The organism is Halorussus halophilus, assembly GCF_008831545.1.
GTDB lineage: Archaea > Halobacteriota > Halobacteria > Halobacteriales > Haladaptataceae > Halorussus > Halorussus halophilus.
The window spans coordinates 2,568,152-2,624,308 of the sequence record NZ_CP044523.1 but is presented as its reverse complement, the minus strand read 5'-3'; the positions used below and the strand labels follow the sequence as shown (position 1 = coordinate 2,624,308).

The window sequence follows — 56,157 nt, the reverse complement described above, 5'->3', positions numbered from 1 at the left end:
TGGATGTTCGTGTCCGTGGCGATGGGACTCACCGCGGCGTCCGTCGCGCTGGTGTCCCAGCACGTGGGTGCGGGCGACGACCGGAAAGCCGACAACGTCGTCGCACAGACGACGATTCTCACGGTCGGGGTCGCACTCGCGCTCTCGACGCTCGGCTACCTCTTCCGTCACGAACTGCTCGCGTTGCTCGGAGCCAGCGGGGCCGTCTACACCTACTCGTTGCAGTACCTCGAAGTGCTGTTCGTCTCGATACCGTTCACGTTCCTCTTCTTCGTCTTCCGAGCGGTCCTGCGTGGCGCTGGCGACACCCGCACCGCGATGTGGCTCGTCGTCCTCTCGTCCGGACTGAACGTCGTCTTGGACCCGTTCCTCATCCTCGGCTGGGGGCCGTTTCCGGCGCTCGAAGTCCGCGGTGCCGCACTTGCAACCCTCGCCGCTCGCATCCTCGCTGCAGTCGTCGGCATCTACATCCTCCTGCGCGGCGAATGGGGCGTCCGCCTTCGCCTCGAAGACCTGAAACCGGACCTGCCGGTCCTCAAAAAACTCGTTGACGTGGGCACGCCGGGGACGCTCGACGGCTTGGCTCGGAGTTTCGCCGCCGTCGCGATGGCCGCGCTCGTCGCTCGATTCGGTCCAATCGCTACGGCGGCCTACGGCGTCGGTCTCCGTCTGATGTCGGTCTCGTGGACTGTCTCGGGAGCAGTCGGACAGGCTACAGCGACCGGAGTCGGTCAGAACCTCGGTGCGAAGACGCCCGACCGCGCCGCGGAAGTGACGTGGAAAGCCACCGTAGCGACGATGGCCGTTCTGTTCGCGGCTGGTGGACTGCTGTACGCCTTCCCCGCACACGCCATTCGAGCGTTCATCGACGACCCGGCAGTCGTCGCCGCTGGCGTCGAGTTCCTCAAGATAATCGGTCCGTTCCTCGCGTTCTTCGGTGGCCTGATGGTGATTCAGGGAGGATTCCGCGGGGCTGGCGACACTCGGGTGTCGATGGCACTCTCGGTGCTGTCGCGCTGGGGGCTCAGAATTCCCGCCGCGTTCGTCTTCGCGTACGCTTGGACGCTCTCGCTCGGCGGCGTCCCACTGGTCGGGTTCGACTGGGGCGTCAGCGGTCTCTGGTGGGCGTGGTCGTTCTCGGCACTCGGGTCGTTCGTCGTCGGCGTCGCGTGGTTCAGTCTCGGCCGCTGGAAGCAGGGCGTCTTGGAGGACGACGACGAAGACGAGAAGCGACCGACGCCGAGCGACTGACTCCGACCTACCGTCCTCTACCCTTCTCCCGGCCGAGCGTTCAAATACTAAGCCGCGACAAACTCGCTCCGTGACTTAACGAAACGCCGCGACGGGGTCGAGGCGGGAGCGCGGCACGCCCCTCGCGGAAAAACACTACTGCGCCGCCTGTTCGAAACTGGCTACTCACGACTTCGTCGTTCGTTAGTCCGAGACCTTCGCGTTGCTCAGGTCTCGCTACTCCTCTAACTCCTCGCGGAGCATCTGGTTCACGGAACCGGGGTCGGCACTGCCGCCGGTCTTCTGCATGACCTGCCCGACGAGGAAGTTCAGCGCACCACCTTCGCCTTCGTAGTAGTCCTCGACGGCGTCGGGGTTCTCCTCGATAGCTTCGGTGACCGCACTCTCGACCTGCCCTTCGTCTGCCTTGCCGAGGCCTTCGCGGTCGATGATGGTCTCGGGGTCTTCGCCCTCGTCCAGCATCTCGCGGAGGACGACCTCTTCGGCGTTCTTCGTCGTAATCTCGTCTTCGGCGACCATCTCGATGAGGTGCTTGAACTCGCCGAGTCGGTCGGCTACGTCGGTTATCTCCATGTCGCGGTAGTTGAGTTCGCCGAGCAGGTTGTCGGCGACCCACGTCGCGGCCAAGTCGGGGTCGTACTCGCTGGCGACGTCCTCGTAGAAGTCCGCGACCTGCTTCGTGGAGGTGAGTTTGCTCGCGGCTTCCTCGCTCAGGTCGTACTCCGTCTGGAACCGCTCGCGGCGGGCGTCGGGTAGCTCCGGGATGTCGAGTTTCTGCTTCCAGTCACTGACTTGGAGCGGCGGGATGTCGGCCTCGCGGAAGTAGCGGTAGTCTTTCTCCTCTTCCTTCGAGCGCATGGAGACGGTGATGCCCCGGGATTCGTCCCAGTGACGGGTCTCCTGCTCGACTTCGCGGCCGCGCTGGACGGCGTTCTTCTGGCGGGTCGCCTCGTAGGCGAGTGCCTTTTCCGCACCCTTGTGGCTGGAGATGTTCTTGACCTCGGTGCGGTTCGCGGCGGCGAGCGTCTCGTCGCTGATGGTACCGTCGTCGTCCATCTCCTCGGCGGGGACGACGCTCAGGTTGGCGTCGATTCGGAGACTGCCGTCGCGTTGGCTGTCGAAGATGCCGAGATATTCCAGCACTTCTTCGAGCTTCGCGAGGAAGGCCCGGACCTCCTCGGCACCGCGGAAGTCCGGTTCGGTGACGATTTCCACCAGCGGGACGCCCGCACGGTTGTAGTTGACCAGCGTGTACTCCGCAGTGTCGATGTTGCCACCTTGGTGTTGGAGGCTCCCGGGGTCTTCTTCGAGGTGCGCACGCTCGATGCCGACGACGCGGCGCTCGCCCTCGACTTCGACTTCCAGACTTCCGTCCTGACAGATGGGCGCGTCGTACTGCGTTATCTGGAAGCCCTTCGGCAGGTCGGGGTAGAAGTAGTTCTTCCGGTGGAAGGTGGTCTCTTCTGGGATGTCGGCGTCGATTGCCTTCCCGATTTTCACGGCGGCTTCGACGGCCCCCTCGTTCAGCACGGGGAGCGCGCCGGGCAGGCCGAGACACACCGGACAGGTGTGGGTGTTCGGTTCGTCGTCGGCCACGTCGGTCGAACAACCGCAGAAGATCTTCGTCTCCGTCTCCAGCTGGACGTGGACCTCCAGTCCGATGACGACGGCGAGGTCCCCCTGCTGAACAGCCTGAGCAGTCATTACCGGCTCGTTCGGGGCGGGACCGCTAAAGGCTAACGAAGGGAGGAGGTTCATTACCCCCGAGTGAGCAGGGTCGGGAAAGTGAAGATTCGGACGAAGTTCGCGGTCTCGTTGCTAGTACTCACGCTCGTACTCGGGGGCGTCGTCTATGGCCAGCTAGAGCTAGCCAAGGACCGGTCGGTCGCTCGCACGCAGGAGAACGTCGATCAGACCGCCGCGCTGACTGCCGAACAGATAGACGCCCAGATTCGCCAAGAGAAGAACTACGTCGGCTTCTTCGCCTCGCAACCGGCGGCCAGCAACTTCAGCAACTCCGAAGCGTTTCTGGAGCGGTTTCTCGCGAATCCGCACGTCTTTGCCGGGCAGATAATCGCGGCCAACGGGACGGTGGTCGATTTCCGTGGCGACGTCACCTCCGAAGTTCGGCAGGAGGCGATAGGTGCGGACCGGAACAACCGCAGTTACGTCCAGCGGACCGCACGAACGGGCGAGATAATCGTAACTGCTCCCGAACGCGTGGGCGACAGCGAGCAGTTCATCGTCGTCGTCAGCGCACCTATCTTCGAAGACGGCGAGATTGCGGGGGTCCTCGTCGCAGGCGTTCCGGTCAACGAGTTCACGTTCTTCACCATGGTCGGGCCGCTCGAAACTGACCGACAGGCGGTCGCGATTCGCGCGGATGGTCGGACGCTACACGGCTCACACCAGACGTTCGAGGAGAAGATAACCAGTACCGCGACGGTGGAATCGACGGGGTGGAGCGTTCGAATCACGCGCGACCGCTCGCCGCTGAACGCCCGACTGCAAGAGATGGCAGTCACGCAAGTGGCGAGTTTAGCGTTAGTGCTGTCGCTCGTCGTCGCCCTCTCCGTCTTGGAGTACAACTCGAACGTTCGCCAGGCACAGAAACTCCTCGATAGTTTCGAGTCCCTGCGAGAAGGCGACTACGACGCGTCACCGCAACTCTCCTCCGGCGAAGAGTGGCGACAGATACGAGCGGGCTTCGAAGAACTCGCCACCGGATTGGACGAGCGCGAGGCCGCACTTCGGGAGCGCAAGCAACGCTTGCAGGTGTTCAATCGCGTCCTCCGGCACAACCTGCGCAACGACATGACCGTCGTCGTCAACTACGCCGAGTTGGTCGAGGAGCAGACCGACGACCCAGCCGTCCGAGACGCGGCGGCCAAGATACTGTCGAGGAGCGAGGGACTCGTCGGTCTCGGCGAGAAAGCACAGCAAATCGAGCAGTCGTTAGCTGGATACGACGGTCCAGTTACGGTCGATGTCTGCGCGGAGATACGTACGGTCGTCTCTACGCTCCGAGAGGAGTATCCGCAGGCCGAAATCACCAGCGAAATGCCCGAGAGGGAACTCGCGCGGGCGATTCCTGCACTCGACGCGGCCGTCGAGGACCTCTGTGAGAACGCGGTCGAACACAGCGACGTGACCGACCCGACAGTGACGATAACCGTCGATACGGTCGCAGAGGACGCCGACCGCTGGGTCCGCATCGCAGTCGCAGACGACGGCCCCGGAATCTCCGAGTACGAACGTGACGTGCTACTGTCCGGACGCGAGACCGACCTCGAACACAGCAGTGGCTTCGGTCTCTGGTTGGTCAGTTGGATCGTCGAACGCTCCGGCGGTCGGTTGTCGTTCGCGGAAAACGAACCGCGCGGGACTGTCGTCGAGTTGTATCTGGAGCCCGCGTCCGAGGAGACGGCGTAACGAACTGCTACGTCTCTTTCTCGCGTAGTTTACTCGCAACCAGCAGTGCAACGAGTAACGCCCCGAGAGCCGACCCGAGTCCGAAGCCGGGGACTTCCGTACTCGCCCGTCTGTCGTTGGACGCTCCATCTGCTTTTTCATCGCTCTCCGTCTCTGACCGAGTCTGGCTTCCAGTTTCACTCGTCCCGCTATCGTCGCCGACCACGCTGTCGTTGATGGCGACTTCACCGACGCGGAGGTCGTTGACGTACACGTCATAGACGCCAGCAGTCGAGACGGTGCGGTCGAAAGTCAACTGTCGCGTCCCGCCACCGGCGATGGTGAGTTTGCGTTCCGAGAGTATCTCGTCGTCGAGTGCGAGCGAGGCGGTGAACGTTCCATCGGCGTCGCCTCGGTTCTGGATACGGAGTCGAACGGTCAACGAGTCTCCGACGGTCAGCGTGTCCACTTCGACGGTCGCGTTCGTTATCTCGAACCGCGTCGTCTTCTTCCCGGCGGCGAACTCCGACAATCCGGGCGACTGAACGCGGTAGACGTAGTGGTCTTCGGTCGTCTCCACGAGCGTCGTCGGCAGTTCGTTCCACGTCTCGTCGTGGAAACGGTAGAGCGCGATTTCGTTCCGCTCGGAGGCGTTCACCCGATCTTTGCGAATCCTGAAGGTGAACGTGACGTTCTGGATGTTCGAGTCCGAGATGGAGTGATCGACGCTCAAGTAGGCGAGCGGCTCTGTCCCGTTCGAGAGGTCGAGCGCGGGCGTCTTGTCCGGTATCGCCTGCTCGCTGGCCGTCGCGTTCAGTGTGAAACTCTCGTTCGTCGTTGGCGTCAGGTCAAGCGTGTCGAAGACGACCGACTCGTTTCGACGCGCGGTGTTCGAGACGTTCAGCGACACCGCCTCGTTCGCTCTGGCGTTTCGCACCGAGACGTTCACCGTTCCGTTCTGATTGGCGTGCGCCGGCGGCCCGCGTCGAACGGTTGCGTTCGTGTGGTTGTTACCGCGGAACTGGCCGTTTCGACCCGCATTCTTATTCAGTGACGGTGGCTCAGTTTCGGACCGATTGACCTGCCCTTGTCTCGGAACGTCCGCGGGCTGTTTGCCCACCGACCGGTTTCCGGGCGTTGGGTTCGTCTTCGGTCTTGGGTCGTCGCTCGGTCCCCGATTCGCCGGTGGGTTCGTCGTGGACACGTTCTTTCCGGGCTCGTCAGGCCTTCCAGCTTTTCCGGAGGTCGATAGCGGAAACGATTCGTTCGATTTCGGTTCTGGCGGTCGCGTGACCGGCTTCACGGGACCGTCAGATTTCGCGAGACCGTTAGCTTCGACGGCGGCCGTATCGGTAGCAACGCTCGAAACGTCGCCGCCCGAGACGAAGCCACCTGTCGGGACGACACCGACCACGAGGAGCGCGAGAGAGATGAGAACGACGAGACACGTCTGTCTTCGTGGCATGTGAAGCCGACTGCCGTCGTCTCGTCTTCGGTGATTCTCTCGACTCTCCTTCATATACTAGATTAGATAGTATCCCGATCCTGATTACTTATATTCGTCGGTCGTTGTAAGGGTGTGAGACCACGATTCAACTACAGATAATTACGTAAACTTAGGGACAGTTGTCTGACGCACGATTTATAGGGCTGCCGTAACGCTTGATTGATATGACCGACGAGAGCGAACGAGTCGAAGAACTCGAAGCACAAGTCGAGCGACTCGAAGCGACGGTGAAGGGGTTGACAGAGGAACTGGTCGAAGTGAACGACCGACTCGAAACGCTGGAGGGCGACGACTCCACGCTCGGGACCGAGACGACCACCGAGTCCCGCCCAGAGAGGAAAAGCGACGCAGAGTCGCCCGCTCGCGACGAAGAGACTAAAAGCACCCAGTCCAAGGAAGAAGACGAGACTGGGGACGACTCAGGATTGGGCGACGACATCATCGTCGCGTAGCGCGGTCCCCGCCTACGAGCAACCATGCACATCAAAAAGCTCGTCTTAGATAGCTTCAAAAGCTTCGGACGAAAGACAGAGATTCCGTTTTACGAAGATTTCACTACTGTTAGCGGCCCGAATGGCTCTGGCAAGAGCAACATCATAGACAGCGTGCTGTTCGCGCTGGGACTCGCTCGGACGCGAGGCATTCGTGCCGAGAAGTTGACTGATTTGATATACAATCCCGGCCACGCCGACGGGAGCGAAGAGCAATCCGGCACGCGAGAGGCTAGCGTCGAGGTCGTTCTGGACAACAGCGACGGCACGCTCGACCGGACGCAGGTCGTCAACGCCGCCGGAACCGATAGCGTCGGCGAGGTGGACGAGATTACCATCAAGCGTCGCGTCAAAGAGACCGACGACAATTATTATTCGTACTACTACCTGAACGGTCGTTCGGTAAACCTTTCGGACATACAGGACCTGCTCGCGCAAGCGGGCGTCACGCCGGAAGGCTACAACGTCGTCATGCAGGGCGACGTGACCGAGATTATCAACATGACTGCTGGCGAGCGCCGCCAGATTATCGACGAGATTGCGGGCGTCGCCGAGTTCGACGCGAAGAAGGCAGACGCCTTGGAGGAACTCGAAGTCGTCAAAGAGCGCGTCGGCGAGGCAGAGTTGCGAATCGAGGAGAAGCGCGACCGACTCGAACAACTCTCCGACGAGCGCGAGACGGCCTTGGAGTACAAGGGCCTGAAAGAAGAGAAAGAGGAGTACGAAGGCTACGTCAAGGCCGCCGAGTTAGAGGAGAAGCGCGAAGACCTCGCCAACACGGAGGCGGACATCGAAGACCGCGAGGCGGAGTTGAAGACGCTTCAGCAAGAGTTAGACGAGAAACAAGGCAAAGTCGTCCGCCTCGAAGACGAGTTGGAGGAACTCAACGCCGAAATCGAGCGCAAGGGCGAAGACGAGCAACTGCGCATCAAGAGCGAAATCGAGGAGGTCAAAGGCGAAATATCGCGCCTCGAAGACCAGATCGAGTCGGCCGAAGAGAAGATTCAGGACGCCGAGAACACCCGTCGGCAAGCGTTCGTCGAGATAGACCGCAAGCAGGAGACGGTGGACGAACTCGAATCCGACGTTCGGGACATCAAGATAGAGAAGTCCTCTGTCAAAGCGGACGTACAACAGAAGGAGTCTGAACTCGAATCTGTCGAAGAGGAAATCGAGAACATCGACACCGAGTACGACGAGGTGAAGGCCGACCTCGCCGAGCGCAAGGAAGAACTAGAGGAGGCCAAGAGCGCGAAGAACGACCTCCAGCGCGAGAAAGACCGCTTGCTGGACGAAGCGCGCAGACGGTCGAACGCCGAGAGCGAGAAGGAGACCGAGATAGACGAAGCGCGCGAGCGGATTCCGGAACTGAAGACCAAACTCGGCGAGTTAGAAGACGAACTCTCGAAGGCCGAGCGCAACGAGAGCCAAATCGAAGAGGTCGTCGCCGACCTCAAACAGCAGAAGCGCGAGCGCCAAGACGACCTCGATACGGTCGAAGAGAACTTGCAGGCCAAACAGCGTGAGTACGCGCAACTGGAAGCGAACGCCAACGAGAGCGGTGATTCGTCCTACGGACGCGCGGTCTCGACCATCCTGAACGCCGAGATGCAGGGCGTTCACGGAACGGTCGCGCAGTTGGGCGGCGTCTCCGAGCGGTACTCGACAGCGTGTGAGACAGCTGCCGGTGGCCGACTCGCGAACGTCGTCGTGGACGACGACGGCATCGGCCAACGGTGCATCGAGCACCTGAAATCGAGAAACGCGGGTCGTGCAACCTTCCTCCCGATGACGGAGATGCACGACCGCAACCTCCCGTCCGCGCCGAGTGCGCCGGGCGTGGTGGACTTCGCGTACAACCTCGTGGACTTCGACAGCCAGTACTCGGGCATCTTCTCCTACGTCCTCGGGGACACGCTGGTCGTCGAGGACATCGAGACCGCTCGGGACTTCATGGGCGACTACCGACTCGTCACTCTCTCGGGCGAACTGGTCGAGAAGAGCGGTGCGATGACCGGTGGTTCGAAGAGCGGTTCTCGCTATTCGTTCTCGAAGTCCGGCAAGGGGCAACTCGAACGCGTCGCCAAGCGCATCAACGAGTTGGAGGACGAACGCCAGACGATTCGGTCGGACATCCGGAGCATCGAGGACCGACTGGACGACGCTCGGGACCGCAAGAGCGACGCCGCAGACCAAGTCCGCTCCATCGAGTCGGACATCTCGCAGGTCGAGGACGAGTTAGAGTCAACGAAGGAGCGCATCGACGACCTCGAAGACGAACTCGTCGCCATGGAAACAGAGCGGGAGGCCGTCAACGAGCAGATGGCGGAACTCGAAGACGAGGTCGAGGAGTACGAGGACGAAATCGCCGAAATCGAGGACGCAATCGCGGAACTCGAATCGGAACTCGCCGACTCGAAGATTCCGGAACTCACTGCCGAAGCGGAGGACATCGAGGCCGACATCGACGAGTTGGAGGACAAGATGGACGACTTGGACGGCCAACTGAACGAACTCCAGTTGGAGAAACAGTACGCCGAAGACGCCATCGAGGACCTCCACGACGACATCGAGACGGCCCAGAACCGCAAGGCCGAGCAGGAGGAGAAGATTGCAGACCTCGAAGACGAAATCGAGGACAAAGAGGACGTTCTGGACGAAAAGCGCGCGGCAGTCGAAGAGTTGGAAGGCGAACTCACCGAGTTGAAGGCCGAGCGCAAAGAGCACAAGAAAAAACTCCGAGGGGCCGAGCAGGACCGTGACAAGCAGAAATCGAAAGTTGAGTCGGTTCAGAATCGGCTGGACAGCCTTCGTCGCAGTGCGGAGCGACTCGAAGAAGATATCTCGGAGTTGGAGGAAGTCGTCACCGACTACGACCCCGAGAAGATTCCGGACTTGGACGAAGTCGAGGAGAACGTCCGGCGACTCGAACGCCAGATGGAGGAACTCGAACCGGTCAACATGCTGGCAATCGAGGAGTACGACGACGTGAAAGACGACTTGGACGACTTGGAAGAGCGCAAGGCCGTCCTCGTGGAGGAGCGAGACGGCATCCGCGACCGTATCGACTCCTACGAGGACCAGAAGAAGGCGACGTTCATGGACGCCTACGAGGCAATCGCCGAACAGTTCCAAGACATCTTCGAGCGACTGTCGAACGGCACCGGCCAACTCCACCTCGAAGACGAAGAAGACCCCTTCGAGGGCGGCCTGACGATGAAGGCCCAACCGGGCGACAAGCCAATTCAGCGACTCGCCGCGATGTCCGGCGGCGAGAAGAGTCTGACCGCACTCGCGTTCATCTTCGCCATCCAGCGCTACAACCCCGCGCCGTTCTACGCGCTTGACGAAGTGGACGCCTTCCTCGACGCCGCGAACGCAGAGCGCGTCGGCGAGATGGTGGACGAACTCGCTGGCGACGCGCAGTTCATCGTCGTCAGTCACCGCTCTGCGATGATGGAGCGCTCCGAGCGCGCCATCGGCGTGACGATGCAGGGCGACAACGTGAGTACCGTGACCGGTATCGCGCTCGGTTCCGGGGAGGACGGGGAGGTCCCTGCCGATGACTGACGAGGGGCGCGAAGCGGCCCTCGGTGAAGCGAGCGGTGGAACCGCGAGCAACGAGATTCCGGAGGAATCTCGAAAAACGAACGGGGAGGAGCGAAGCGACGACCCGCGAGCAGACGATTTCTACACAGACGGCGGTGAGCAGTCCGAAGGACTGCGAGCCTCGTCAGAGATTCGCTCTGACGGCGGTGTCCCTCTCAACATCGCGGGCCACGAAGAAGAGAAGCGCAAGCGCGAGCAGGAGTCCGAAGACGAAGAGACGACCGACGAAACAGACGACCGCACCGAAATCCTCGGCGAAGACCTCGATGTGGACCCCGAAGCGACGGACGACGACGAGGCCGAACCGGTCGAACTGCTGGTCCAACTCGCCGAGGAGGGCGAAATCGAACCGTGGGACATCGACATCGTGACGGTCACCGACAAGTTCCTCGACAGACTCGACGGCGCGGACCTCCGCACGTCTGGTCGCGCGCTGTTCTACGCGAGCGTCCTCCTGCGGATGAAGAGCGACGCCCTGCTCGGCGAGGACGAGGAGGAAGAAGAACCCGAGCAGGACCCGTGGGACACGTGGGACGCGCCGATGGAAGGCGGCGACCAGCGCGAGGGCGACTTCCCGGCGTACGACCCCGTCAACCAGTTAGAGGAGGAAATGGAGCGCCGTCTCGACCGCAAGAGCGCGCGCGGATCACCGGAGACGCTGGACGAGTTGGTGCGTGAACTGCGCGAACGCGAGCGCGGTTCGTGGTGGAAGGACTCGCGGACCTACGACACCTCCGAGTCGCCCCGTGGCTTCGAGCGCGGGACCCAGACGCTGGACTATCGGATGGACGACGACATGCGCGTCGATGACGAACCGTCCGCTGGCGACGTGACCGACACTGCCCACAACGAAGACATCGAAACGGTCATCGAAGACGTGGGCGCGGCACTCGACACGCATTACGAGAACGGTCGTACTGAGGTCTTGTACGCCGAAATAGCGTCCGTCGGCGGGTCGCGCATCGAGACGTTCCTCGCGCTGCTCTTCCTCTCGCATCGCGGGACCGTCCTACTCGAACAGGACGAACTGTTCGACGATTTGTGGGTGCAGGACCCCGACGCGGTTACGGAAGCCGAGGAGCCAGAACCGCCGGAAGCGATTGCGGATTGAGGAGCTGATTTCTTTCGTTTCGGGTTTTACAGCATCTCAGCGACAGATTTATAGCTCAACATGCTAAATGTTACCACATGACACCAGACCGCTTCCGCGAGCGACTGGAAGAGACCGAAGGTCGCGTCAACCCGGAGGACGTGGCGACCGCGTTGTCCTACGTGCGCGGCCGAAAGTGAGCGAGAAGCAGTCGAAAATTGCTCAGTCGAGGTAGTGGCCGACGAGTTCCTCGACGCGCTGGCGCGTCTCCGCCGGAATCGCCTCGGTCGGCGTGTTGATAGTGCCCTCTATCGCGTGTTCGCAGTCGCAGTCGCGCTCTTCGGGCAGGTTTTCGATGGCGTGTTCGACGACCTGCTTGATTGTCTCCTCGTTCTCCGCGGCGTTTTCGAGGACCTCCTGTAGCGTGACTTCGCTGTCTTCTTTCCACACGTCGTAGTCCGTGACGCCCGTCACCGTCGCGTAGCACATCTCGGCTTCGCGGGCGAGTTTCGCCTCCGGAATCGTCGTCATCCCGATGACGTCCCAGCCTTGCTCGCGGTAGAACTCGCTCTCGGCGCGCGTCGAGTACTGTGGGCCTTCGATGCAGACGTAGGTGCCGCCCTGCTCGTAGTCTGCGTCGGTCGCTTCCGCACAGGAGTCTGAGAGATGCTCGACCATGTGCGGACAGTACGGCTCTGCGAAGGGCATGTGGACCACGATGCCGTCGCCGAAGAACGTCGAGTCGCGGTGTTTCGTTCGGTCGAACGTCTGGTCCGGCACGACGAGCGTCTGGGGCGGCAGGTCTTCGCGGAGACTTCCTACCGCGTTACTCGACAGCACGCGCTCGACGCCGAGTTTCTTCAGCGCATAGATGTTCGCCTTGTACGGTGCGTTCGTCGGCGTGTGCTGGTGGTCTGGGCCGTGTCGCGGGAGAAACGCGACTTCCGTGCCAGCCATCTCGCCGACGGTGACGGGGGCGCTCGGTTCGCCGAAAGGAGTGGTGACCTCTACTTCGCTCGTGTTCTCTAGGGGAAGTGCCTCGTAGATGCCACTTCCACCGATGAAGCCGATGGTCATACAGGGTACTGATGGAGCAGATACTAAACGGCTCTCTTTTCCGAAGCCGAGGTCCGGCGGGTCGTAGTCCGGGGGGGACCCGAAATAGTCAAGCATCGACTTCTGGCAGTGCCTGAACGGAGTCGCCTGCGGTCAGTTTCTGCCTATGCTCGCGTAGCAGTCACATAACAAAGTCACGTCACTGCCACGGTCCGTGTATGTCGCTTCAGGAACAGCGCGAGAACGACGACGGGGAGTACCGAATCAGGTGGTACGAGTCAGGCGACGCAGACGGCGTCCTGAGCCTCTTCGAGACGGCCTGGAACCGGCGGCCGACTCTCGACTGGTTCGACTGGAAGTTCGGCGGCGACCCGTATCTCTCTCACGTCCCAGTCAACGTCGCCGAGCGCGACGGCCAAATCGTCGGTGCCCAGGCGTATCTGCCCTGTCGCGTTCGACAGGGGCCGCGAGACGACTCGTTGCTCGCGCTCAAGCCGGTTGACGCGCTGGTTCACCCCGACCACCGGAAGCAGGGGCTGTACACTCGAATCACCGAAGCGGCAATCGACTTCTACACCGACCGAGAGCCAGCTTTCTTCTACAACTTCCCCAACGTCGCGTCGCTGGGTGCCCAACAGAAACTCGGCTGGTCCGAGGTGGATGTGGTCACGACTTACTATCGCCTCCAGCGTCCCTCCGAACTCTTGTCCGATGACGCGAGTCCATTGAAAGCTGGTCTCGGTCGAGTCGCAGACCTCGGAGCCAGCGCCCACCTCGGCGTCAGAGACGCCCTAACGAGCGGGTCCGACGAGTTCGAAGTGACGCGACACGACACGGTGCCTGCCAACGCCCTCGAATCGCTGTACGAATCGCAGGTCCCCGACGAACTACACATCCACCGGGAAGCGCAGTTCTACCGCTGGTTCTTCACCGCGTCCGGTTACGACCACACGACGTACGTGGCCCGCAAGAACGGCCACCCCGTCGCCGCCGTCGTCACCCGGACGTCGGACGGCCAGTCGGTCAACGTCATGGAGGCCCTACCGATGATTTCGCCGCCGACGGATGCGCTCGCTACCCTTCTCGGGGCAGTCGTCGCCGACAACCCCGGCGCGAACGTCATCTCCGTCACCGACGAGACGCTTCCGGACGAACTGCTCTCTCGATTCGGTTTCCTGAGCTACGAGAACCCCGTGCTGTCGCGGGTCGGCACGCCCACCTACGTGGCGGCTCGGCCGCTGTGGCCGGACCACGAATCTGGCCCGATTCGTCGGTCAGAACTCCTGGACAGCGACAACTGGCGACTGTCGTTCACCGAAGTAAAAGACTGAAGCGACCGAAAAGCGAACGCTACGCCCCGCCGACGTTCTCCAACAACCGCCACTCCTCGCCGTCGGACTCGACGATTCCTCTGCGCTCCATCTCGCTCGTGACTTCGTCCATCCGGTCGGGTTGGGCTATCTCCATCTCGATTCGTTCCACGTCGTGGTAGTCGCTCAGCAGGTGTCGAATCTCTTCGGTGGTGAACGTCTCACCGTCTGCTCGGTCCATCGCCCCGGAGATGATGTCTATCATGTCCTCGATGAAGTTCCACGGGTAGACTATCCACGCCCACTCTTCGAGTTGCTCGCCGAGGTAGTCCGGTTGGAACTCGCTGGTCTGGAGCAGTTGGAGGGTCGCAGTTCGGACTTCTCCGGCGTCTCGGTCGGTGACGTACTCGTAGGCGCGCTCGATAGACCCGCCGGTGTCGGCGATGTCGTCGATGATGAGTACGTCTTTCCCTTCGACACTCCCCTCCGGCATCGGGTAGCGAACTTCGGGTTCGTCGCGTTTCTCGGCGGTACCGACGTAGTGTTCCATCTTCAGACTCGTCAAGTCGTCCAGTCCGAGGAAGTCACAGATACAGCGTCCCGCGAACCACCCACCGCGGGCCAGCGCGACCACCACGTCTGGTTCGAAAGAGTCCTGTTTGACCTGCTCGCTCACGTCGCGGCAGAGTCCGTAGATGTATTCCCAGTTGGTGATGGTACACTTGAAATCGTCCGGGAGGTCACTCATTCCACCTTGCGTCTCTTGCCCCGGCACACTTAACGGTTTATAGTAGCGTTCGCGCGTTTCCGTGCGAGATGTGTCAACAACGGCGTTTTATCGAAGTTGGGGATACCGGCGCACGCCGAGGTAGGCTTGTTGTGGGACGTACTCCTCGTCTCGGAGCAGTCGCAACGCGCGGGCCGTCGCGTAGTGGTTCCCGTCCGCGACGGTGGGCGTGCCGTGGCCGCGCTGGAAGCAGACGACCCGCTCTTCCGTCGGAACGCCGGTCGCCAGTCGTCGAACGTGGTCTACGTCGATGTCTTCGTACGTCCCCGAGATGCCTTCGTCTACGATTCGTCGTGCCGCGCCGAGGATGGTCCCGTCCGGTGAGAGCTTTCGCCACGATTCGTTTCGCGGGCCTTCGATGACGCGGAGGCGTCGAAACGCCGACTCGTCGAGTCTCGTCCGGTACCACGTCACCGGGTAGCGCCAGACGAACGCCGACTGGAACGGCCGCAGTTCGAACAGTCGGCCAGTGAGTTCCCAGTCTTCCTCGTTTCCCGTGACTCTGAAGTCGAGGTCTCGCTTTCGGACTTCTCGGCGAAGCCAACTCTTGACGACCTCAGACTGCTGGACGCGCTCTTTCACCGCCACGTGTACGATGGCGGTCAATTTCAGTGTTCGGTGGCGAACGTCCTCTCGCCGTCGCAAACAGTACATTGAACCCGTCGGCGTACGACCCCTTCAGCATGCAATCCGTGCGCGCGCTCCAAGTCGATGCGTTCACCACCGAACCGTTCGGCGGCAACGCCGCCGGAGTGGTCCCCGAGGCCGACGAACTGTCCGAAACGCAGATGCAGGCTATCGCCGACGAACTGGCGCTCAGCGAGACGGCCTTCTTCCTGTCGAGCGACGAGGCCGACCGCAAGGTGCGGTACTTCACGCCGACGACAGAAGTGGACCTCTGCGGTCACGCGACCATCGCCTCTCACGCCCACTTGCTCGAAGACGGTGTTATCGACGCGGGCACGCACACCTTGGAGACGGACGTCGGCGTCCTCGAAATCGAGGTCGCCGAAGATGGAACGGTCTGGATGACCCAAGACGACCCGGAGATTCGAGAGGTGGACGTGGAGTACGAACGAGTCGCCGACGCGCTGGGCATCGACCACGCCGCCCTCGAAGACGTTGGCGCGGACCTGCCGCTCGCTGTCGCATCGACTGGTTTGCCGTTCCTCGTCGTGCCGGTGAACTTCCTCGAACACGTGAGCGCGATAGACCCGGACTTGGGTGCAATCGAGACCATCAGCGACGAACTCGACGTGGCGGGCATCTACGCCTTCTCCTTCGACGCGCTCGCCATGGATTCGACGCTCCACGGTCGGATGTTCGCGCCCGCCGCAGGCGTGCCCGAAGACCCCTGTACCGGCACTGCGAGCGGTGCGACCGGCGCGTATCTGCGCGAGGTCGAAGCGTTCGACGGTGAGTTCCCAGACGAGATGGTGTTCGAACAGGGGCACTTCGTGGACCGGCCCGGGTACATCCAAGTACGAATCGGAGACGAGGTACGGGTCGGTGGGGAAGCGGTTACTTCCTTGGACGGAGAGCTTCGAGTGCCCGAACTGGACGACGGTGGAGACATCATCGAGGCGTAATCGGCTTCGTCCGTAATCGTCGGTTGCCTACAGGGATTCCGAGCGCCACGAGTAGGCACGACGGTACGTTCGAGAACTACGCCGGGCACTAGCGTACAAGTGAGTTCGGAATAATACTGCGATATGGGCGGCCCAGTGGACGACGTGGAGACCGAGGAAATCACCGCCACGGAAGCGTTCGCCATCTTGGGCAACGAGACCCGGATGGAGATACTTCGTGCGCTGTGGCAGTCCGACGAACCGAGTTCGTTCGCCGAACTCCGCTCGGACGTGGCCCCCGACGACAAGGGCAACTTCAACTATCACCTCGGCAAACTCACCGACCACTTCGTCAAGAAGACAGACGACGGCTACGACCTGCGGTTCGCTGGCGAGCAGATAGTCCGGGCAGTGCTCACGGGCACCATCACCTCCGCACCCTCCGTCAGGCCCGCGGAGACGGACGAGCGGTGCGCGTACTGTGACGCACCCGTCGAGATGGGGTACACGAAGGACGTAATTTCGGTGCGGTGTACCGACTGCGGCGGCGTCATCGGCGGTGACTTTCCGGACGGTACGTACATGCACTATCAGTTCCCGCCCTCCGGCCTCGCCGACCGAACTCCCGAGGCGGCTATCGACGCTGCACACGTCCTCTACGACTCGAAAATCGCGCCGATGATGAAGGGCATCTGTCCCGAGTGCGCCAGCGGCATCGACATCTCCTACGACATCTGTGACGACCATCAGGTCGGCGACTCCAAAATCTGTCCGAACTGCGACAGTCGCTACGAGGTGTGGGCACTCTACGAGTGTGAACACTGCCGATACCGTCGAAAATCGGTAATGTGGTTCGCCGCACTGAACCACCCCGCGGTCGTCAGTTTCTACTACGACCACGGTCTCGACGAGAAGATACCGATTCGCAAACTCACGTCCGACAACGCCCAGTTCGTCCGGGACGTCACTGGCACGGTCACCGACACCGACCCGTTTCGCTTCCGAGTCACCATCCCAATCGAGGACGACACCCTCGTCGTTTCGATGGACGAGGAGTTAGACGTACTCTCGGCACGGCGAACGTCGGACTCTCGGTAAGGGAGGGTTTCGCCGCGAAAGTGAAAAATAATTTAGAGTATTGCGCTACGGCGAATCTTTATTCTGAACACCTTGTTACATAGTGCCATGGGCGAACTACAGTTGCAGGGAGAGACTGACACGGTGTGTTCGTTACTCGAAAACGACTACCGGCGGCGCGTCCTGCGGTGTCTCGAACGCACGGAGACGATGACGCGAGACGAACTGAGCCACGAACTCGCCCGGGACGCCCGCCCGGCCGCCTCGACTACGCACACGACCGTCTCGCTCTCCCACGTCCACCTTCCGAAGTTGGCCGACGAAAACGCGATTCGCTACGACACCGACGCCGGAACAGTCACCATAACGGCCTACGGCGAGCGACTGCTCCGGTGTTTGGACGCAATCGAGACCGAACTGCACAGACGGAAGTAACGAACAGAAGGACCGTTCTGCGTCGAGACGCTCACCCAAACAACTCGCGTACCGCCTGTCTGTGTCGTCGCTCCGTCTCCTTCTGCTCCGCCTCGCTCTCCGCTGCGTACCACATGTCGAACCAGACGAGCGGTGAGAGGCGACTCGCCGCGAGGTACAGTTCCCGTCTACGCTCGAACTCTGGGTCGCGTTCGAGTTCGTTGGTCTCGCTGTACCCCTCGCGGAGCGCAGTTCGAACTCGACTCCGAAGTGGGTCGTCGTGGGTCGCCCACCCGGAGAGATACTGTTCTGTGTAGACGAGTTCGTTCTGCGGGTCGTTCGTCGAGACGTTCCCCCAGTCGAGGACCACCTTCGTCTCGCCCGTCTCGGGGTCAACGAGTAGATTTCCGAACCTGTAATCGAAGTGCGTGATAGTCGGCGAGAGCGCCCGGTCGGGCGAATCCAGCGCGTCGAGGCGTTCGTCGATGAACGCGCGGAGGTCGGACTCCAAATCGGCGAATCGCTCGTCCAAGTTCTCGAAGTGATATTCGGCCACCTCTTCGATTCGCGGTCGCAAGGTGTCTTGGCCCGTCTCGCCGACGACGAGCGGTCGGTCGGTCGCTTCGACGTGTACCTTGGCATCCGCGTCAGTACTGTCTACGTCACTCGTGAGTCGAATCGGCCCGAACTGCTCGAAGTCGCCGAGGGCGTGTAACTCGCCGAGGTTGCGCCCGGCGTTTCGCGCGACTCGTTCGACCACTTCGGGGGCTAACTCCCGTGCTTGGTTCTCCAGATTCTCGCCGTCCACCTTCTCCATCAGGAAGAACGGCGCGGGCAGTTCCTCGTGGTAGTCCACTGTCCCGACGACGCTCGGCACCGGAATCGACGTTTCGGCGTCTATCAGGGCCACGAGGTGTGGTTCCGGTCGGAACGCCTCGGGGTCCAGGAAGTCACAGATTTTGAGGACGCACTCGCGCGTTCCTTCGCCTGTCTCGACGGTCACGAAGTAGACCGCGTCGGTGCCTTCGGGTGCGAGCCTCGACTCTCGAAGTCGCCACTCCGGTCGAATCTCGCGGACCATTCGAGTGAGCGTTTCCGGCGAAAAGTCGGTCGCGTCCTCCGCATCTGCTACGGCGTCGGCGTCAGCATCGCTGTCTGTCTCCGTGCCAGCATCGTCGTCGCTCATGCTCGAATTCTCGGAAGGGGTCCTGAAAAGTGCTATCCCGGTACGTGAACGACTCCCACGCCAGTCAGGCGTCGCCGAAGTCGAACTCGTTCGCGGCGTCTTCGCGTTTCATCTCCGAGACTTTCCGGCGCATCTCCTCGATGTCGTGTTCCACGTCCGAGAGTCGGTCGTCCAGCACCGACAGAATGTCGCTCTTGACTTTCTCGCCGTTGAACCGCTCTTGCATCTGTTCGTCTACGGCCTCGGCGACGACCGTGAAGAACGCCGCCGCGCTGCCGACTGCCCAGACGAACACGCCGAGCAGGGCGACGACGAGACCCGGTGCGGCGGTTCCGAGGACCGTCCCGAAGCCCGCGCCCTCGTACAGCAACTGGTTGACTGCCGCGCCGAGGCCGAGCATCATCCCGACGACGACGAATCCGCCGCCGACGATAGTCGCCACGCCCGCGAGCGCGACGTAGTACACTGCCCACCGAAGCGAACTGCTCGCGTCCATTGACGGGGACACTATGGCGTACCCATATAACTTGCACGCTTTCGTGTCTGCGGAAACACACGATTCGGGGCTGCTCTCCCTCTGGTCGTTTCTCAACCAAATACGCTTTCGAGTAAATATTTCCGGATGCGGACGGTCGGAACATTCTTTATTCGTCTTCTTGTTCTCCTATATGCACACAATGGCTGTACTCTGGCTGGACGAAATCACTGCAGACGACCTCGAACTGGTCGGTGGCAAGGGCGCCTCGCTCGGCGAACTGACGGGCGCGGGCCTGCCGGTCCCTTCGGGGTTCGTCGTCTCTGCGGGCACTTACCGCACGTTCATCGAGGAAACCGGAATCGACGAGGAACTCTTCGAGGCTGTAGACGTGGACACGGAAGATTCCGCCGCGCTCGCGGAGGCCCAGTCGCGCGCGAAGGAACTCATCCTCGAAACCGAGATGCCCGCCGAGATACGGGAGGAGATTCTGACGAGCTACGACAACTTAGACGACGGCGAGGCGTTCGTCGCCGTCCGCTCCTCCGCGACCGCCGAAGACCTGCCCGACGCTAGCTTCGCGGGCCAGCAGGAGACGTTCCTCAACGTCACTGGCCAAGACCTCGTGGACCGCGTCAAGCGGTGCTGGGCATCGCTGTTCACCCAGCGCGCTATCTACTACCGCCAAGAGAAGGGCTTCGACCACTCCGTCGTCAACATCGCAGTCGTCGTCCAGAAGATGGTGGACGCCGAGAAGAGCGGCGTCATGTTCACCAGTCACCCCTCGACCGGCGAACCGCGGATCATCATCGAGTCCGCTTGGGGACTCGGCGAAGCCGTCGTCTCTGGCTCTGTCTCGCCGGACAACTACGTCGTGGACCGCGAGACGGGAACCTTGGACGAGGTGACCATCGCCGACAAGAAGCTCATGATGGAGAAGGACGCCGAGACGGGCGAGACCGTCGAGCGCGAGGTCCCTGACGAGAAGCGCGAACAGCAGGTCCTGAACGAGGCCGACATCGACCGACTCGTGGAGCTCGGCGAACTCGTCGAAGACCACTACGACGCGCCCCAAGACGTGGAGTGGGCCATCGTGGACGGCGAAGTCTACATGCTCCAGTCCCGGCCGATTACGACCATCGACGAGGGCGCGAGCGCCGACTCTCAGGGGACTGCCGAAGCAGAGGGTATCGCCGACGGGAGCGGCGTCGAAACCGCCAGCGGCAGTTCGAGCGCGAACGCGAACGCAGGCGGCGACGCCGGGTCGAACGGCGACGTACTCGTCAACGGACTCGGCGCGAGTCCCGGAATCGCGTCCGGTGCGGCCCGCATCGTCGGCAAACTCGACCAACTCGACAAGGTCAGCGACGGCGACATCATCGTCACCGAGATGACGACGCCCGACATGGTGCCCGCGATGAAGCGCGCCGCGGGTATCGTCACCGACGAGGGCGGCATGACCAGCCACGCCGCCATCGTCTCGCGCGAACTCGGTTGCCCGGCCGTCGTCGGGTGTCAAGACGCGACGACCACGCTCGCGGACGACCAACTCATCAGCCTCGACGGCGACAAAGGAACCATCACGGAGGGCCGCCCCGAGAAAGAAGCCGAACGCGAAGGCGTCGAAGAAGTCCGTCCGCAGTCCCCGGTCAAGCCGATGACCGCAACCGAGGTCAAGGTCAACGTCTCCATCCCGGAAGCCGCAGAACGTGCCGCCGCGACTGGTGCCGACGGCGTCGGCCTGCTCCGGATGGAGCACATGATTCTCTCGACCAACAAGACGCCCGCGAAGTACATCGACGACCACGGCGAGGACGCCTACATCAACGAAATCGTCGAGGGCGTTCGCGGCGTGGCCGACGAGTTCTATCCGCGACCGGTCCGCGTGCGGACGCTCGACGCGCCGACCGACGAGTTCCGCCAGTTGGAGGGCGGCGAGGACGAACCGAGCGAACACAACCCCATGCTCGGCTATCGTGGCATCCGCCGCAGTCTCGACCGGCCGGACGTGTTCAAACACGAACTGGAGGCGTTCAAACGGCTCTACGAGATGGGCTACGACAACGTCGAAATCATGCTCCCGCTGGTCAACGACGCCGAGGACGTGATTCAGGCGCGCAACCTCATGACCGAGGCGGGCATCGATTACGAGAAGCGTAACTGGGGCGTGATGGTCGAGACGCCCGCGAGCGCGCTCTCCATCGAGGAGATGGCCGAGCAGGGTATCGACTTCGCTTCCTTCGGTACGAACGACCTAACCCAGTATACGCTGGCGGTGGACCGAAACAACGGCAACGTCGCAGACCGGTTCGACGAACTTCACCCCGCCGTCTTGGAACTCATCGCCCAGACCATCGAGACCTGCCGCGAGCACGACGTGGCGACGAGCATCTGTGGGCAGGCCGGGTCGAAGCCCCAGATGGTCCAGCACCTCGTCAACGAGGGCGTCAGCTCGATTTCGGCGAACATCGACGCGGTGCGCGACGTCCAGCACGAGGTCAAGCGCGTCGAGCAGAAACTCCTGCTCGACTCGGTGCGCTAAGCGGACCCTTCTCTTTACAATCGCTACTTATCGCCCGAAAGCAGTGGCTACCGCCCCGAAACGACCGATACGATACGGCCTGTTTATGGGCCGAGCCATTGCACTGCGAGCGAATGAACGTCCGAGTCGCTACGCTCGTGGTCCTCGTCGTTCTCGCGCAGGCCGGATGGGCAGGAAGTGCGGCCGCCCCACCTGCGACGACGACAGTGGACGAGACGACCCTCCCGCCCGGCGTCACGGAATCTGGCATCGAAGACGACGAAGCACTCGTGACCGCCCACAGCGAGGCGCTCAACGACACTGGCTTCCGGTTTCGGTTCCTCGCGAACGTCTCGACCGGCGGCGCTCGCCAGACGACTACGCAGTGTGGGACCGTCTCGACGGGATTGACGCCGCTCGTCATCTACTCGGCGAGTGAACGCCGCGTCGGTGGCGAGACCACCGAGTTTGCGACCGACATCTGGGCCAACGAATCGACGACCGTCGTCCGCTACCGCGGGAACAACGAGACGCGACTTCGTATGTACAACCGAACGGGCGAGGACCTCGGTGTCCCGGACGAGACGTGGGCGCACCTCCCTCGCGCTGACCTCGACTCGCAGGTTACACACGCGTGGCTTCTCGAACTCGCGCTGGCCGCTGGCAACTACACCGTCGCCGACGTAGAGCGTCGGGACGGACGGCCCGTCACCGTCCTCCGTGCTACCGACGCAGTCGATCCGAACGTCAGCGAGTTCGACGCGCGCCTCGTCGTCGATTCCCGCGGACGCGTCCGCGAAATCTCGCTGACTGCGCTGTACGACGCCGACGAGGAGTCGAACGCGACCCGAATTCACTACGAGTTCGAAATCGAGGAGTTAGCACCGCTCGACCTCGACCGACCGCCGTGGGTCGGCGCGGCGATTCCGCCTTCTCAGGCTACGAACGCGACGACAGAACTCTCGAATACGACGACCCATGCGCGGAATACGGCGACCACTGCGCCGAACAGGACGACTGAACTGCAGAACGCGACGACTACAGCCGTATCCATGGCGACGAATAGTTCCACGGCGACCTGAACCTCGGCCAACGAACGATTCCTGCAGTCAAGTCTTTATTCCAGTCAACCAGATGAGCAGTCCGAACCAAACGGATTTACGGAAATCTACCGTGGACCGTTTGGGGGTATGACACGAAATGACACGAGATAGCGGAACGTCTCGACGCCAGTTCGTCAAGGCTATCGGGGCGTCCGGAGCGGCGGGTGGTCTGACTGGGTATCTCGACGGCGATACCGTCGGCGAAGTACAGAATCAGGGCGGCACGACGACTGTCCAGTGGGCGGCAGACTCGAACGTGAAGGGGGTCGAGGGAGAACTCCAGCAAGCGTTGCGCGACGTCGGTCTGTCGAACGACATCGAAATTAGCGTCCTCGCTGGTCCGAACGTCACCGACAACCGTCGTGCGCAGTACCAACAGTGGCTCTCTGCCGGTCGGAACAAGCCCGACATCATGATGATGGACAGCGGGTGGACGATTCCGTTCATCGTCCGCGACCAGTTGCTCGACTTGACCGACCGGTTGCCACAGGGGAAAGTCCAGATGCTGCGCAACCAGTATCTACAGCGACTTGCAGCGACGGGCCAGCCACCGGGCGGCAATGCCATCTACGGGGTGCCGTTCTTCCCCGACATCGCGACGATACAGTACCGGAAAGACCTCTTCGAGCAGGCGGGCCACAGTCCACAGCAGAGTTGGGCGACCGAGTCGATGACGTGGCAGCGATTCTCGAACATCGTCTCGGACGTGCAGAGCCAGACGAACACGAACTACGGGTTCACGTTCCAAGCAGACACCTACGAGGGCCTGTCGTGCTGTGACTTCAACGAGTTCATGACGAGTTGGGGCGGCGCGTACTTCGGCAACCCGCAACAGAACCTCTTCGGACCAGTCGGCGACCGACCGATTACACTCGCCCAGAAACCGGTCGTGGACTCCATTCGGATGGTCCGGTCGCTCATCCACGGGCCGGACGCGAACAATACGCTCGACGGCTACCAGCAAATCGCACCGCAGGCGGTGCTTCAGTGGTCCGAAGAGCCGTCACGCAAGCCGTTCACCAGTGGGAACGCAGTCACGCACCGAAACTGGACCTACTCCATCAACATCAACGGCGCAGAGGACGCGTTCGGCCAAGACCTCGGCGTCATGCCGATTCCGTACGCCAAGACCGAACAGCAGGCCCAGATTCCGGCGACGGGTGGTCCGACCTCCGCACTCGGTGGGTGGCTCACGTCCGTCAACCCGAACTCGCAGAACAAGGAAGCCGCCCTCGAAGTCATCACGTCGATGATGAACGAGGAGTTCATGTTCCGACTGTTCGAGCTGTTGGGTTGGGTGCCGCCGAACACGGACCTGCTCCAGCGCCAGCGGGCACAGCAGGTGCCAATCATGGGGCGGTACGTCGAACAGCTCCGGACGGCCGCGAACGCGGCACTGCCGCGACCAGTGACGGTCGTCTGGCCCCAAGAGTCCACGCAGATTGCACAGCAGGTCAACTCGGCGTACAGTCAGGGCGGCAGACCGCAGCAAGCGATGCAGCAGCTTCAGCAGACCATCAAGGCCATCGAGCAACGAGCCTGAGTGCTATTCTTTTCACAGCTGTTGTCGCATCCGCCACGTTCAAGCCAACTCGGCGCAAGCCTGCGAGTATGACCCGCTCTGTATGGCTCAAAGCCGACGACGCAGTCGGCGACTGGGACGACCGTCGGAAACGAATCACTGCTGGGCTGGAAGCAGGCGTCGATTGGGTACTGGTAGACGCAGAAGACGTCGCGCGAGTGCGAGAACTCGGCGACGTGAACGTCGCGGCGTTCTCGAACGGCGACACGCAAGTCATCGACGAAGCCGAAGCCGATGCCGCAGAGGCCGACGCCTACTTCGTCGGCAAAGAGGGCGAGGGCGACGGGACAGTAGACCTCCCGAACGACTTCTCGGGGTCGGCGGACCTCTCGACGCTCCGCCGAACCGACGACCGAGCGGACGGTGCCTACGTCCGCATCTTCGGCCAAGAGTACGAGGCGTTCGCAGAGGCGGCGGCCGACGAAGCAGACTACACCGTCGTCGTCGGCGAAGACTGGACCATCATCCCGCTGGAGAATCTCATCGCTCGCATCGGCGAGGAGACCGACCTCATCGCGGGCGTCACCAGCGCCGAGGAAGCCAAGACCGCCTTCGAGACGCTGGAAATCGGTAGCGACGCTGTACTCCTCGACAGCGACGACCCGGACGAGATTCGAGACACCGTCGATGTCCGCGACGAAGCAGAACGCGAGACGCTCGACTTAGACTGGGCAGAGGTGACGACGGTCGAACGCACCGGGAGCGCCGACCGCGTCTGCGTCGATACCGGCAACCTGCTTGAACACGACGAAGGGATGCTCGTCGGGTCGATGTCCCGCGGTCTGTTCTTCGTCCACGCAGAAACCGCCGAATCGCCGTACGTCGCCTCCCGGCCGTTCCGGGTCAACGCAGGTGCAGTCCACGCCTACGTCCGCACGCCCGACGGCGGCACGAAGTACCTCTCGGAACTGAAATCCGGCGACGAGGTGCAGGTCGTGAACCTGGACGGCACCACCCGCGAAGCGACGGTCGGCCGCGTCAAAATCGAGCAGCGACCGATGTTCCGCGTCGAGGCTGAGACGGACGACGGCGACAGAGTCGAGACGCTACTGCAGAACGCAGAGACAATCAAGGTCCCGACCAGCGAGGGCCGGAAAGCAGTGACTGACTTGCAGGTCGGCGACGAGATTCGACTCTACAGAGAGGAAGGCGCTCGACACTTCGGCGAGAGCGTCGAAGAGAGCATCATCGAGAAGTAGAACAGTCAGCGCAGGCAGCCGTCAGCGCGACAGCAGTCCTTTTTCGGCCGGGTCCGGGTTCTCGTGTTCGGCCAGCGGCGTCGTACACCACTGACAGAAGTCGAGTTCCTCGTCCACTGGCTTGCCACAGGCCGGACAGCGCTCGCCCTCCTGTTCTTCGGTCTGGCCCTGAAGCGCCAGCCAGTAGGCGTCGATGGCGCTGAACACGCGCACGACGAGGATGGGTAACATCGCCTCCATCGGGAGGTTCTGGCTCGTCTGCATCGCGGCGTCCCACGCTGCCTGGACGCCACCTGTCTCGGCGGCGGCCATCGCGGAGTCCGGAATCGGCACGAAGAGGACGACGGCGCTCAGGACGAACCCGAACCACATCAGCGACCGAAGCCACTCCCGCAGGTAGACGTGCCCGAGTCCGGGCAGAAAGAACGCCAGTATCGCGCCCAGCCACGGACGCTTTCCAGATTTCGTATGAGTCACTAGACGGGGATAACTGGCGCTTGCGTTAAAAACTTGCGCCTCCACAACCACCTTTTTTGGCGTCGGGTGCGCTGGGAGCCGAAGGCTCCCGCGCACCGCTCCGCCAAAAAATGTGGATCAAAAAATGGACGCAGAGAAATCGAGACGCATGCGTCTCGATTTCTCGCGTCTTCTGTAGCTTGTGCGGCGACCGCCCAGCACCGCGACAGCCACACCCTCCCCATCCGACTGCGTTACTCGGATTCGGACGACGCGACCACGTAGGTTCGCGTCGTCCGCGCTCCGTTACTCGTCCCTCGCGCGACAGTTGGCGCGACACCCTTCGGGTCGCGCCAGCGCGCGGCGACGGCTCGCACAAACGTTCAAATACCAAGCCGGGACAAACTCGCCCCGGACGTTTCGCGCGGTTGCGAGCAGATAGCTGGTGAGTCAGTCAGCACGGTCGATGACCTCGTCATCCGCCAGTCCGACTACTCCGAAAGGACGGAGCCATCCCGCATCCACGAGCGACGGCTATGGAGAACCGACCTACTCCAGTTGCTCGACGAGCCCTGCCAGCGTTTCGAGGTCGTACTGGCCCGGCGCAGTCGCGTCCTCGGACTCGACTGGCGCGTAGCCGATCTTCGACCCGTACAGCGGCGCGACCGCCCGCGAGTGTCGGCCCGCCTCGCCCATCGCCATCGTCGCCACGCGCTCGCCTGCCCCGTCGAGTTGGTCGGTGACGGTCAACAGGTCCAGCACGTCGCTTCGGTCGTGAGCGGTCACGGCCAACTTCCCTACGTCGCCGCGTCTCGTGGCTAGTTGCAACTTTCCGCGCATCTCCATCGTGGACGGCGTCGTCTCGAAGTCGTGAACCGAGGCGACGATGCTCACGCCGTGGTCGCGGGCGCGCCCGACGACTTCGTCGGCCTCTCCCGAGACGAGACTCCGTAGCTCCACGTCGATTGCCTCCACGGCGGGATGCTCGGCGACCTCGGCCAGCGCGTCGAGTCGTGCGTGGTCGTCTGCGGCCTCCCCGCCTTCCCACGCCGCCCGGTTCGTAGCGAGTATCGGCAACTCACCGTCGTAGCTCTCTACGTCCGACTGCGGGCCCTCGGAGAGGTCCATTCGAAACTCGACTGCATCGGCGTGGTCGCGGGCGCGACGCTCGGCGGCGAGGTCGGTCACGCTCGCCACCAAGACGAACTCCTCGAACTCCATGGCGTGGTCTGTGCCTCCCGCGTGTAAAAGGCTACTCGTTCCCGAATCGCTCGTGGGCGACGAGATATCGGTCGTCCTCGCGCTCGCAGTCTACGACCGAGTACAGTTGGAGTTGTCGCTCTTGTTGGGTCTTCACTGGGAAGTCGTAGTTGTCGGCTTCGTAGCCGAAGTCGCCCGCTCCGTTCTCGCTGTCGGCGACGAACTCCCGATGCTGGGCCAACCGCGACCGATTGACGCTGTCGGCGAACCCCGGAAGTCCCGCCACGCGCTCGTCGAACACGTCCCGGAATTCCCGCGAGAGTTCGTAGCCCACCGAATTGCGGCCCGCGACCATCGCCGCCAGCGAGGTAGTGCCGGTTCCCCAGAAGGGGTCCAGAACGGTGTCGCCGTAGACGGAGTACATGTTGACGAGTCGGTACGGCACCTCGAACGGATACGCCGCCGAGCGTTTTCGAAGGCCGTCGGTGCCCAACTGTTGGCGCTCGCCGCGCACGTCGGTCCAGAGGTCGGAAAACCAGTCGTTGCGCTCCTCCCAGAAGTACGCCGCCTCGTATCGCCGCTCGGCACCGGGTTCGAACGACCGCGACTCACGGCCGTTGCGAAACAACAGGACGTACTCGTGTTCGAGCGTCGCGTATGCGTTCGGCGGCACCATTCCCGACCCCATGAACTTCGTGAGGCTGTTGACGGGCTTGCGCCAGAGGACGTCCGGCAGCAGCGAGAATCCTTCGTCCCGAAACCGGGAGATGAGTTCGGCGTGGTTCGGATACAACTCGAACGTGTCGGCGACGCTTCGGGTCGCGTCGCCGACGTTGACGGCCGCGATGCCACCGGGAACGAGGACGCGCGAGAGTTCGGACCAGACCGGGGCGAGCGCGTCGTGCATCGCCTGGAACGCCGCCTCACCGTCGCCCGCCGAGAGTGCGGATTCGATTTCGGAGTCGAGGTCGGCGAAGAGGTCGTCCCACATCTCTATCATCGGGTACGGAGGCGAGGTGACGACCAACTCGACCGAATCGTCTCCCAACTCAGTCATCTCGCGGGCGTCGCCGACGTGAATCCGGTGTTCCGTTTCCATTCCGCTTGCTGATTGTCTCACGTTGGCGACAAAACTCTCTTTCGGTTCGCGTACTGTCTCCCGCGTAAAATACCGAACGCGCTTACACTTCGGCGCGACTTACGCCATCGCAGGCGCTTCTTCGGCTTCCAGCAACTCGTGGTAGCGGTTGCGGATGGTGACTTCGCTGATGTCGGCCACGTCGCTGACCTCTGCCTGCGTGGTCTTCTCGTTGGTCAAGAGTGCGGCGGCGTAGACGGCCGCTGCGGCGAGTCCGACCGGCGACTTGCCGCTGTGGACGCCCTGCTCTTTGGCGGTCTTGAGCAGTTCGCGGGCGCGGTGTTCGGCCTCGTCGGAGAGGTCGAGTCCCGACGCGAATCGCGGCACGTAGCTCTCGGGGTCGGCGGGCTTGACTTCGAGGTTCAGTTCCCGGACGACGTAGCGGTACGTGCGGGCGACTTCGCTCTTCTCGACGCGTGAGACGTCGCCGATTTCGTCCAGACTGCGCGGGACGCCCGCCTGTCGAGCGGCGGCGTAGACACAGGATGTCGAGACGCCCTCGATGGAGCGGCCCGGAAGCAGGTCCTCGTCCAGTGCGCGCCGATAGATGACCGACGCCGTCTCCCGGACGTTGTCCGGCAGGCCGAGCGCGCTGGCCATGCGGTCGATTTCGCCGAGTGCCTGCTTGAGGTTGCGCTCCTTGCTGTCTCGCGTGCGGAACCGTTCGTTCCACTTGCGCAGGCGCTGCATCTTCTCGCGCTGGCGCGACCCGAGCGAGTTGCCGTAGGCGTCCTTGTCGCGCCAGTCGATGTTGGTCGAGAGACCCTTGTCGTGCATCGTGTTCGTCGTCGGGGCACCGACGCGGGACTTCTCGTTCTTCTCTTTGGCGTCGAACGCGCGCCACTCCGGCCCGCGGTCTACGTTGTCTTCCTCGACGACGAGGCCGCACTCTTCGCAGACGGTTTCACCGTGTTCGCCGTCGTTGATGAGTCTCCCCGTGCATTCGGGACAGGTGGTCCCGTCGTCGGTCTTTTCTTCTTCTACCGCTTCTTCTGACTGTCGAGTTCGAATGTGTGTGTTCGTCATCGCTTACACCTCGTGGATTACGAGAGGGCGTGAGCTAACCGGGCAGGGAAAGCCTGAAAAACCCGGACTCAGTTCTTAACATCCAGTTACTCCGAAACATATTTAAATTTTCCGGAATCGAGCCCCGCGATTCACGAGAATGCGTACCACACTGCTCGCAACCGCCGGTCTCGGTTTCCGGTGGGAAAAATTTAAATTGGATAATATCAGGTTGTACGACGCACGTCGGACGATTTATTCGGGTCGCTCGCCGATGGGTAGTCGATGGCCGACCTGCCACGCATCGTCTCGTTGGCTCCGAGTGCGACCGAAACAGTGCGCGCTCTCGACGCGACCGACCGCCTCGTGGGCGTCACGAATCACTGTGAGGACTTCGAACGCGGGAGAAGCGCCGAGCGTGCCCCCACGCGCGTCGGCGGGTGGCTCAATCCCGACTACGACGCCGTAGCCGAACTGAACCCCGACCTCGTGTTGACTGCCGACGACCTCCAGACCGAGGTGACGAATAAACTCCGCGGGCGTGGTTACCGCGTCGTTCAGTTTTCACCCACGACACTCGGCGAGGTAGTCGAATCGTTTGCCGAGATAGGCCGAACCGTCGGCGACCCCAAAGCGGGCCACGACCTCGCGTGGCGTGCGCGGAGTAGACTCCACCGCGTCCGGTCGCTGGTCGCGCCGTACGACCGACCAGTGGTCTACTGCGAGGAGTGGCCAGACCCACCGATGGCAGCGGGCAACTGGGTTCCACAAGCAGTCGAAGTCGCTGGAGGGAGTCATCCCTTCGTTGAACCGGGCGAGCGGTCCCACGAAGTCTCGACAGAGGAAATCGAATCGGCCGCCCCCGAACACGTCGTCTGTCACTACTGTGGCCGTGGCGACAGCGCGGACCCTGAATCGGTCGTGGAACGCAATTTGGACGTTCCGGCCGTCGAGCGGGGGAACGTCCACGTGCTTCACGACTCGCTATTGAACCAACCGAGTCCGCGACTCCTCGACGGCGTCGAAAGACTTGCCGTGAGTCTTCATCCGGAAATCGCCAGACAGTAACTCACAAGTCGCCCGACCATCTCTCTCAGTGTATGCGAGTCGGTGTCGGCAGTACGAATCCCGTCAAGCGACGTGCCACCGAGTCCGCACTCTCGTCGATTCCCGAACTCACCGTGGAGTCTGTCGCCGTCGAGTCCGGCGTCTCAGAACAGCCCTTCGGCGAGCGCGAGACGGTCGAAGGTGCGGTGAATCGTGCCCAGAACGTCCTCGACGCGGGTGAGTTTACGCTCGGCGTCGGACTGGAGGGCGGCGTCGCCGAAATCGAAGGAGCGGACGGTCTCTTCCTTATCATGTGGGCCGCCGCGACCGATGGCGACCAGATTGGCCGGGGCGCGGGTCCGAGACTCCGCTTACCAGACAACATCGCCGACAGAATTCGAGGCGGCGAGGAACTCGGCCCGGTGATGAACGACGCACTCGGGACCGACGACGTGCCGGAAACGCGCGGAGCGGCGGGCGTCCTGACGAACGGCATCATCGACCGCGAAGACGGTCTACGCTCTGCGCTGGCCGGTGCTCTCGGGCCGTTCGTGACTGGATTCTACAGATAACGTAACCACCGAAAAACAGGACGCTTAGTCGTCGGTCGGTTCCGCGTCCACTCGCGCCTCTTTGCTCTCCTCCACTGCGGTCGTCAACGAGACGTTGAGTACGAACATCGAGACGACGCCGCCGACCAGCGTCACGATGTTCTTGACCGCGTGGTCGAGGATGGCCGCGCCGATGGCGACGGCCGCGGAAATCGGCGTCAGTCCGACGACGAAGATGGTGAACGCGCCTTCGTACAGGCCGACGCCGCCGGGTGACAGCGGCAACACTTTCGCGAGGTTCCCGACGCTGACCGCGAAGAACGTGACCGCGACGAGGGACACGAGCGGCATCGACACGTCGAACGCGAGCAACACGAGCAGGGCCGTCACCACGTCGAGCGTCCAGATGGCGAGACTGCTCGCACCGACTGTGAGGAAGGCGCTGCGATTCCCTGCAACGGTCTGCACGTCGCTGGTAAACCGCTCGATGACGCCCGCTACGTAGTCGGCGTACGAGTCGTTGCTCAACTTCGAAACGACCGCGCGCACGTAGTTGCGGTCCGAGCGGGCGCTGACGACGATGACCGCCGCGGCGAGTATAGCCGCGACGCCGACGCCGCCCGCGACGTACACTGCCATCTGGCCACTCGCACCCACGCCGCCACCCGACGGGTCCGAACCCAGCACTGTCGATTGCAGGCCGGACAGCGAGGTCATGCCAGTCAGGGCGAGTCCGATGAGGACGACGCCCGCCAGCACGGTGATGGTGAGCAGGTCGAAGACGCGCTCGACTGCCAGCGAGGCGAAGCCCGTCGGATACGGTATCGACCGGCGGGCCTTCACGACGTAGGCGCGCACGGCGTCGCCAGCGCGCGCCGGAAACACGAGGTTCCCGGTCTGGCTGACGAAGATAGCCCCCGTCAGGAAGTCAGTGTCTTCCGTGTAGCCGAGTTCTTCGAGGATGTCCCTGTAGCGGGCACCGCGAAGCGGCCACGAGAGGACGTAGACGAGCGCGGCGACACCGACGAGCATCGGGTCGGCGTTGCTCATCTGGGTCAATACCTGGTCCATCGGGAGGTACTCGCCCATCAACAGCACCGCGACGAGGGTGAGGAAGACGCCCGCGGCGATAGACACGTTGCGGGTGATACGCGGTTGTACTGAAAACTCCCACCAACAGCGCATAATCTGGCTCCCCATGCCGAACACGTCACGGACCAAATCGACTTTCGTGTCGCCCTTCGGTTCCCACTCGACGGCGAACTCTTTGATGTCGTAGCCCCGTCGCTGCGCGCGAACGAGGACTTCGGTGTCCCAGAACCAGTGTTCGTCTTCCACGTCGTCGAGCACGTCGAACAGCGCGTCTCGGTCGAACGCCTTGAACCCACACTGGTGGTCTTTCAGGTCCGAAGAGAGGAAGAGTCGAGTCAGTCCGTTGAAGCCGCGACTGGCGAAGTCGCGCTTCGCCGGGCGGTCGGCGACGTTTCCGGGCATCCAGCGCGAACCAGTGGCGAACTGATACTCGCCAGACCGAATGGCCTCGACCAACTCTTCTAAGTGTTTCATGTCCGTCGCAAGGTCCGTGTCGAAGTACACCAACGTCTCGCCGTCTGCGGCGCGGAACGCGTGGTTGAGTGCGCCGCCACGACCGAGGCGCTCGTCACTGTGGAAGTGACGAACGCGCTCGTCTTCGGCTTCCATTCTGTCGGCGATTTCGGGCGTTCTGTCGTCACACCCGTCTTCGGCGACGAGGACTTCGTACGTGCCTGCGGGGAGGAACGAATCTAGCGTGGTGAGTGTCGTCTCGACCGTGTTCTCGATAGTCGCCTCTTCGTTGTAGGCCGGGAGGACGACGCTCACTTCGACGGCACGACCGCTCATTGTTTGATGGACATCGTTGCCGCCTAAGTAGCTTCTGCCTCGTTCTGAACCGGTCACATGACTAAGTTCAGCCTGTTCCGACACGTCGGCTGAAACGCTCTGTAGCGTCGAATCTCGGTTTTCCGGTCTGCGCGTTTCGACTCCGTGGCGTACAGTTTCGTCCTCGCGTCCGACCGTTGTGCTGCCGTTTCGAACGAAACGGTTCGTGTAAGCTATCGTTATGCCGTGTCCATCGTGAACATCTCTCGCTAAAATCGGTGGTATCTCGTTGCCGGATAGGTTCCGAAATCCCGCGTTAACCAGCTGTACCAACACCCCCACTCGCCCCGGTTTAGTTCAACTAATTATGGTGTGAAAACGCAAGAGGGCGAGGTGTTAACTACTCGTACCAAACCCACTAAGGCAGTTTGGGACCTAGGTGTATCTGTCCATGAGCACCACCGCTGCTGGCACGACCACCCTGACCGACAAACAACAGCGAATCCTCCGGTACCTCCGCGAGAACGGTCAGATGAAGACGTACTTCAAATCCCGACTCATCGGTGACGAACTCGGCCTCACCGCCAAGGAAGTCGGCGCGAACATGACCACCATCGCCGACGGCGAGTTCGACGTGGACGTAGAGAAGTGGGGCTACTCCTCGTCCACGACGTGGAAGGTCACCGTCTGAGAGTTCGCGAACGCGGTGGCAGTTCTTCGCACTGCTGGCACGCAGTTCGATACCTTGAGACGCTGTTCTGTTTTCTCCACGTAACCGACGAGCGAAGCGACTAGCGAGTTCCACTACTCACGGCAAAACCGAACCGCGACGACCTACGGGTCGAAACTAATCAGTCCGTCCGCCTGCGCCGCGAACGCCGTCGCGTCGGCGTCGAAGGAGTCGGCGTAGCGGACGAGCAGCGTGATGACCGTCTCGGGGTGACGGACGACGTAGCCGTCCTCGCGGTCAAGCAAGCCCGCTTCCTCTAAACTGGCGGCGTACTTGCTCACCGTCGGCCGAGACACGTCGAGCGCGTCCGCGAGGCTAGACCCCGTGGCGTCGGGGTCTCGCAGTAGTTCGATGAGCATCCCACGCGGCGTGTCGCGGCGGAGATAGCCCAGTGCGACCTGCTCGAACGAAGAGAACTGTTCGGCGGGGTAGAACCGTCGGTAGTCGCCGTCGCGGCGACTCTCGACGACGCCCGCGTCGAGTAGTTGCCGGAGGTGATGTTGTGCCTCCCCCGTTCCCAGTTTCAAGTCGTCTCGCACTTTCGAGAAGTGTGCGCCGGGTGTGGTCGCCACGTAGCCTGCGATGGCGTCGCGGGCCTCGCTCTCGCCGTTGTCGTCACTCTTGAGTTTCGAGAGCGGCGTCGCCGCACCGAGTGCCGCGAACCGGCGGAGCGTGGACCGCTTATTTTCATCCACCTCGGAGCGCTCAACCATCTTCAAAAGAAGGGTCGTTCCGGACACCTAAAACATCTTCGCTTGCGGGAGCGTCACATGCAGGAGGGTTCCGATTGTTGGTCCAACCTACTACTCTGGCGCTCAGTCGTAACGTTCGATTTCGTCTTCTCGTGGCTCCGTCACGATTCGCATCATCGTCCCGCCACATCGGTTGCAGTCGTCGTGCCAACTGTCCGCGACGACGCCACAGTGACCGCATTCGTATCTGCTCTCTTCGTCCGGTCCGTCGAGTGCGGCCGCGAACGCGTCCCCGAGAGACGCCATCGGTGGTTACCTCGGCGTCTCGACGGTGACGGCCCAACCCTCGCGTTCGACTACCGCGAACTCGTCGTGGACTCTGAGAGAGAACGAGGCCCCGCAGTTGGGGCAGGTCGGTTCGTCTGCCGGTTGGCCGTGTCGCCACTGCTGGTCACAGGTCGGACACGGTATTTCGATACTCCGCCGTTCGTTGCTGTTTTCGCGTGCCATAGCTCCGCTCTCGTCGGGCAGTGCGAACGACTGCCACACTAACGTCTGCAACTCAAGAGTGCAAGTAATAGTTTTTGCCGTATTCAAAGATATATCTGCAATTCGTTAGGTGAGTGCGTGACGAGCGAAAAAGTGGAGGGCGAAACTACTGCCGACGCGAACTATTCGAGTTCCTTCTCTAGTTCGGCGTCGTCCATCTCTTCGATGTCTTCGACGTCCTCTACGTCGTCCATCTCCTCGATGACTTCGTCGGCACTCTTGATGTTCGTCGGGTCGTCGCCTTCCTTGATAGCTTGGGCTTCCTGCTCCATCGCTTCCACGTCCATCTCGGCCTCCTCGTCGATTTGGCCGAGAATCTCCTCGATGTTGTCGAGGCCGAGCAGTTCCCGAGTCTCCGAGTCGAAGTCCAGACTGTCGAGCGACTGGCCGTCGGTCTGCACGTCGCTGCCGGTGAGGTGCTTGCCGTAGCGACCCACCAGCGAGGAGAGTTCCTGCGGGAGGACGAAGGTCGTGGACTCGCCCTGACCGATGCTCTCCAAGGTCTCCATTCCTTTCTCGATGACGGCGCGCTCGCCCATCGACTCGGCGGACTTCGCACGAAGCACGGTCGAAACTGCGTCACCTTGGGCTTCCAGAATCTGGCTCTGCTTCTCACCTTGCGCGCGGATGATGTTCGACTGCTTCTCACCTTCGGCCGTCTCGATGGCGCTCCGGCGTTCACCCTGCGCTTCCAGAATCATCGCACGGCGCTTGCGCTCTGCGGAGGTCTGTTGCTCCATCGCCTGCTGAACGTCCTTGCTCGGGTTGACCTCACGGACTTCGACGCTCTCGACGCGGATGCCCCACTCGTCGGTGGGTTCGTCGAGTTCGCGGCGAATCTTCGCGTTGATCTCTTGGCGCTTGTTGAGCGTGTCGTCCAGTTCCATGTCGCCCAGCACTGCGCGGAGCGTCGTCTGGGCGAGGTTCGAGACGGCGCGCTTGTAGTCTTCGACTTCGAGGAACGCCTTCTTGGCGTCCATCACCTTGATGTAGACCACGGCGTCGGCGGTCACGGGCGAGTTGTCGCGCGTGATGGCTTCCTGTCGTGGCACGTCGAGCGTCTGTGTTCGCATGTCGAAGCGGTGGGTCGCGCTCACGAACGGTGGCACGAAGTTGATACCGGGTTCGAGCAGTTTGCGGTACTCGCCGAACACAGTCAGCGCACGCTTTTCAGTCGCATCGACGATTTCGACGGCCTGCCAAATCGTGATAATCGCTAACACGAGGATGAGCAGACCAACTATCATGAAGCCACCGCCGGGGGCGGCCTGTAGCGGGACTAGCATAGGGACTCCCATACGCGGATGTTAGAATGAATACGTGTTAAGTATTCTGCTCGTCGTTGTTACAGGAACAGCAAAACTAACCGCAAGCAGTCGGTTAGATTTCCTCGGAGTCCGTCTCGCGCTCGCGGACTGCATCGCCACGCTCTCCACCGTCTTCGAAACCGGCCTCTTCGTCGCGCTGTGCGGCCCGCTCGCGTTCTCTCCGCAACTCGCGGTCGATGGGGTCCTCGATTGCTTCCAGCGGTTCGACGGTGACGACGTTGCCGCCGCCGGGGTCTACGACCATCACCTCGGTTCCTTCCGGAATCTCGCCGTCCATGCTCCGGGCGGCGTAGTACGGATTGAACCCGCCTTCGTGAAGCTTAATCTGGCCTTCGTGGGGCGTCACGCGCTCGGTGACGCGGCCGGTTTCGCCCTTCATCGAGTCCGAGTCCCGTGTCCGAGCGACGCCCTTCCCGCCGTAGAGGTCCAACTCACGGTAGGCGTAGAACGACGCCGCACCGAAGCCCAAGACGAGTGCGGCCATCACGAGCGGCCCCGCCAGCGGCGGGAACAACAACCCGACGAGTCCCGCCAGAAACAGCGCGACGCCGAGGACGACGAAGTGCGCTCCCGGAATGAGAGCTTCGGCCATCGCTAAGCCGATACCGGCGATGACCAACAACAGTGGGAGCGATTCCAACAGCGGTGCCATACCTTCGTCTTGGAATGCCGACCGGTTAACGTTTTGCAAGGGGCGTTGCCCCGCAGGGGCAACGGAAAGTGAGCGCCGAAGGCGCGAACTGCGAGACCCCGCAGGAGTCTCGATTGCGAGCGGCGAAGCCGCGAGCGGGGGCGTTGCTCGCACTCCGACGGAGCACCCGAACGACGAACCTCAGCCGACGATATCCTGCAGGTCGGGATGGTCCAGATACTGTCGCAGTTCGGGACGCAGTTCCGACTTTGGCGTCCCGTGAATCTCGTCCCGAATCTTCTGCCACTGTTCGTGCCTGCGAAGGACGTACACTGGAATCTCCTCGACACCGAGTACCTTGGCAATGCTGAGCCTGTGATAGCCTTCCGTCCAGATGATTTCGCCGGACCTGCCGACCAGTACCAGCGGTTCCAAGTCACTGATGAACTCCACGTCCGTCACCGAGTCGTACGACGTTTCGAAGTTCGGTCGATAGCGCTCTCGCACGCTCTCGGCCAACTCGTCTAGCGCTGCGTACCGCTCCGCTCTGAACTCCTCTATGCTCTCGAATCCGCGAAACACGTCGTTGTCGGCCAGTTTCTCTTTCGCCCAATCGTCGTAGACGGTCTCCTCCCAGTCCATGCCGTCTTCGAAATGCTGTCTGAGTCCCTCGTACATCGTCGTCTCGCCGAGTAACTGGCAGTTCTCCGGACGGTCCCACTCTCCGCCCCGAACTCGACCGACACCCCAGCGGAGCGAGACGACGCTGTAGTACTCTACCGCTGTGGGGTCTACTCGAATCGGTTCCCACGGGTCCCCTGGCGCGCCGTACTGTTCCCGATTGCAGCAGTCGTGCCACTCGCTGTAGTAGCGAAAGGCGTCGAGACCCATGCTCAGGCCGCGAGAAGCGCGATGCGGAAGAAGACTGCGAGCATCGTCAAGACGCCGAGCGCGACGAACAGCGCGTTCTCGGCGGAGGGCGACCCCGGTTCGAGTGTCTCGGGTTCCGGTTCCGGCGGCGTCTGCTCGGCCTCCGGTCCCACGTCTTCGGGGTCGTACTTCCAGTCGGAGTCGGACATAGCGAAACCTTCGCCCCCACTGGCAAAAGGATTGGCGGCTTCAGCTTACTCTGGTTATTGCTCCTCAGTCTCGCTTACGACGCCCTCGTATGCGTCCCGACGGTCCGTGAACTGCGCGTAGACGCCGGTTCCGCCCGACCGCTTTCCATCCGACCCCACTGTGGGACGCTGATGTTCGTTGATGGGAACCCCGTCCAAGTGGGAGGCAAGTCGTTCGACCATCGTGTGCCACCCTGCCATGTCTCTGGCCCAGTCGTCTGAGCTTTCGACAGGTGCTGTGTAGGTAAGCGTCAGGAAACAGCCGTCCGGATGAGAGTCGAGTTCCCACCGGACGACACCGTCCGGGTTCATTTCTTCCCACCACGTGTGTTCGAGGAGAGTGGGTGGTTCGATTCGGAGGATGCGGTCCTCGGCGAACACGTCCTCGTCGTGTTCTGTGACGAACTCGCCGCCGGGTTCGCCTTCGAACTCCACCACATCGAGCCACTCACGCAGGTGTTCGGGGTCGCTCAGTGCCTCCCAGACTTTCTCGACGGGGTGGTCGAGGACGCGCTCGAAACGCGCTTCGTAGGCATCTTCGGTTTTGTTTAGTTCTCTGTCCATCGTATCACATCTCGTCTAAGTGGTCTTCCAGTGCGTCCAATCGGTCCGACCAGCGGGGACCGTACTCCAGCAGCCAATCGACCATCACTTGCAACTCCTCGGTCTCGGCCTGATAGAACCGCTTGCGCCCCGACTTCCGGACGGAGACGAGTCCGCCCTCTCTGAGTTGCCGTAACTGCTTGGAGACGGCCGGTTGGCTGAGTTCGGTGGCTTCCACGAGTTCGCCGACGCTCCGTTCTTCGCTCGCGGTCAGTTCAACCAGACGGCGACGGGTCGGGTCCGCCAGCAGTTGGAATACGTCGGCCACGTCAGATATATTCACATACAGAAATATAACTGTTTCCGAATATTTGTGGCTACGTGACTCGGAATGGCGAACTGGTTTCGAAAAGCTAGCACCGTCGTTGGTGGCCGTCGCTCCGTCTGTTACTGCTCGTTCGCGCCGATGTTCCCCTCGTAGACGACGCCGCGTTCGGCGTCGATGGTGACCTCGTCGCCGTCGTGAACGCCCGGGTCGAGCGGTGCGCCGCTGACCATCGGAATCTCCAACTCGCGGGCCACCAGCGCGGGGTAGCCAGTCATGCCCGGCCGCGCGTCTACGATGCCGACCAACTTCGAGGCGTCCCCTTCGAACTCGCCGTCGAACGCCGGGTCGATGACCAGAATCGACCCTTCCGGGACGTCCGAGAGGTCGCCGTCCTTCGTTCGGGCAATCGGCGCCGAAACGCGACCGGTGACGACGCTCCGGCCCGTGGCAATAGTCTCGGCGGCGACGTGGACCTTCAGCATGTTCGTCGTACTCGCACTTTCGAGTTCGGACATCATCCCGGAGAGGACGACCACCGTGTCGCCGCTGTCTGCGGCCCCCGCGTCGAGTGCGGCCTGCACGGCGTCTTCGATGATGGTGTCGATGCCTTCGGCCATCGGCGTGTAGCGCGCCTCGACGCCCCACGAGAGCGAGAGTTTCCGCCGGACTTCGTCGTTGGGTGTAGTCGCAATCACGGGCACTTCGGGGCGGAACTTCGCCACCTTCAGCGCGGTGTAGCCGGATTCGCTGGCCGCCACGACCGCAGACGCGCCGATGTCCCGCGCCAGATAGCGAGCGGAGCGAGCGAGGGCGTCGGTCCGGGCGTCCTCGGCCTTCGGCACGCGCTGTTCGAGAATCTCGCTGTACTCGGCGTTCGATTCGACTTCCCGGACGATTCGGTCCATCGTCTCCACGACGCGAACGGGGTCGTCGCCGATGGCCGTCTCGCCCGACAGCATCACGGCGTCGGTGCCGTCCAGCACTGCGTTGGCAACGTCTGAGGCCTCCGCGCGCGTCGGTCGGCGCGCGTGAACCATCGAGTCTAGCATCTCCGTCGCCGTGATGACCGGCACGCCCGCCTGCTGGCACTTCCGGATGATTCGCTTCTGAATCATCGGCACGTCTTCGAGCGGACACTCCACGCCGAGGTCCCCGCGAGCGACCATCACGCCGTAGGCGGCTTCGACCAGTTCGTCCAGATTCTCGACAGCGCCGCGGCGCTCGATTTTGGCGACGATGGGGATGTCAGCGCCGAACTCCTCCAGCACTTCGCTCACCTCGTACACGTCGTCGGCGCTCCGGACGAAACTCGCAGCCACGAAGTCAACCTCTTTCTCGGCCGCCAACTTCAGGTCACCGCGGTCTTTCTCCGTGACGACGTCGAGGTCTAAGTCCACGCCGGGCGTGTTGACGCCCTTCCGACTGCCCAGTTCGCCGCCGCTCTCGACGTGCGCGAAGACCGTCTCGTCCTCGACGCGCTCGACTGTCGTCTCGATGCGGCCGTCGTCCAGCAGTACCTTGTCGCCTGGCTCGACACTCGGTATCGCGTAGGAGAGACCGACTTCTTCGGGGGTCGCGCTGTCGCCAGCGACGAACCGAACCGTCGAATCGCTCGCAAGTTCGATTGGCTCTTCTATCTCGGCGGTACGAATCTCAGGCCCTTGGAGGTCCATCATCACGGCCAGCGGGTCGTCGGTGGTGTCGTCCACGTGCCGGACGTGGTCTACCAACTTGGCTCGGTCTTCCCGAGAACCGTGGCTGGCGTTCAGCCGAGCCACCGTCATCCCAGCGTCTGCGAGGTCGCGGATGGTACGCCGGGAGTCAGAAGCGGGACCCAGCGTACAGACGATTTTCGCGTTTCTCATGGACGCCTCTTTGCCGCTACGCGCAAAAAACCCCAGTGATTAACTCGCAGGTGAGTTGTTGGCTTCGGGCCACAATCACTTTTTGCGTCCTTCGCAATTGGTCACGTATGCCCAAATACGCCTCCCTCGTCAATATTCGGAAGGACTTCCAGAACGTCCAGGAACTCACCTCCATCTGGGGCGACATCCGTGCGGAGCTAGAAGAGCACGACGCGCACTTGGAAGAGACCTACGCAATCCTCGGCGAGTACGACTTCCTCCTCATCATCGACGCCCCCGACCGCGACGACGTGTACAAGGCTTCGATGGCCATCGAGCGACACGGACTCGACCTCCAAACCATGGAGATAGTGCCGACCGACGAGTTCGCCACGCTCGTAGACGACCTGTAGCTAGCCTTCAGATTTTGTCGAACCGCCAGCGCGCTTAGCGACGGGCACCTCCCAAACGAGGACGGCCGCGCTGCCCAGTATCAGTGCTACGCCAGCCACAGCGAGCGCCAGTAGGGGCGACGACAGGTCCGAGAGAACGCCACTCGCCAACTGGAACGGAATCACGGCCAGTCCGCTGACCATCGCCATCGCCGAGAGAACGGTCGCCCGGCCGAGCGACTCGACCCCGTCGTTGACGTACTGGCTGGCGAACGTGCGCGTCGTGTCTGCGATGCCCCGTGCGAGCAACAGCAGCGGGAGCGCCAGTACCGGCGCGAAGTACATCGCCGCGAGCGCCCCGCCGACCCCGAACGGGAGCACGAGGAACCACGTTCGGAGGCCGACGCGTTCCCGAATCGTTCCCGCGTGATAACTCAATCCTGCACCGACCAGACTGATACCGGCGTAGTACCACCCCAAGAGCGGTTCGACGCGCGATTCGGCGACGCCCAAATCGACGACGACGGTCTCGAAGATAGGCTGGACGAAGATGAACACCAGGTACAGCACCGCCGCGAACAGCACGTAGTAGTAGAGGACGAACGCCCGAATTCGTCTATCCGTCACCGCGTCACGGACGATGTCGAGCGTCCGCCCGAGCGAGAGGTGGTCCGGCGTCTCTGCTTCGTAGGTGCCCGATTCGGAGAGCGACAGCAGAATCGGCACGCCGAGCGCCGTCACGCCCGCCGCGACGAAGAACGGATACGCCAAGTCGAGACTCCCCAAATAGCCACCAGCGACGGCGGCGACGACGCCAGTGAGAAGCGAGACCGACTCCCCGCGGCCGCGTATCTCGGAGAAGTCGTCCGCTGCGTCGTCGTCAGTCAAGGTGTCGTAGAGCCACGCGTCTTCGCTCCCTGACCGGAAGTTGTAGCCCATCGACCAGCAGGCGTAGAGCGCGACCAACACGAGGAACGACGACGCGAGGCCGATGGCGACCAGCGTCGCGGTGATGACCGCCGTCCCGACGACGAGACTGTTCCGGCGGCCGATTCGGTCGCCGACGTAGCCGGTCGGCACTTCCCCCAACACTGTCGCGAGGTTGTACACAGCTTCCAGCACTGCTATCTGGGCGAACGACAGATTCAGCGAGAGGAAGTACAGATACATCACCGGCCGGTAGAACTCCACCGCTTTCGTCGCCTTGTAGAGGTAGTAGGTCAGGACCGAGGAGTCGGGGAGTCCGTCGGTCACGCCGAGCGTCGTCATCGACTCGACGCAGTACTCCAGCGACTTGAAATGTTTCCTTACTACGATTCCGAGAAATCGTAATATCGCCGGGAACCGAACCGTTCTCGTTTCCCTCTCAGTTCCGCGCTCGAACCATCAACTTCCGATTGCCGAAATTCTGCACGTTACCGTCTTCGACCGACACGCCGTACACCTGCTGTGCTTCGGGGGTGCGAACGAGTTCGGAGAGTCGCTCGCGCGCTTCTTCCTCGGGGTCGGTGCGTTCGACCCACGACTCGTAGTCCAGTTCTTTGCGCATCGTCAGCGACTCTTCGACGTCGAACCCTGCGTCGCCGAGAATTCCCTCCCACTCAGTCTGCGAGTACGCCTCGCCGTGCGTCGAATCTCGTAGCGCCTCGAACTCGTTGAAAAAGTCCGCCAGTCCCTCGTCTTCCGGCGCGACGTTGTCCTCGAACGCGAAGACGCCGCCGGGTGCGAGGACGCGCCCGACCTCCGCGACGAACGTTTTGGGGTTCGGAAAGTGATGCGCCGCGATGCGGCACGTCACAGCGTCGAAGCTATCGTCCTCGAACGGCAGTCGCTCGGCGTCCGAAACGACCCCTTCTACGGGGAAGGTCGCGGTTGCTGTCACGACCATCTCCCGCGTGAGGTCGCTTGCGACTACGGTCGGGACGCCTGCCTCCGCGAGCGCGCCTGCCGTGTGCCCACCGCCGCAGGCCACGTCGAGTGCGCGGGTCGCGTCCTCGCACCACGCCGCCAGCGTGTCGAGGTCCGAGCCTTCGCGGTGGACCGCGCTGTCTCGGTAGGCGTCGGCGGCCCCACCGAAGGATTCGACGTTCTCCCGTTTCCGGTCGGCGTCGTTCATATCTGGAAATTGGTTCTCTGGGGCGTGATAGCTGTCGGTTCGCGCAACTCTGGCGAACCGACCAGTCTTTTCCCAGCCAACTGCCCAGTATCCTCTTTACAGAGTTCGTCGTACCCGCTCCGATGGCAACCGAAACTCGCACGTGGTTGCAACGGGACGAATCGCTCACCTCGCTCGACTACGTCGGTGCCCTACTCGCAGCAATCACCGGACTCATCCACCTCTACGAGGGAGTCGAAGACTGGGGAGAGGGTTTCATCGGGGTACTGTTCGTACTGGCAGGACTCGGTTTCTTCGGGGCTATCGTACTGCTCTTCCTCGGCGCTCCGAAACGACCGCTGTACCTCGCCGGCATCGTCTTCACAGGCATTCAGTTCGTCGCGTACTTCGTGCTTCGCTGGCCAGACATCTACGAGTTCATCGGTCTCTTCGACAAAGTCGTCCAGCTAGCGCTCGTGCTCGTTCTCGCCGCGCTGTATCTCCGGTCTGGCTGAGAAACGTGGTCGGTGTGACTTACTGTACCTTCGTCCCTGGCACGCTGTCGCCGTGAGTCGTCAGGATATCGGCCTCGTCACCCGCGGCCAGCAACATGCCGTTGCTCTCGACGCCGAACAACTCGGCTTTCTCCAGATTCGCCACGATGATGGCCTTCGTTCCCGGCAGTGCGTCCAAGTCGTGCAGTTGCTTGATGCCCGCGACGATTTGGCGGGTCTCGGTGCCGATGTTCACTTCGAGTCGCGCGAGGTCGTCCGCGCCCTCGATGGGTTCGGCGACTTCGATTTCCCCGACGCGGATGTCGAGGTCTTGGAACTCTTCGAAACTGATGCGGTCGTCCGTGATGGGTTCGATGTCTGCGTCTTCGCTCATGATGTCCTCCGATTCGGCTTCGTCCGCGTCTGCTTCGTCCGTGTCTGCTTGGTCGTCGCTTTCCGTAGCCGCTTCGATTCGCTCCTGCAACTTCGCGTTCAGTTCCTCGACGCGCTCGTCTTCGATTTTCTCGAACAGTTCGTCCGGTTCGTCGAATTCTCCATTGGGGGATTCGAGACAGGCGTCGAGTCCAGCGTCGTCCACCGTACCGTCCTCGCCCAACTGCTCCCAGAGCGTCTGGGCCGTGCCGGGGAGGATGGGTGCAGAGAGGACCGCGACGGCCTTGGCCAACTGCACGCAGTCGTAGATGACCTGCTCTGCCTGCTCGGGTTCCTCGCCGACGAGGTTCCACGGTTCGTTGCGCTGGATGTACTCGTTGCCGAAGCCAGCCAGCGAGATTGCGGTATCGCCCGCCTCCTTGAGCGAGTAGTCGTTGACCGCGGCTTCGAACTCCTCGATAGCTTCCTCGATTCGCTCTTCGACTTCCTCGGAAGTCTCGGCCTCGGGCGCGCCGTCGTAGTTGCGCGCCGCGAACAGCAGACTCCGGTAGACGAAGTTACCGAGCGTGCCGACCAACTCGCCGTTGACGCGCTCCTGGAACTTCTCCCACGAGAAGTCAACGTCCTGTTGGAACCCGCCGGTCGTGGTGAGGTAGTACCGCACGAGGTCCGGGTCGAAGCCCTCGTCGAGGTAGTCGTCGGCCCACACGGCGCGGTTCCGACTGGTCGAGAACGCCTTGCCGTCCAAGTTGACGAACCCGCTCGCCATGACGGCGCGCGGTTCGTTGTAGCCCGCACCGCGGAGCATGGATGGCCAGAAGACCGTGTGGTGTTGGATGATGTCGCGGCCGATGATGTGGACGATTTCGCCCGTGTCGGCGTCTGCCCACGCTTCGGTGTCGGCTTCGTCGTCCGCTCCGGCCTCGGGTGCGCCGTCCTTCCACGCGGCTTCCCAGTCGAAGGTGTCTGTGCCGACGCGCTCGCTGTACTGCTTCGTGGAGGAGACGTACTCGATAGGCGCGTCTACCCAGACGTACAGCACGAGGTCTTCCTTTCCTTCGCCCGGATAGTCGATGCCCCAGTCCATGTCGCGGGTGATACAGAGGTCCTGCAGTTCGCCCTCTATCCACTCTCGGGGCTGGTTTCGCGCGTTGCTGGTGCCCTCCAAGCGGTCGATGAACCCCTTCAGGTAGTCCTGAAAGTCCGACAATCTGAGGAACTCGTGTTCCCGTGCGCGGTACTCGGCGGGGTTCCCAGTCAGCGTCGAGCGCGGGTCTTCGATTTCTCCGGGTTCGAGGTGGCGCTGACAACCTTCGTCACACTCGTCACCGCGGGCCTTCGCACCGCAGTACGGGCAGGTCCCCTCGACGTAGCGGTCGGGCAGTGGCTGGTCGGCTTCGGGGTCCCACGCGACCTGAATCTCCTTCTCGAAGACGTGGTCGTTTGCTATCCACGAGCGGACGAACTCCTGTGTCAACTCGGTGTTCGTCTCGTCGTGGGTGTGTCCGTAGTTGTCGAACTCGACGTTGAATTTGGGGAACGTCTCTTCGTACTTCTCGTGGTGCCGGAGCGCGAACTCCTCGGGCGTGACGCCCTCCTTCTCGGCGTTGACAGCGACGGGGGTGCCGTGCATGTCCGACCCGGAGACGAAGGCCGTCTGTTGGCCCAGTTTCTCCAGCGCGCGAGCGTAGGCGTCGCCGCTGACGTACGTTCGCAGGTGGCCGATGTGCAACTCGCCGTTGGCGTACGGCAGGCCGCACGTCACCACGGCCGGTTCCTCGGTGGGGAAGTCCTCGTGGCTCATACTATCTGGTCCTCTCTCGCGGGTGTAAAACCCGCCGATTTCGGTGTTGGGGGCTGTGAATTCGACTCGGTGATTCGTGCATTGGATTCTGTGTTTCGTGACTGGTTGTGACTGGTTGGTGGTTCAATCAGCGAGTCGGGTTTCGCCACCGCAGAAGAGTTGTCACGGTCCGGTGGGTCCTCCCGACGCTACGCGTGGCTCTGCATCTGCATGCGCATAGCGCGGGCGAGTCGGGTTTGAAATGATTTCTGGACCGTGATTCGCACGACTCAGAGTTGTTCGTTTTGCTACTTAAGGCTTCGCTCGGGGTGGTAGCTAGTGGCTAGGTGTTTCGTGGGTAGTCTGGTGAGTTCCGAGTGGGAATTCGGTTAGTGGTGAGGACAGGAACTCTGACAGCACAGCGAACAGCACTGATGCCGGTGCCTAGGAGAGACAGCACCGCAACCACGAACCACGTCCTCCCCATCCGACTCGCTCGCACTGCTCGCTCGTCCCTCGCGCGGATGGCCGAATCCACACGGGATTCGGCCGCACGCGCCGAGAAATCTGTGAAAATGCGCGAAATTGTTCTTCGGTCATCGGCGCGCGTTGGCGCAACCCGAAGTGGTTGCGCCGAACTCGCGCGAGGGATGAGTATCGCAACGCGGAAACCGCGGCACGCCGCGGTTTCCGGACCTGAGAAACGTAGTCGGCTGGGGAGGCGTGTGGCTCATGCGGAGCGGTCGCTGTGCGGTCTCTCATCGGTATCGGAAGTAGCTAGCTCTGACTGGACCGAGAAAGACTACTAGAGTTATGCAGAGCGAGCAGAATCTGAGCAGTAGCTAGCTTCAATTCAACTACGTCGGATTCGGCTACACGAACGTAAGTCTCGGAAATACTGACCGATGAACTACGTCGCTCGTCTGTAGAATCGGGCCAAAGCATTTCCACTCTCGTTCACAAAATCCCAACATGACGATGCGACAGCACCTAACCGAGAACCTCGGGTACGCACTTCTCGGCGGCCCGGTACTCGGTCTCATCTCCTTTCTCGTGGGGGCCTCGCTCTTCGGCACGGTACCCGGAATCGGATTCGCTGTCGCAGTCTACAGTCTCGGCTGGGTGCTGGCGATTCGCCAATCCGAGCAGGAGGCGCAGAAACCCCCGTCGGACAGAGACGAGAAGCGAAGTCGCCGCGAAAAAGAACTGGAGATGGAGAAAGGTGGCTACGGTGGAAACGGCGGTGCTGGATAAAGCAGTCGCGCTACCTTCCGACAGCCACAGACCTTTCCGACCGACAACCCAACCCACGGACACATGGAGAAAGTCGCAATCGAGGACGTCGAAAACGAGCAGAACCCGATGAAGGTTCACAGCGTTCGCAAGCCCATCTCCCGAGAGTTAGGCACCGAAGAGTTTGCGATGAACTACTTCGAACTCGAAGTGGGCGAGTCCTTCTCCGGCGGCCTGCACACCCACGAGGACCAAGAGGAAGTCTTCTACGTCGAGTCAGGAATCGCGACCTTCGAAGTCACGAAAGAGCGCGAAGAAGTCCAAGTCGCAGACGGAGAACTCATCCGCTTCCCGCCGGGCGAGTTCCAGAAGGGGTACAACGATGGGGAAGACACCGTCGTCGGGTGGGCACTCGGCGCGCCCGGCGCGATGCACGACTGGGACGAACTCTACTCGCTCGCGTACTGTCCCGAGTGCGAGGAAGAGACGAAACAGAACGTGAGACTCGGCGCTGGCTCGTTCGAACTCACGTGCACCGAGTGCGGTAACACGCAGGGATAACTCGTACTGTCAGACCGAGACTCCGGCCGCCGCGCCGACGACTCCGAGCGTCACCAGCAGACGGCCGACGCTTCCCGCAAACGTCGCCAGCGCGAACTTGACGTAATCTTCTTCGAGGACCGCAAACGCGTAAATCGAGAGCGTGTCGGGGAAGAAGGGCACCGAGAGCGCGAGCGCCATTCCGAGGTACCCCCACTTGCGCGCGAGTTTCAGCGTCTTCTTCTCGGACCACTCGATTACGTCGAAGCGCGACTCTCTGAGGAACTTGATGACCGGCCCGGACTCCTTGGCTTCTTGGCCGATGTGGAACGCGAAGACGCTCCCGGCGGCTTTGCCGACCGCGCTGACGAGGATGATGAGCGCGAGTCGCCCGAACTGACTGAGTCCGAGGTCCAGTGGCGCGACCAGCACGACTTCGCTCACGCCCGGCAGTGCGAACGCGATGAGGAACGAGTAGACGAAGATAATCGCCAGACCGACCCAACCGGTCGCCGTCTCGACGACGTGCTCCATCCAGCCGAACGAGAAGAGGGCGACGAACTCGACGAATCCGGCGATTGCTCCCACGTACGTTGCGATGAACAACGACGACATAGGCCTTTTGCACGGCGGTCAGACTGATACTCTCTCACATGGTCACTGGTAGCATGTTCGACCACGAGTACACGCTCGTCGCACATCCCCGCATCCGACTGCGCGCGGCGTACCGTCGCGCCGAAGACAGCGAGGCGACTGATACGCCTCTCACCGCACTCAGTTGCTGTTTCGACTACCGCGCCGACGGCCGGTGGACCGAAGCAGGGACGACCGTCGGGCTTCCCGAACATCCCGAAGAGGCGGGCGTCGAGTGGCAGGGGTTTCACGTCGCGCTGTACCGCGACGACGAGGAGGTGGTCGCGCGGGACTTCTCAGTAGTCTCGGAACTCGCCGAGGCCGTCGATACGGTCGATAGGTTCGCGCCCGCGCTCGCCGACCGCGGCCGGAAGTTGGTCGGCAAGGTAACAGAGAGACGGTCGAAGTCAACCGCTGAATCGACTCCAGAACGAACAACCGCGACGCCAATCGAGATGCCACAGTCGGACGGCACCACCGTCGAAGCGCTCGCACCACCTGCGCAGGCCACCTTCGAGGTGTATGAAGCAGAAGCAGGCGAGGGGTGGCGCTGGCGACTCGTCCACGACAACGGCAACGTCATCGCCGATTCGAACCAGGGCTACTCCTCGAAGCGCGCCGCCGAACAGGGAATTCGGAGCGTCAAGCGCAACGCGCTGGGTGCCGCTGTGGAGGAGCGAGAACACTAGTCCCGTTTGGGATAAAAGACGTACGAGTGTCGCGCGTCAACGTCGTACAGCAGCGTGCCCGGTGGCATCCGCAGGAGTCGCCACGTGATGTAGAGGTCGCCGATAGCGCCGGAGGTGTTGACCACCAGCACGAAGAACGCGAGCAGTGCCACCGGCAGTGGCCCAGCGAGCAGTGGCGTCAGTACGACGGTGAACACGGCCAGCGGAGCCATCGCACAGAGAACGTTGTCCCGCCGAGTCTGGAACTGGCCGAAGGCGGCGGCGTAGAGCGCGCCGATATTAATCGCCACGCCGTAGCTCACTCGGTAGCCGAGCAGTTTGTAGACCGTCCCGTGGACCAGTTCGTGGACCACGAACGTCGCCCCGAGTGCGACGACGACGGTTGCCATTCCTGCTGGTCCGAGCGTAAATTCGAACACCAACTCGTTCCGGAGCGTGCCCATGAGCCAGCCGAACCCCACAACGGCGGTGAAGAAGAGGACGAACGACCCCACGGCCAGCCACAGCGGCGGATAGTTGAACTCCACGGGGTCGCGGTAGCCCTGCGGCGTCTCGGGTGGGCCTGGTGGTTCTGGATCCGCGCGTTCCTCTTCGGACGCGTCGGACGCGTCAGCCCCGTCGAATAGACGCGATTTCTGTGACGACTGGGACGACTCTGGCGAAGGCATCGGTTGTACCACCACTTCTGACGACGGACGAACAGATAAGTGATTGGACGCTAAAGTGATTGGGCGCTAAGTTGTCGAGTGTTACCGCAGCACAACACTCTTCCTCTCTGCTGCAGTACCCGGAGTCGATGACCGAACTGGACCGGACCGCGTGGGGGATGGCCGAGGCGGCCGACGCCGAAGTCGAGTCGGTGACCGTCGCAGAACTGGCGGCCGAGTTGGACAACGAAGAGACAGTCGTCGTAGACGTGCGCGACATCCGGGAAGTGTGGCTCGAAGGCTCGATTCCCGGCGTCGAACACGCACCGCGCGGCATGATCGAGTTCTGGGCCGACCCGGAGACGAAGTACTACAAGGAGTTTTTCACGACAGAGAGACGTTACGTCTGCTACTGCAACGAGGCCGGACGCTCGGCACTGGCCGCCAAGCGACTCGAAGAGATGGGCTATCCCGACGTGGCGCACCTCGAAGGCGGCTTTACCGCGTGGCAGGACGCTGGCGAAGAAGTCGTCGAGGTGCCCCAGAAAGAGTACAAGTAGGACTCAGAGGTCGTCTACGTCTGCCACGAACTGCTCCAACATCTCGCGGGTCACGTGCGGCATGCAGACGACGCGCAACTCGCCAGAGCCAGTGGGCGAGACGCGCCAGCCTTGGTCTTGCAGTGCTTCGACGGTCTCGTGTGGGATGTCGGCCGCCACGAGCGGCAGGACGGGGTCCACCACGTCGTACCCCTGCGAGACGAGTTCGTCGGCCAACCAGTCAGCGTTGGCCTGCCCGCGCTCGTAGTTCTCGCGGTAGCCCTCGGGCCACTGCGCTTCGAGGGCGGCGTGCGCTCCAGCGACCCCTGCGCCGCTCCGTGTGCCGGTGAGCGTCGCCTGCTTGGTCGATTCGAGATACGGAGTATCGACCGCGAGCGCGTCGAGAATCGCCTCGTCGCGCGCGAGGAACCCGCCCGCCGGGACGGGCGCTTGGCCCATCTTGTGGGGGTCGATAGCCATCGTGTCAATCGCCGCGTGGTCGAAGTTCCACTCCCAGTCGGTAAAGGGCAGGACGAACCCGCCCCACGCGGCGTCCACGTGCAGGAGTGAATCGACTTCCCGTGCCACGTCGGCGAGTTTCGGAATCGGGTCCACGCGCCCGTACTCGGTGGTTCCGGCGACGCCGACTACGAGGGCCGTGTCCTCGTCGGCCAGTCGCAGGGCGTCGGCGGGGTCCGCGCGCCGGTCGTCGCCCACCTCGAAGACGCGCAGTTCGACGTCGAGTACGTCGGCGGCCTTTTGAAAACTGAAGTGGACGCTCTCGGGCGCGACGACGTTCGGAGTGTCGCTCTCGGCGAGGTTGCGCGCGGCGCGGACGGCCTGAAGGTTGGCCTCGGTGCCGCCACTGGCGACGTAGCCCTCTGGCGAGTCGAGACCGGTCAACTCGCCGAGCGTGGCGATGACCTCAGTTTCGAGTTCGGCGACCGCTGGGTAGGTGGTCGGGTCGCCGGGGTTGCTCGACAGGAACTGCTGGGCGGCCTCCGCGGCACGGGGGTGGGGCTCCGTACACATCGAGGAGAGAACCTGCCCGAACTCCTGCGACTCACGCTGCATGACTGGTAATTTTTGTTGGGTCTGTTTAGACGTTCTGATTCCACCTTTTTTCTCGTCGGGTGGCTGTGCGCGCCTCTGGCGCGCTTTGCCACCCTCCTCGAAAAAATCTGGACCAAAAAAGGGACGCTCGAAATCCGAGCGCAAAGCGCACGGATTTCTCACGTCTTCAAGCTGCTACTTACCGCACCGCTTGAGCCACACCCTCCCAAACCGATTCGCTCGCTTCGCTCGTTCATCCACCGGAGGACAAACCGCATCCTCCGAGCCGTGGCTCACGTCGTTCGCCACGACCTCGCGCGGACAGGTCGCGGCATGAACGCCGCGACCGCGCGCCAGCTCGGCTGTCGGAATTCACGAAACTGACCAAACCACCCCGGCGCGCGCTGGCGCGACCCCTGTGGTCGCGCCAAACGTCGCGCGAGGGACGAGGACCGCAGGCTCGAAAGACGCGACTCGTCGCGTCTTTCGTACCGAAGACCGCAGCCGGGTGGGGAGGACGTGGCGGTCGCGGTTGCAGTGCTGTGCGGTCTCTCCTCGGCACCGGGAGTAGCTAGCTCCAATGGCTCAAATCTCTCTGATGCAGACACTGCAAAAATGTCACTCGATATGAAAGCAGATTCCACAAACCCGACGCCACTACCTAAACCCAAGTTACCGATTCACGCCTCGACGACCAATCCCGCTTCACGAAGCGCGTCTTCCGCAGACCAGTCCTCGTGAACCACCTTCGCAACCGCCCGCGCTATCGACTCGGGGTCGTCGTGCTGGAAGATAGACCGACCCATCGAGACTCCCGCCGCACCCGCGTCCATCGCCCCACGAACTGCCTCCAGTGTCGCCCTATCGCCTTCTGGCGAACCTCCAGCAATCACCACCGGCAAGCGCGTCGATTCCACGACGTGTTCGAAGCTCGCCGCGTCGCCGCTGTAGGCCGTCTTTACTACGTCAGCGCCCAACTCCTCCGCGAGTCTGACCGCGTGGCCCAGACTCTCGGCGTCGTGTTCGTCGATGCCCGGCCCGCGGGCGTAGGACATCGCCAGCACGGGCATGCCGTACTCCTGGGCCTCCGCAGTCACTTCCGCCAAGTCTTCGATTTGCTTCGGTTCGTAGTTACTGCCGACGTTGAGATGGAGAGAAACTGCGTCCGCTCCGGCCTGCACGGCGTCCTTGACCGTGCCGGTGATGCGCTTGTCGTTCGAATCCGGGCCAATCGTCGTGGAGGCGTTCAGGTGGACGATGTAGCCCTTACCGTTCTTGTTGTCGTGGACCCGTGGTGCGATGCCTTTCTGGGTCAGTACCGAGTCTGCGCCGCCGCGAGTCACCGCGTCGATGGTCGATTCGATGTCTTTGAGGCCTTTGACAGCCCCCAGTGTGATGCCGTGGTCCATCGGGACGATTACGTATCGCCCGCCTGTGCCGATGCGTTCGAGCCGTGCCGCGATTCCTGCGTCCATAAGTGTGTGAAAGTCTAGCAAGCTGTCGTTAAGTTCGTTCCGGTTCCGGTACTTCTGCCCGTGCTTCGAGCGCGCCCGCCTTGAGTTCGCTGGCTTTCGCTTCGAGGCGCTCGGCGACGTTCTCTTGGGACGCCACAATATCTACGAACGCGCTCCCGACGATGATGCCGTCTGCGCCGCCGCCAACGATTTCGCGGGCGTGTTCTCTCTCACTGATGCCGAAGCCGACCGCTTTCGGCAGTTCAGTCTGGTCGAGTCGGCCGAGACTGACGTGGGTCTCGTCGCTCACGTCCGAGCGCGCGCCGGTCGTGCCGAGACGGCCCTGCACGTAGACGAAGCCGGTCGCTCGGTCGAGCATCCGTTCGAGTCGGTCGTCCGTCGTCGTCGGCGCGACCATGAAAATCAGGTCGAGTCCGTGCGCGTCGCACGCTTCTTTTAGCGGGGCGCTCTCGTCTACTGGCAGGTCGGGGACGATGAGGCCCGAGATGCCTGCCTCCGCCGCGGCCGCGACGAACGGTTCGACGCCTCGCTGGCTCGCGGCTTCGCCGCTCGCGTGTTCCGAGGCGCGTCGCGCCTCGCTCGTCCCATACTGGTAAATCAGGTTGTAGTAGGTCATGCAGACCAGCGGCACGTCAACGTCCAAATCGGCCACGAGGTCGAAGTACCGGTCGGGCGTCATGCCCGCGTCGAGCGCCCGCCGAATCGCCTGCTGGATGGTGGGGCCTTCCGCGATGGGTTCCGAGAAGGGGAGACCTAATTCTATCACGTCCGAGCCACCGCGAACGAGCGCGCGGACGTACTCTTTGGTCTCCTCGGCATTCGGGTCGCCTGCCGCGACGTAGGAAACCAGCGCCGGTTCGTCGGCGAACGCCGCTTCGATGTCGCTCTCGTGCTTGCTCTCGATTTCTCGTTCGCGCTCACTCCCGCTCATCCCTCGAACACCTCCATCGACGGCGCGGCGTCGATGTCCCGTCGGTCGCTCTCCTCGATAACGGTATCTAAGTCCTTGTCGCCGCGCCCGGAGACGTTGACGACTACGAGGTCCCCGAGGTCTGGTACGTCGCCAGAACGCGCGTCGGTTTCCGACGCGCGTTCGAGGTACCCCAGCGCGTGACTCGATTCGAGCGCTGGGATGATACCCTCCAACTTCGACAGTCGGTGGAACGCCTCCAGCGCGGCGTCGTCGCCGACGTTGACGGGTGTCACGCGCTCCTCGTCCACGAGATGAGCAAGTTCTGGGCCGACCCCGGAGTAGTCGAGACCCGCGCTCACGCTGTGCGATTCGAGAATCTGCCCCTCCGAGTTCTGAAGCAGTTTCGTCCGGGCACCGTGCAGGACGCCCTCGTCGCCGGTCGAGAGTGAGGCGGAGTGTGGTGCGAGGCCTTCTTCTTCGTCTATCGACAGCGAGGAGCCACCTGCTTCGACTGCGAAGAGGCTCACTTCTTCATCGCCCACGAACTCGTGAAACGCACCCATCGTGTTCGACCCGCCGCCCGCACAGGCGACGACGCTGTCGGGGAGTCGCCCCGCTTGCTCTCGAATCTGCTCGCGGGCTTCCTCGCTGATGACCGACTGGAAGTCCCGGACCATCTTCGGGAACGGGTGGGGCCCGACGACCGACCCGATGACGTAGTGGGTGTCCTCGACGTTGGTCGCCCAGTCGCGCATCGTGGCGTTGATGGCCTCTTTCAAGGTCCCCGAACCGATGTCCACCGGGTTCACCTCGGCGTCGTGGATTCGCATCCGGAAGACGTTGGGCCGCTGGCGATTGATGTCGGTGCGACCCATGTAGATTTCACAATCGATACCCAGATGCGCGCAGGCCATCGCCGTCGCGGTGCCGTGCTGGCCAGCGCCCGTCTCGGCGACGATGCGGTCTTTGCCCATGTACTTCGCCAGCAGGACCTGTCCGAGAGCGTTGTTCAACTTGTGCGCGCCGCCGTGGACCAAATCTTCGCGCTTGAGATAGATTTCGCGGTCGTATCGCTCGCTCAATCTGTCCGCGCGCTGGAGCGGCGTCGGCCGGCCGCCGAAGTCGCGCAGACGCCCGCGGAACTCGTCCATAAAGCCGTCCTCGTTGTCGAGGACGTAGCGTTCGTAGGCGTCGGTCAACTCTTCGATGGCGGGCATCAGTGCCTCGGGGACGTACTGGCCGCCGTACTCGCCGAATTTAGATTTGCTACTCATGCCTGTGTCAACCTCCGCGTGTTCTCCGTGATTTCTCCGTCCATTATCGCAGAGCCGACGAGCAAGCCGTCGGCCCCGGCATCCCGCATTCGCCGGGCGTCCGCCGACGAGGAGATGCCGCTTTCAGCAATCAGGGTCACGTCGTCCGGAACGTGGGGCGCGACGGACTCGAACGTTTCGAGGTTCACCTCCAACTTCGCCAAGTCGCGGTTGTTCACGCCGATTAGCTTCGCGCCCGCCTCGACTGCCTGCTCCAACTCCGTTCGGTCGTGGACCTCCACGAGTGGCTGGAAGCCCCGTTCTTCTGCGGCCGCCACCAAGCCCGGCAAGTCGTCACCGACGAAGCGCGCGATGAGCAAGACGAGGTCGGCTTCCACAGAGTCGAGTTGCGATTCCTCCAGAACGAAATCTTTCCGAAGCACGGGTACGTCTACTGCGTCGCGCACGCGCCGCAGGTTCTCGGGAGACCCGCCGAAGTGTTCGGGTTCGGTCAGCACCGAGAGGGCGGCCGCGCCGCCCGCGACCATCTGTTCGGCCAATTTTACGGGGTCCGCCTCGCGAGTTCCTTCTGTCGTGGGACTCGTCGGCTTCACCTCCGCGATTACCGGAACGCGTCCGTCGGCTTCGGCCGCCGCGAGCGCGTCGGGGAACGACCGTGCGTCCACCGACAGCCTCTCGGCGCCGGGGTCTCCTCGCGCCTCCGCCGTCCGGAGGATAGAGCGAACGGCGGGCGCGAGCTCCTGGCTCTCGTTCATCATTGTACATTGACGGACGGAATTGTACATAAGGCTTGCGCCGTCGGGTGGACGGGATGTCGCGTCTCTCTGGATGCTGACGCCCACCCGCTCGTCTCGACTTGGGGGTCCGACGCGTAGTTCGAAGGTGAATCGGACTTCGGAGTAGGCGCGGAATATTCAAGTCCGAACCGACCGAAACGCCACCCATGGACGACGTTGCTGGTATCTTCGCGCGCGAGTCACCGTACTTGGAGCGGTACGTCCAACTCGGTATCGCCAGTGGGCGCGTGCTTAGCGTCTCGTTCCCCGACGCGCCCGACGAAGACGCAGAGGTAGACCACGAACTGTTAGACCGTATCTTCGACTATCTGAGCGGCGTCGAAGACGACTTCTCGGACGTCGAAATCGCGCTGACGGTACCGACCGACCAGCGGCGCGCGCTGGACCGCGTGCGCGAGATTCCCTACGGCGACCAGATAAACGTCGAGACGCTGGCCCGCATGACCAGCGGCATCGACCACACCGACGAGGACGACCTGAACACGGTGCGCACCGCGCTCGACCAGAATCCCGCGCCGCTGTTGATTCCGGACCACAGGGTGCGGGACGG

Annotated in this window: 55 protein-coding genes (2 of these 55 only partly in view); 23 read left to right on the top strand and 32 right to left on the bottom strand. The window is 62.5% G+C overall.

The genetic code is table 11. From position 1 onward, the window contains the following. Positions 1-1,251, top strand: partial view of an MATE family efflux transporter gene (locus F7R90_RS13085; RefSeq protein WP_158058935.1) — the 3' portion only. Its footprint begins 159 nt before the window's first position; the window shows 1,251 of its 1,410 coding nt (coding positions 160-1,410); its start codon lies beyond the left edge, outside the window; its stop codon occupies positions 1,249-1,251. A 216-nt stretch (positions 1,252-1,467) separates the two neighbouring features. Here the strand turns inward: F7R90_RS13085 and gatB are convergent, their stop codons facing one another. Next, positions 1,468-2,955, bottom strand: coding sequence for an Asp-tRNA(Asn)/Glu-tRNA(Gln) amidotransferase subunit GatB (gene gatB, locus F7R90_RS13080; RefSeq protein ID WP_158057863.1), 1,488 nt, complete (start codon positions 2,953-2,955; stop codon positions 1,468-1,470). 63 nt (positions 2,956-3,018) lie between these two features. On the opposite strand from gatB, the gene F7R90_RS13075 reads away from it, so the two are divergent. Continuing rightward, positions 3,019-4,683, top strand: coding sequence for a sensor histidine kinase (locus F7R90_RS13075; protein ID WP_158057862.1), 1,665 nt, complete (start codon positions 3,019-3,021; stop codon positions 4,681-4,683). 7 nt (positions 4,684-4,690) lie between these two features. Here F7R90_RS13075 and F7R90_RS13070 read toward each other — a convergent pair whose 3' ends face one another. Further along, positions 4,691-6,127 (bottom strand): PGF-pre-PGF domain-containing protein, encoded by a 1,437-nt coding sequence (locus F7R90_RS13070; RefSeq protein ID WP_192498310.1) that lies wholly within the window; start codon positions 6,125-6,127, stop codon positions 4,691-4,693. A gap of 206 nt (positions 6,128-6,333) precedes the next feature. Here F7R90_RS13070 and F7R90_RS13065 point away from each other — a divergent pair, with 206 nt between their 5' ends. Genes F7R90_RS13065 through F7R90_RS13055 form a run of 3 tightly spaced genes read left to right on the top strand, consistent with a single transcriptional unit; the run spans position 6,334 to position 11,380 of the window. Continuing rightward, positions 6,334-6,621 (top strand): DUF7518 family protein, encoded by a 288-nt coding sequence (locus F7R90_RS13065; RefSeq protein ID WP_158057860.1) that lies wholly within the window; start codon positions 6,334-6,336, stop codon positions 6,619-6,621. A gap of 24 nt (positions 6,622-6,645) precedes the next feature. Continuing rightward, the gene (smc, locus tag F7R90_RS13060; RefSeq protein ID WP_158057859.1) at positions 6,646-10,230 is read left to right on the top strand and encodes a chromosome segregation protein SMC; all 3,585 of its coding nucleotides are present in this window, start codon (positions 6,646-6,648) and stop codon (positions 10,228-10,230) included. Continuing rightward, entirely contained in the window at positions 10,223-11,380 is a 1,158-nt protein-coding gene (locus tag F7R90_RS13055) for a segregation/condensation protein A (RefSeq protein ID WP_158057858.1), read from the top strand. Before smc ends, F7R90_RS13055 begins: the two co-directional genes overlap by 8 nt. A 201-nt stretch (positions 11,381-11,581) precedes the next feature. On the opposite strand, the gene mtnP is transcribed toward F7R90_RS13055, so the two are convergent. Then, entirely contained in the window at positions 11,582-12,436 is an 855-nt protein-coding gene (mtnP, locus tag F7R90_RS13050) for an S-methyl-5'-thioadenosine phosphorylase (RefSeq protein WP_158057857.1), read from the bottom strand. A gap of 197 nt (positions 12,437-12,633) precedes the next feature. On the opposite strand from mtnP, the gene F7R90_RS13045 reads away from it, so the two are divergent. Next, positions 12,634-13,746, top strand: coding sequence for a GNAT family N-acetyltransferase (locus tag F7R90_RS13045; protein ID WP_158057856.1), 1,113 nt, complete (start codon positions 12,634-12,636; stop codon positions 13,744-13,746). Positions 13,747-13,765: 19 nt separating this feature from the next. On the opposite strand, the gene F7R90_RS13040 is transcribed toward F7R90_RS13045, so the two are convergent. Together F7R90_RS13040 and F7R90_RS22240 are read right to left on the bottom strand one after the other, a co-directional pair. Further along, complete coding sequence (locus tag F7R90_RS13040; protein ID WP_158057855.1) at positions 13,766-14,473, bottom strand: phosphoribosyltransferase; 708 nt, start codon at positions 14,471-14,473, stop codon at positions 13,766-13,768. A gap of 87 nt (positions 14,474-14,560) precedes the next feature. After that, positions 14,561-15,094, bottom strand: coding sequence for a hypothetical protein (locus F7R90_RS22240; protein ID WP_192498309.1), 534 nt, complete (start codon positions 15,092-15,094; stop codon positions 14,561-14,563). 101 nt (positions 15,095-15,195) lie between these two features. Here F7R90_RS22240 and F7R90_RS13030 point away from each other — a divergent pair, with 101 nt between their 5' ends. The 3 genes from F7R90_RS13030 (at position 15,196) to F7R90_RS13020 (ending at position 17,592) form a co-directional block, all read left to right on the top strand. After that, entirely contained in the window at positions 15,196-16,101 is a 906-nt protein-coding gene (locus F7R90_RS13030) for a PhzF family phenazine biosynthesis protein (RefSeq protein ID WP_158057854.1), read from the top strand. 123 nt (positions 16,102-16,224) lie between these two features. Then, entirely contained in the window at positions 16,225-17,178 is a 954-nt protein-coding gene (locus F7R90_RS13025; protein WP_158057853.1) for a winged helix-turn-helix domain-containing protein, read from the top strand. A gap of 87 nt (positions 17,179-17,265) precedes the next feature. Continuing rightward, the gene (locus F7R90_RS13020) at positions 17,266-17,592 is read left to right on the top strand and encodes a DUF7344 domain-containing protein (protein ID WP_158057852.1); all 327 of its coding nucleotides are present in this window, start codon (positions 17,266-17,268) and stop codon (positions 17,590-17,592) included. A gap of 31 nt (positions 17,593-17,623) precedes the next feature. Here F7R90_RS13020 and F7R90_RS13015 read toward each other — a convergent pair whose 3' ends face one another. Continuing rightward, on the bottom strand, positions 17,624-18,757 hold the full coding sequence (locus F7R90_RS13015; protein ID WP_158057851.1) for a phosphotransferase family protein: 1,134 nt from the start codon (positions 18,755-18,757) through the stop codon (positions 17,624-17,626). 64 nt (positions 18,758-18,821) lie between these two features. Further along, a complete protein-coding gene (locus F7R90_RS13010) occupies positions 18,822-19,253 on the bottom strand; it encodes a hypothetical protein (protein ID WP_158057850.1) in 432 nt (143 codons plus the stop codon). A gap of 181 nt (positions 19,254-19,434) precedes the next feature. Here F7R90_RS13010 and ppsA point away from each other — a divergent pair, with 181 nt between their 5' ends. From ppsA to F7R90_RS12990, 4 genes are all read left to right on the top strand, one after another. Next, entirely contained in the window at positions 19,435-21,774 is a 2,340-nt protein-coding gene (ppsA, locus tag F7R90_RS13005; RefSeq protein ID WP_158057849.1) for a phosphoenolpyruvate synthase, read from the top strand. Positions 21,775-21,887: 113 nt separating this feature from the next. Next, complete coding sequence (locus F7R90_RS13000) at positions 21,888-22,835, top strand: hypothetical protein (protein ID WP_158057848.1); 948 nt, start codon at positions 21,888-21,890, stop codon at positions 22,833-22,835. Positions 22,836-22,953: 118 nt separating this feature from the next. Then, on the top strand, positions 22,954-24,399 hold the full coding sequence (locus tag F7R90_RS12995; RefSeq protein WP_158057847.1) for an extracellular solute-binding protein: 1,446 nt from the start codon (positions 22,954-22,956) through the stop codon (positions 24,397-24,399). Between the two features lie 68 nt (positions 24,400-24,467). Continuing rightward, the gene (locus tag F7R90_RS12990; RefSeq protein WP_158057846.1) at positions 24,468-25,637 is read left to right on the top strand and encodes a 3-dehydroquinate synthase II; all 1,170 of its coding nucleotides are present in this window, start codon (positions 24,468-24,470) and stop codon (positions 25,635-25,637) included. A gap of 21 nt (positions 25,638-25,658) precedes the next feature. Here the strand turns inward: F7R90_RS12990 and F7R90_RS12985 are convergent, their stop codons facing one another. The 4 genes from F7R90_RS12985 to F7R90_RS12970 form a co-directional block, all read right to left on the bottom strand. Further along, positions 25,659-26,114 carry a zinc ribbon domain-containing protein gene (locus F7R90_RS12985; protein WP_158057845.1) on the bottom strand — a complete coding sequence of 152 codons (456 nt, stop codon included), beginning with the start codon at positions 26,112-26,114 and terminating at the stop codon, positions 25,659-25,661. Positions 26,115-26,642: 528 nt separating this feature from the next. After that, positions 26,643-27,314 carry a type I 3-dehydroquinate dehydratase gene (locus F7R90_RS12980; RefSeq protein ID WP_158057844.1) on the bottom strand — a complete coding sequence of 224 codons (672 nt, stop codon included), beginning with the start codon at positions 27,312-27,314 and terminating at the stop codon, positions 26,643-26,645. Between the two features lie 31 nt (positions 27,315-27,345). Further along, positions 27,346-28,392, bottom strand: a complete 1,047-nt coding sequence (locus tag F7R90_RS12975) for a DNA-methyltransferase (protein ID WP_158057843.1) — start codon at positions 28,390-28,392, stop codon at positions 27,346-27,348. Positions 28,393-28,491: 99 nt separating this feature from the next. Beyond that, a complete protein-coding gene (locus tag F7R90_RS12970; RefSeq protein ID WP_158057842.1) occupies positions 28,492-29,457 on the bottom strand; it encodes a transcription initiation factor IIB in 966 nt (321 codons plus the stop codon). Positions 29,458-29,721: 264 nt separating this feature from the next. On the opposite strand from F7R90_RS12970, the gene F7R90_RS12965 reads away from it, so the two are divergent. Together F7R90_RS12965 and yjjX are read left to right on the top strand one after the other, a co-directional pair. Beyond that, positions 29,722-30,504, top strand: a complete 783-nt coding sequence (locus tag F7R90_RS12965) for a cobalamin-binding protein (RefSeq protein WP_158057841.1) — start codon at positions 29,722-29,724, stop codon at positions 30,502-30,504. Between the two features lie 32 nt (positions 30,505-30,536). Further along, entirely contained in the window at positions 30,537-31,055 is a 519-nt protein-coding gene (gene yjjX, locus F7R90_RS12960; protein ID WP_158057840.1) for an inosine/xanthosine triphosphatase, read from the top strand. A gap of 24 nt (positions 31,056-31,079) precedes the next feature. Here the strand turns inward: yjjX and F7R90_RS12955 are convergent, their stop codons facing one another. After that, a complete protein-coding gene (locus tag F7R90_RS12955) occupies positions 31,080-32,915 on the bottom strand; it encodes a flippase-like domain-containing protein (RefSeq protein ID WP_158057839.1) in 1,836 nt (611 codons plus the stop codon). Positions 32,916-33,345: 430 nt separating this feature from the next. Between F7R90_RS12955 and F7R90_RS12950 the strand changes: the two genes are divergently transcribed. Continuing rightward, positions 33,346-33,585: a DUF7123 family protein gene (locus F7R90_RS12950; RefSeq protein ID WP_158057838.1), complete on the top strand. Its 240-nt coding sequence runs from the start codon at positions 33,346-33,348 to the stop codon at positions 33,583-33,585. Between the two features lie 143 nt (positions 33,586-33,728). On the opposite strand, the gene F7R90_RS12945 is transcribed toward F7R90_RS12950, so the two are convergent. The 10 genes from F7R90_RS12945 to pyk form a co-directional block, all read right to left on the bottom strand. After that, a complete protein-coding gene (locus F7R90_RS12945; RefSeq protein ID WP_158057837.1) occupies positions 33,729-34,337 on the bottom strand; it encodes a winged helix-turn-helix transcriptional regulator in 609 nt (202 codons plus the stop codon). Positions 34,338-34,439: 102 nt separating this feature from the next. After that, positions 34,440-34,622, bottom strand: coding sequence for a hypothetical protein (locus tag F7R90_RS12940; protein WP_158057836.1), 183 nt, complete (start codon positions 34,620-34,622; stop codon positions 34,440-34,442). 6 nt (positions 34,623-34,628) lie between these two features. Beyond that, positions 34,629-34,826, bottom strand: a complete 198-nt coding sequence (locus F7R90_RS12935; RefSeq protein WP_158057835.1) for a hypothetical protein — start codon at positions 34,824-34,826, stop codon at positions 34,629-34,631. Positions 34,827-34,987: 161 nt separating this feature from the next. After that, the gene (locus tag F7R90_RS12930) at positions 34,988-36,163 is read right to left on the bottom strand and encodes an SPFH domain-containing protein (protein WP_368408506.1); all 1,176 of its coding nucleotides are present in this window, start codon (positions 36,161-36,163) and stop codon (positions 34,988-34,990) included. Between the two features lie 82 nt (positions 36,164-36,245). Further along, on the bottom strand, positions 36,246-36,845 hold the full coding sequence (locus F7R90_RS12925; protein ID WP_158057834.1) for an NfeD family protein: 600 nt from the start codon (positions 36,843-36,845) through the stop codon (positions 36,246-36,248). Between the two features lie 180 nt (positions 36,846-37,025). Next, positions 37,026-37,715 carry a ParB N-terminal domain-containing protein gene (locus F7R90_RS12920; protein ID WP_158057833.1) on the bottom strand — a complete coding sequence of 230 codons (690 nt, stop codon included), beginning with the start codon at positions 37,713-37,715 and terminating at the stop codon, positions 37,026-37,028. A gap of 2 nt (positions 37,716-37,717) precedes the next feature. Then, the gene (locus tag F7R90_RS12915) at positions 37,718-37,903 is read right to left on the bottom strand and encodes a DUF7312 domain-containing protein (RefSeq protein ID WP_158057832.1); all 186 of its coding nucleotides are present in this window, start codon (positions 37,901-37,903) and stop codon (positions 37,718-37,720) included. A gap of 54 nt (positions 37,904-37,957) precedes the next feature. Further along, a complete protein-coding gene (locus F7R90_RS12910) occupies positions 37,958-38,506 on the bottom strand; it encodes an SRPBCC domain-containing protein (RefSeq protein WP_158057831.1) in 549 nt (182 codons plus the stop codon). A 4-nt stretch (positions 38,507-38,510) separates the two neighbouring features. Next, positions 38,511-38,813 carry an ArsR/SmtB family transcription factor gene (locus F7R90_RS12905; protein WP_158057830.1) on the bottom strand — a complete coding sequence of 101 codons (303 nt, stop codon included), beginning with the start codon at positions 38,811-38,813 and terminating at the stop codon, positions 38,511-38,513. Between the two features lie 119 nt (positions 38,814-38,932). Then, the gene (gene pyk / locus F7R90_RS12900) at positions 38,933-40,678 is read right to left on the bottom strand and encodes a pyruvate kinase (protein WP_158057829.1); all 1,746 of its coding nucleotides are present in this window, start codon (positions 40,676-40,678) and stop codon (positions 38,933-38,935) included. Positions 40,679-40,785: 107 nt separating this feature from the next. On the opposite strand from pyk, the gene F7R90_RS12895 reads away from it, so the two are divergent. Then, positions 40,786-41,070 (top strand): GYD domain-containing protein, encoded by a 285-nt coding sequence (locus F7R90_RS12895; protein ID WP_158057828.1) that lies wholly within the window; start codon positions 40,786-40,788, stop codon positions 41,068-41,070. Here the strand turns inward: F7R90_RS12895 and F7R90_RS12890 are convergent, their stop codons facing one another. Together F7R90_RS12890 and F7R90_RS12885 are read right to left on the bottom strand one after the other, a co-directional pair. Then, the gene (locus F7R90_RS12890) at positions 41,071-42,318 is read right to left on the bottom strand and encodes an MFS transporter (RefSeq protein ID WP_225741168.1); all 1,248 of its coding nucleotides are present in this window, start codon (positions 42,316-42,318) and stop codon (positions 41,071-41,073) included. A 97-nt stretch (positions 42,319-42,415) separates the two neighbouring features. Then, positions 42,416-43,165 (bottom strand): class I SAM-dependent methyltransferase, encoded by a 750-nt coding sequence (locus tag F7R90_RS12885; protein WP_158057827.1) that lies wholly within the window; start codon positions 43,163-43,165, stop codon positions 42,416-42,418. 122 nt (positions 43,166-43,287) lie between these two features. Between F7R90_RS12885 and F7R90_RS12880 the strand changes: the two genes are divergently transcribed. Next, a complete protein-coding gene (locus F7R90_RS12880; protein WP_158057826.1) occupies positions 43,288-43,659 on the top strand; it encodes a DUF7475 family protein in 372 nt (123 codons plus the stop codon). Between the two features lie 19 nt (positions 43,660-43,678). On the opposite strand, the gene metG is transcribed toward F7R90_RS12880, so the two are convergent. Beyond that, on the bottom strand, positions 43,679-45,835 hold the full coding sequence (metG, locus tag F7R90_RS12875; protein WP_158057825.1) for a methionine--tRNA ligase: 2,157 nt from the start codon (positions 45,833-45,835) through the stop codon (positions 43,679-43,681). Between the two features lie 951 nt (positions 45,836-46,786). On the opposite strand from metG, the gene F7R90_RS12870 reads away from it, so the two are divergent. Beyond that, positions 46,787-47,068: a YccF domain-containing protein gene (locus F7R90_RS12870; protein ID WP_158057824.1), complete on the top strand. Its 282-nt coding sequence runs from the start codon at positions 46,787-46,789 to the stop codon at positions 47,066-47,068. Between the two features lie 63 nt (positions 47,069-47,131). Continuing rightward, on the top strand, positions 47,132-47,608 hold the full coding sequence (locus tag F7R90_RS12865; RefSeq protein WP_158057823.1) for a cupin domain-containing protein: 477 nt from the start codon (positions 47,132-47,134) through the stop codon (positions 47,606-47,608). Between the two features lie 9 nt (positions 47,609-47,617). Here F7R90_RS12865 and F7R90_RS12860 read toward each other — a convergent pair whose 3' ends face one another. Then, the gene (locus F7R90_RS12860) at positions 47,618-48,121 is read right to left on the bottom strand and encodes a YqaA family protein (RefSeq protein ID WP_225741323.1); all 504 of its coding nucleotides are present in this window, start codon (positions 48,119-48,121) and stop codon (positions 47,618-47,620) included. A gap of 119 nt (positions 48,122-48,240) precedes the next feature. Between F7R90_RS12860 and F7R90_RS12855 the strand changes: the two genes are divergently transcribed. Further along, entirely contained in the window at positions 48,241-48,909 is a 669-nt protein-coding gene (locus F7R90_RS12855; RefSeq protein WP_225741167.1) for a YegP family protein, read from the top strand. On the opposite strand, the gene F7R90_RS12850 is transcribed toward F7R90_RS12855, so the two are convergent. Then, the gene (locus F7R90_RS12850; RefSeq protein ID WP_158057821.1) at positions 48,906-49,577 is read right to left on the bottom strand and encodes a DUF3267 domain-containing protein; all 672 of its coding nucleotides are present in this window, start codon (positions 49,575-49,577) and stop codon (positions 48,906-48,908) included. The two genes, F7R90_RS12855 and F7R90_RS12850, sit on opposite strands and share 4 nt — an antisense overlap. 128 nt (positions 49,578-49,705) lie before the next feature. Here F7R90_RS12850 and F7R90_RS12845 point away from each other — a divergent pair, with 128 nt between their 5' ends. Beyond that, positions 49,706-50,116 carry a rhodanese-like domain-containing protein gene (locus tag F7R90_RS12845; RefSeq protein WP_158057820.1) on the top strand — a complete coding sequence of 137 codons (411 nt, stop codon included), beginning with the start codon at positions 49,706-49,708 and terminating at the stop codon, positions 50,114-50,116. Positions 50,117-50,119: 3 nt separating this feature from the next. Here F7R90_RS12845 and mfnA read toward each other — a convergent pair whose 3' ends face one another. From mfnA to trpC, 5 genes are all read right to left on the bottom strand, one after another. After that, positions 50,120-51,208, bottom strand: coding sequence for a tyrosine decarboxylase MfnA (gene mfnA / locus F7R90_RS12840; RefSeq protein WP_225741322.1), 1,089 nt, complete (start codon positions 51,206-51,208; stop codon positions 50,120-50,122). Positions 51,209-51,828: 620 nt separating this feature from the next. Then, complete coding sequence (locus F7R90_RS12835) at positions 51,829-52,623, bottom strand: 2-amino-3,7-dideoxy-D-threo-hept-6-ulosonate synthase (protein WP_158057818.1); 795 nt, start codon at positions 52,621-52,623, stop codon at positions 51,829-51,831. 28 nt (positions 52,624-52,651) lie between these two features. After that, the gene (trpA, locus tag F7R90_RS12830) at positions 52,652-53,554 is read right to left on the bottom strand and encodes a tryptophan synthase subunit alpha (RefSeq protein ID WP_158057817.1); all 903 of its coding nucleotides are present in this window, start codon (positions 53,552-53,554) and stop codon (positions 52,652-52,654) included. Continuing rightward, positions 53,551-54,810: a tryptophan synthase subunit beta gene (trpB, locus tag F7R90_RS12825; RefSeq protein WP_158057816.1), complete on the bottom strand. Its 1,260-nt coding sequence runs from the start codon at positions 54,808-54,810 to the stop codon at positions 53,551-53,553. The genes trpA and trpB overlap by 4 nt, the downstream gene beginning before the upstream one ends. Further along, the gene (gene trpC / locus F7R90_RS12820; protein ID WP_158058930.1) at positions 54,807-55,565 is read right to left on the bottom strand and encodes an indole-3-glycerol phosphate synthase; all 759 of its coding nucleotides are present in this window, start codon (positions 55,563-55,565) and stop codon (positions 54,807-54,809) included. Before trpC ends, trpB begins: the two co-directional genes overlap by 4 nt. 188 nt (positions 55,566-55,753) lie before the next feature. Between trpC and F7R90_RS12815 the strand changes: the two genes are divergently transcribed. Further along, positions 55,754-56,157, top strand: partial view of an MGMT family protein gene (locus F7R90_RS12815; protein ID WP_158057815.1) — the 5' portion only. The gene runs 58 nt beyond the window's last position; 404 of the gene's 462 nt are visible here — the first part of the coding sequence; the start codon lies at positions 55,754-55,756; its stop codon lies off the right edge, out of view.

Excerpts from the sequence above, each read along its gene's own strand:
- gatB (WP_158057863.1), bottom strand. The coding sequence starts at position 2,955 with ATGACTGCTCAGGCTGTTCAGCAGGGGGACCTCGCCGTCGTCATCGGA.
- F7R90_RS13070 (WP_192498310.1), bottom strand. The coding sequence starts at position 6,127 with ATGCCACGAAGACAGACGTGTCTCGTCGTTCTCATCTCTCTCGCGCTC.
- F7R90_RS13065 (WP_158057860.1), top strand. The coding sequence starts at position 6,334 with ATGACCGACGAGAGCGAACGAGTCGAAGAACTCGAAGCACAAGTCGAG.
- smc (WP_158057859.1), top strand. The coding sequence starts at position 6,646 with ATGCACATCAAAAAGCTCGTCTTAGATAGCTTCAAAAGCTTCGGACGA.
- F7R90_RS13055 (WP_158057858.1), top strand. The coding sequence starts at position 10,223 with ATGACTGACGAGGGGCGCGAAGCGGCCCTCGGTGAAGCGAGCGGTGGA.
- mtnP (WP_158057857.1), bottom strand. The coding sequence starts at position 12,436 with ATGACCATCGGCTTCATCGGTGGAAGTGGCATCTACGAGGCACTTCCC.
- F7R90_RS13045 (WP_158057856.1), top strand. The coding sequence starts at position 12,634 with ATGTCGCTTCAGGAACAGCGCGAGAACGACGACGGGGAGTACCGAATC.
- F7R90_RS13040 (WP_158057855.1), bottom strand. The coding sequence starts at position 14,473 with ATGAGTGACCTCCCGGACGATTTCAAGTGTACCATCACCAACTGGGAA.
- F7R90_RS13030 (WP_158057854.1), top strand. The coding sequence starts at position 15,196 with ATGCAATCCGTGCGCGCGCTCCAAGTCGATGCGTTCACCACCGAACCG.
- F7R90_RS13025 (WP_158057853.1), top strand. The coding sequence starts at position 16,225 with ATGGGCGGCCCAGTGGACGACGTGGAGACCGAGGAAATCACCGCCACG.
- F7R90_RS13020 (WP_158057852.1), top strand. The coding sequence starts at position 17,266 with ATGGGCGAACTACAGTTGCAGGGAGAGACTGACACGGTGTGTTCGTTA.
- F7R90_RS13015 (WP_158057851.1), bottom strand. The coding sequence starts at position 18,757 with ATGAGCGACGACGATGCTGGCACGGAGACAGACAGCGATGCTGACGCC.
- F7R90_RS13010 (WP_158057850.1), bottom strand. The coding sequence starts at position 19,253 with ATGGACGCGAGCAGTTCGCTTCGGTGGGCAGTGTACTACGTCGCGCTC.
- ppsA (WP_158057849.1), top strand. The coding sequence starts at position 19,435 with ATGGCTGTACTCTGGCTGGACGAAATCACTGCAGACGACCTCGAACTG.
- F7R90_RS13000 (WP_158057848.1), top strand. The coding sequence starts at position 21,888 with ATGAACGTCCGAGTCGCTACGCTCGTGGTCCTCGTCGTTCTCGCGCAG.
- F7R90_RS12995 (WP_158057847.1), top strand. The coding sequence starts at position 22,954 with ATGACACGAGATAGCGGAACGTCTCGACGCCAGTTCGTCAAGGCTATC.
- F7R90_RS12990 (WP_158057846.1), top strand. The coding sequence starts at position 24,468 with ATGACCCGCTCTGTATGGCTCAAAGCCGACGACGCAGTCGGCGACTGG.
- F7R90_RS12980 (WP_158057844.1), bottom strand. The coding sequence starts at position 27,314 with ATGGAGTTCGAGGAGTTCGTCTTGGTGGCGAGCGTGACCGACCTCGCC.
- F7R90_RS12975 (WP_158057843.1), bottom strand. The coding sequence starts at position 28,392 with ATGGAAACGGAACACCGGATTCACGTCGGCGACGCCCGCGAGATGACT.
- F7R90_RS12970 (WP_158057842.1), bottom strand. The coding sequence starts at position 29,457 with ATGACGAACACACACATTCGAACTCGACAGTCAGAAGAAGCGGTAGAA.
- F7R90_RS12965 (WP_158057841.1), top strand. The coding sequence starts at position 29,722 with ATGGCCGACCTGCCACGCATCGTCTCGTTGGCTCCGAGTGCGACCGAA.
- yjjX (WP_158057840.1), top strand. The coding sequence starts at position 30,537 with ATGCGAGTCGGTGTCGGCAGTACGAATCCCGTCAAGCGACGTGCCACC.
- F7R90_RS12955 (WP_158057839.1), bottom strand. The coding sequence starts at position 32,915 with ATGAGCGGTCGTGCCGTCGAAGTGAGCGTCGTCCTCCCGGCCTACAAC.
- F7R90_RS12950 (WP_158057838.1), top strand. The coding sequence starts at position 33,346 with ATGAGCACCACCGCTGCTGGCACGACCACCCTGACCGACAAACAACAG.
- F7R90_RS12945 (WP_158057837.1), bottom strand. The coding sequence starts at position 34,337 with ATGGTTGAGCGCTCCGAGGTGGATGAAAATAAGCGGTCCACGCTCCGC.
- F7R90_RS12940 (WP_158057836.1), bottom strand. The coding sequence starts at position 34,622 with ATGGCGTCTCTCGGGGACGCGTTCGCGGCCGCACTCGACGGACCGGAC.
- F7R90_RS12935 (WP_158057835.1), bottom strand. The coding sequence starts at position 34,826 with ATGGCACGCGAAAACAGCAACGAACGGCGGAGTATCGAAATACCGTGT.
- F7R90_RS12930 (WP_368408506.1), bottom strand. The coding sequence starts at position 36,163 with ATGGGAGTCCCTATGCTAGTCCCGCTACAGGCCGCCCCCGGCGGTGGC.
- F7R90_RS12925 (WP_158057834.1), bottom strand. The coding sequence starts at position 36,845 with ATGGCACCGCTGTTGGAATCGCTCCCACTGTTGTTGGTCATCGCCGGT.
- F7R90_RS12920 (WP_158057833.1), bottom strand. The coding sequence starts at position 37,715 with ATGGGTCTCGACGCCTTTCGCTACTACAGCGAGTGGCACGACTGCTGC.
- F7R90_RS12915 (WP_158057832.1), bottom strand. The coding sequence starts at position 37,903 with ATGTCCGACTCCGACTGGAAGTACGACCCCGAAGACGTGGGACCGGAG.
- F7R90_RS12910 (WP_158057831.1), bottom strand. The coding sequence starts at position 38,506 with ATGGACAGAGAACTAAACAAAACCGAAGATGCCTACGAAGCGCGTTTC.
- pyk (WP_158057829.1), bottom strand. The coding sequence starts at position 40,678 with ATGAGAAACGCGAAAATCGTCTGTACGCTGGGTCCCGCTTCTGACTCC.
- F7R90_RS12895 (WP_158057828.1), top strand. The coding sequence starts at position 40,786 with ATGCCCAAATACGCCTCCCTCGTCAATATTCGGAAGGACTTCCAGAAC.
- F7R90_RS12890 (WP_225741168.1), bottom strand. The coding sequence starts at position 42,318 with ATGACGACGCTCGGCGTGACCGACGGACTCCCCGACTCCTCGGTCCTG.
- F7R90_RS12885 (WP_158057827.1), bottom strand. The coding sequence starts at position 43,165 with ATGAACGACGCCGACCGGAAACGGGAGAACGTCGAATCCTTCGGTGGG.
- F7R90_RS12880 (WP_158057826.1), top strand. The coding sequence starts at position 43,288 with ATGGCAACCGAAACTCGCACGTGGTTGCAACGGGACGAATCGCTCACC.
- metG (WP_158057825.1), bottom strand. The coding sequence starts at position 45,835 with ATGAGCCACGAGGACTTCCCCACCGAGGAACCGGCCGTGGTGACGTGC.
- F7R90_RS12870 (WP_158057824.1), top strand. The coding sequence starts at position 46,787 with ATGACGATGCGACAGCACCTAACCGAGAACCTCGGGTACGCACTTCTC.
- F7R90_RS12865 (WP_158057823.1), top strand. The coding sequence starts at position 47,132 with ATGGAGAAAGTCGCAATCGAGGACGTCGAAAACGAGCAGAACCCGATG.
- F7R90_RS12860 (WP_225741323.1), bottom strand. The coding sequence starts at position 48,121 with ATGGAGCACGTCGTCGAGACGGCGACCGGTTGGGTCGGTCTGGCGATT.
- F7R90_RS12855 (WP_225741167.1), top strand. The coding sequence starts at position 48,241 with ATGGTCACTGGTAGCATGTTCGACCACGAGTACACGCTCGTCGCACAT.
- F7R90_RS12850 (WP_158057821.1), bottom strand. The coding sequence starts at position 49,577 with ATGCCTTCGCCAGAGTCGTCCCAGTCGTCACAGAAATCGCGTCTATTC.
- F7R90_RS12845 (WP_158057820.1), top strand. The coding sequence starts at position 49,706 with ATGACCGAACTGGACCGGACCGCGTGGGGGATGGCCGAGGCGGCCGAC.
- F7R90_RS12835 (WP_158057818.1), bottom strand. The coding sequence starts at position 52,623 with ATGGACGCAGGAATCGCGGCACGGCTCGAACGCATCGGCACAGGCGGG.
- trpA (WP_158057817.1), bottom strand. The coding sequence starts at position 53,554 with ATGAGCGGGAGTGAGCGCGAACGAGAAATCGAGAGCAAGCACGAGAGC.
- trpB (WP_158057816.1), bottom strand. The coding sequence starts at position 54,810 with ATGAGTAGCAAATCTAAATTCGGCGAGTACGGCGGCCAGTACGTCCCC.
- trpC (WP_158058930.1), bottom strand. The coding sequence starts at position 55,565 with ATGAACGAGAGCCAGGAGCTCGCGCCCGCCGTTCGCTCTATCCTCCGG.